Here is a 56,856-nt window from a genome sequence, read left to right on the forward strand (position 1 = left end):
ACCAGTCACTGACTGCCCGGGAACGCGAAGTCATGGCTTATGCCGTGAAGGGTCTGATGAATAAACAGATCGCCGGCGAGATCTGTATCAGTGAAGTCACTGTCAAAATTCACCGCGGGAACGCGATGAAAAAAATGAAGGCGAAGTCGTTTGCTGATCTGGTACGAATGGCTGAATCGCTAGGGATAGGAGGTAAGCACTGAATCAATTTAAGGCGTAAGTATTGTGTACTTGGAAGCAATACGCTCTTGGAGTGTCAGGCAAATGCCTCTATGCACCTGCCCCACCGTCCGTCCCCTCTCTTATTACTCCCACTCATACTCACAAATCTCAGCCCAGCTGAACGCCGACAAATTGTCCAGCACAATTAAAAAATCAAAATCTCGCCGTCCGCCATTAATACTCAAGTATTAGCCGCTACCACTCACGCGCTAAAAAATTCGACCTTATGTCGAAGTGCTTATCGGCTGCGACAGTCCTATCCTGTGTTCAAGCAAACGAAAACACCGAACGAGCAGACACCAGTGACAAAAGCAATCAGTCCCAATGCATACAGATCAATTCGGCGAACTTGAATGGAGGCTCAGACACTACCAACAGTTTTGACAATGATTACCGATTTCTAAAACAACACCAATCAATATCATCCGTTACATTATCTCGACTGGAGAAACGCCATGACACAGTCACACGTTTATAACGAAGTCACGGTATAACAGGCACAACAGGCACAACAGGCCGACGTGCGGGCCAATTAAAGCCCTCTCAACGAGCTCACATCCATTAAACCGGAGTTCACTTTCATGACTAAATTCCTGTTTTTCGTCTTGTCCGTTACGGCCTCATTATCGACATACACACAAGAAGCCAACGCAGATCCAACAGTTGACATATATAAATATGGAATGCATCTAGACATTGCTAACGTGGTCAAAACCTCACTGGCAGCTGATGTCTGCGGACCCACACCAGTGCGGATGACATACAACGACTCTGACGGTGAAGTACACATCCTGGAATACCGCGTCATTGGCACCGGATGCACGAATTGAGGTAACCATAGGAACGCGAGGATAATGAAAATAAAAAACACCTCATTGGCGTTTTTTTGAAAAGTCACTGCTAGCACACCCAACGACCTGCGCATTACCTGCTCGCCATACCCGCGTTGCTGCGTGATACAAGAAAAGATCACTCTGGCGAAAGCGCCAGGCCAGTAAGAGGGCAATAGCCTTTCAGCGCTTAAACTTCGGCTGTTTCACCCAGTGAAATATTAGATTGTTCTTTTTGGTCGTTCTCACGCAATTGATAGAAGCAGACCATGATCCGCGCAGTCGATCGATTCGTTACAGGTATAGCTGTCTGTGCTCGAAGATCCGTGGACTTCTGGATGGCGCAAAAAAGTGTCTGAAACGCTCCATAGACGTTGCGCCAACGCCCTCCCCATGAAGGCGCAGACAGTTCTGCACCCGTTTCAAATTTACCTGACTGCGTCAATCTTCTATACACAGGAACATTCGATGAAACAGTTATTTGCAGGGCTTGCGCTCGCAGCAACAATGATCAGTTCGACCGCTGCATTGGCCGCTCCGATCAAACCAACCGTTGTGTTGGTGCACGGAGCCTTCGCCGACTCCAGCAGTTGGAACGGTGTGGTAAGAATTCTGGAAAAGGATGGATATCCGGTAATCGCGGCCTCCAACCCTCTTCGCTCGCTCAAGGGTGACGCACAGTCTGTCGCGGATGTGTTAGCGAGCATCAAGACTCCAATCGTCTTGGTCGGGCACTCTTATGGCGGTCCGGTCATCAGCGAAGCTGCCTATGGAAATGCCAACGTCAAAGCCTTGGTTTACGTCGCTGCTATTGCGCCCGAGGCAGGTGAGTCCACCGCAGACCTGGCGGGTCGCTTCCCAGGCAACACACTTGGCCCAACCTTGGCGCCACCGGTTGAATTGGCCGACGGTGGTAAAGACCTCTACATCCAACAGGACAAGTTTCACGATCAGTTCGCCGCGGATGTGTCGAACGCCGACGCCAAGGTGATGGCTGCGACCCAACGCCCTGTGACCGCAGAGGCGCTCAACGAAAAGTCGAGCGAGCCAGCGTGGAAAACCATTCCTTCATGGTTCGTTTACGGTGACAAGGACAAGAACATCCCCGCGCAAGCCCAGGCGTTCATGGCTGAACGAGCGCATGCCAGACAGACCGTCGCGGTCAAAGGCGCGTCCCATGTCGTGATGGTGTCCAATCCGAAGGTCGTTGCCAGCCTGATTGAAGCGGCTGCCACTGCCAAATGACGATTGCCTGCAACCGTCAATGGAACGGTCGTGGCACTCGTTCAATCAGCATCTGGACGAAAGGCCGGATGCACTTGCAGACCTTCGACAAGGTCGTCGACGAAACTGCGTACACTCATCGTTGGAGAATTTGTGATGACTTCCAAATTGCTCGTTCTGACCGCGACCGCCAGTATTCTTTGCGGGCTAGCTTTCTCTATTGTTGCAAACGCTGATTCAACCCCCGGTACGGCCGCAGAGGGGTCGCCAGTGTTTGGGGTGACACTCCCACCGGGCTACCGGAACTGGCAATTTGTCAGCATTGCTCATGAAGAAGGTGATAAACCTGACATCCGTGTCATTCTGGGAAATGATGTCGCCATGAAAGCGTTCAGGGATGGGACACGGCCATTTCCAGATGGCACTGTCATCGCTCGACTCGCTTATCAATATGAATCCTCCGCGCAAAACAACGCTGTGTTTGGTCGGGACCAATCTTTCATCGCGGGCGAGCCGACGAACGTCCAGATCGAAGTCAAAGACTCTAAGCGTTACGCCAATACAGGCGGATGGGGTTACGGGCAGTTTGAAAACGGCAAGCCCAATCCCAGTGAAAAGATCGTCAATGGCTGCTTCGCTTGCCATACGAAATTGCCCACTGCGACGGACCTGATATTCACAAAGTATTCCGAATAACTGGCCGTCGCTGGTGAACAACCGTCACTGGACGGGTGCCCACCGATGCGAGTATTGCTTCAGTTATGCTGGCTCAATCGCCGTAGGCCTCAATCGGCACGGAAGTGTTGGCAGAGCGATTCTCGAAAATGCTCCAACAGAAAATCGACGAACACCCGTGTTTTGGCCGGCAAAGATTTTTTGGAAGAGTAGTAAACCGAGACCACGCCCAGATCGACATACCAATCTGGCAATAATCGAATCAGCTCACCGCGTTGCAAGCGAGGCCAGGCGCGATCCAAGGGCAGCAGTGCGACACCTAGCCCCATCACAGCACAGCTACACAGCGCTTCCGGGTCGTTCATGATGGCTGCGGGTTTGAGATTGAGGTCGAACCGCCCTTCCCCAGCATCACGAAGCGTCCAGTTCAGCAAACGCCCTGAGTTGGTCGAACGCATTACGATGCCATCAACCCCCTGCAACTCGCTGGGCGTAGTGGGCAGCGGCTTGCCTTCCAGCCATGACGGAGCAGCGACAGCCACGAGATGAAGTTTGGCGAGTTCTCGTGCCACAACGCCAGGTGACAATTCCATGCCGCCACCGATAGCGACATCAAACCCTTCACCTATCAAATCCACGCGTCGTATTTCTAAATGCCAATCTGGCACCACCGCGGGGTAACGCTGCATGAAGGTCTTGAGCAATGGCAATACATAATCGTAAGCCAAAGATGGTGACAAATTGACCCGCAATCGTCCTGCGGGGACTTCTCTGGCTTCGCTTATCTGATTGATGGCCCCCTGGAGGGTTTCGAGGCCTTCTGCGACCTGTTGGTAAAACAACTCTCCCGCTTCGGTGAGGGTGATACTTCGCGTGCTGCGGTGGAACAACCGCGTACCCAGATTGGCTTCAAGGCGCGCCACATTCTTACTGACAGCGGCTGCGGAAATGCCCATGCGCCGTGCGGCTTCGGAAAAGCTGCTGGCTTCCGCGGCACGGGCGAAGGATTCTAGATTACCTAGAGTTTCCACGATCATCTCCAACTTTTGGTTGAAGCTGATTCTACCTATTGAAGACTAATTTATCTTTTATGCTTTGGTCATGATGGGCTTCCTACTGGTTATCAAGATCGGAAGCAAAGCATCATGGCAAAATTTCTAGTTACTGGCGCGACAGGCAGATTGGGCAATGCTGTCTTGCATTCACTGGTACAAAAAATCCCGGCATCCGATGTTGTGGCAATGGCACGTGATATTGAAAAAGCCGCGCCCCTGGCTGCACTGGGTATAGAAGTGCGCTACGGGGATTACACCGATTACGATTCGTTGGTGGCGGCATTCGAAGGCGTCGAAAAAATCTACATGGTGCCAGCCGTAGCCTTCAGTGATCGTCTTGCCCAGCATAAAAACGTGATCGTTGCTGCCGGCCGGGCCGGTGTTCGCCATGTGGTTTACACCAGTATTCAACGGGTCAACGATGAGCTGGCTCCTATTGAAGGCGTGACTGAAAGCGATATCGCTACCGAACGATTGCTCAAGAGGTCGGGCCTCACGTACACGATTGTTCAACATCCCCTATACGCCGACGATTTGCCCTTCCTCACCGGCGCCGATGCGGCAAAAGAAGACTTCAGTGCCCCAGCAGGTCAAGGTCGAGCCAGCTTCGCCACTTTTGCCGAGCTGGCAGAGGCCGGTGCCGCACTGTTAACCGAAACGGGTTATGAAAACCGCACTTGCCTGCTGAATGCGGGACAGACGTGGTCATTCCAGGACATCGCTAACGGGTTGGCTCGACTGACGGGGAAGCCGATTGAATACCAACCCATTTCCGCTCAAGCATTCATCGCCGCTCGGGAGGCTGACGGCTGGCCAACCTCGGTCGCGAAATTCCTCAGCGGCTGGGGTAACGCCATTGATAAAGGCGCTTTCGACCAGAGCAGTCATACGCTTGAAAAACTGTTGGGACGCAAGCCGAAAGATCTTGAGGGTATGCTACGGGTCGCTTTCTCTCTCTAACTATTTGTTCTTCGTTCCTTCCCATGCTGCATAGCGTCTTGGTGGGAGGCTGCGTGTTGAGGCGGGTGAACTGCCGTCTCAACCCACAATACTCCCCTCAGCCCTCATTCTATTGTCAGTTGTTCAATCAATGCCGAATGCTCGGGAAACTCCGCAAAGAGCTTTTGCCTGTTGCCGCTGCCGCCACGATGGGCACCATCAGCCATGAGCCGAGCATCAGATCTATGATCGCGATGCCCAGTCTGAAGCGCCATCCAGCGGCATGCGGCGCATTCATGGCTGCCTTTCCTTTTTGACGAGTCATATTGAATGTGATGCCGCGTGAAAGCTTAGCAGTCGGCTGATCATCAGGGCGTCTATGCTCTTGTGAACTTAATGGACCGGAAAACGTGCATGCATTTGACGCGATCAAGCCAACTGCTCCTGCTGGGTGTACTGGGCTTGAGTGGTTGCGTGCGCCTCGGGCCGGATTTTCAGTCACCGAAGCCAGCCTGGATTGACCACTGGAGCTCCCCTGCCCTTGAGCAATCCAGCCAGCGCAACCTGCATCCTGATCTGCGGCAGTGGTGGCAAGTCTTCGGCGATCCGGTGCTCGATCGTTTGATCGCCGAGGCGGACGCCCAAAATTCGGATCTGAAAATCGCCGGTCTACGAGTGATGGAGGCCCGTGCCCAACTGGGCATCGCTCAAAGCGGGCGCTACCCGCAATTGCAGCAAGCCAGCGTCGACAGTCTGTACTTCAACCGCAGGCAATCCGGCGGAAGCAATCCGCAGGACAGTCATTTCTGGCAACACAGCGCCGGGTTCGACATTGGCTGGGAGCTGGATTTCTGGGGTCGCTTCAGCCGTGCCATCGAATCCGCCGATGCCGGTTACTTCGCCGCACAGGCCAACTACGAAGACGTGCTCGTCCTGCTGCGTGCCCAAGTGGCGGACACCTACTTTTCGTTGCGCACCACCGAGGCGCGTTTGCGTGTGGCGAAGGAAAACGCCAAACAGCAAAAGCGTAATTTCGAGATCACCGAAAAGCTGTTCAACAGCGGCCAGCAAGCCGAGCTCGACCTGCAACAGGCCAAGACTCAGTACCTGGGCACCCTGAGCACCATTCCCAACTTTGAAGACCAGGTGCTGCGTATCCGCAATGCGCTGGCTGTGCTGGTCGGTCAGCCACCCGGTGCACTGTCACAGTTGCTTGAGAATGAAGGACTGATCCCGCTGGTAGACCGCGCAGTGCTACAGGATGTGCCCGCCAACCTCCTGCTGCGCCGACCTGATGTGCGCGCGGCCGAACTCAACGTCGCAGCCCAGTCGGCGCTGATCGGTGTGGCCGAAACCGAGTTCTACCCGTCGTTGACTTTGCTCGGCAGCATCGTCTGGTCGGCCGACACGCTGAACGGCACCTCCAGAAGCCTGGACTTCATCGGCGGCCCCAGCCTGCGCTGGAACCTCTTCGACCATGGCCGGATCAGCAACAACGTGCGTATCCAGGATGCGCGGTTGCAGCAGTTGATCGAAGCCTACCGCGACAAGGTTCGCCAGGCGGCGCGCGAGGCCGATGACGCCGCCAGCGGATTGATCAAATCCCTGGAGCGCGAACGCATCCTGCGTGAGGCCGAAGTCTCCGCCAAGCGCTCGCTGGTGCTGGCCAACGCGCAATATCGTGAAGGTTATTCGGACTTCCAGCGGGTGCTGGATGCGCAACGCGCCTTGCTGGAGCAACAGGACAATTACCTGGTCAGCCGCAGCAATGCCGTGAGCAATGTAATTGCCCTGTACAAGGCCTTGGGCGGTGGCTGGTATAGCGCGCTGCCGAAAATCGATGCGGCGACCCGCCGGCAAATGGAGCAACGTACGGACTGGGGCGATCTGCTGGATGAGCCTTCAGCTGCACAAGCCAACAAGGTAAAAGACCATGAATGAAGCCGCACCGCCCTCCCCCAAGGCACCCGAACCGCCCGCCGATCCGGCGAAGAAAGGCATCAAATGGGTGTTGCTGGTCATCGTCTTGAGCCTGGCCTGGTATTTGTCGGCGGACCGGTTCACGCCTTACACCCAACAGGCCCGGGTAGGCGCCTTTGTCATTCCGGTGGCGGCTGAAGTGGCCGGCCGGGTCATTCGCGTCAACGTGCGCAACAACCAGGACGTCAAGGCCGGAGACGTTCTGTTCGAGGTGGATCCCCAGCCGTATCAGATCGCCGTCGACCGCGCACGCGCAGACCTCGAATCGACACGCCGACAAATCGGCGCCAGCACCGCCGGCATTGCCTCGGCACAAGCCAATCTGCGCGCCGCCCAGGCCAACGAACTCAAGGCGCGCCAGGACAATCAGCGCCTTGAGGGGCTGTATCGCGATGACCCCGGAACCATTTCCGTACGGCTGCTCGAAGTGTCTCGGGCCAATCGCGAACAAGCCGTCAGCCAGGTCGCCGCCGCCCGTGCCGAAGTCCAGCGTGCGCGGGAGCAGGAAGGTGGCAGTGAGGAAGATAACGCTCTGCTGCGCAGTGCCGCGACGGCGTTGTCGAAAGCCGAACTGGACCTGGCCAACACGCAGATTCGCGCACGGTCGGCAGGCTTGATCACCGACCTGCGCACCGATGCCGGGCAGTTCGCCGCCGTCGGCAGTCCGGTGATGACCCTGATCGCCATCCACGATGTGTGGATCAGTGCTGACATGACCGAGAACAACCTCGGTCGGGTCAGGGTCGATACGCCGGTGGCGATTGTTCTGGATGCGCTGCCGGGCGAAGTGTTCGACGGGCGCGTGCGCAGCGTCGGTTACGGCGTCAGTGTCGGTCAGACGCCGGCACCCGGTACCTTGCCCAATGTACAGAACAGCCGCGACTGGCTGCGTCCAGCCCAGCGCTTCCCCGTGATCATTGAGTTTTCCGAGGAATCCAAAGCGCGGCTGCGCGACAGCCGTGCGATGCGTGCCGGCGGCCAGGCTGAAGTCATGGCCTTTCCTACCCAAGGCAATCCATTGAACCCGCTCGGTCGTCTGTTTTTTGGTCTGATGAGCTGGCTGTCCTATGCTTACTAAACGCACACCCAGGGCTCAACGCGCACTGCGCCTGGCCACGGGCACTGCGTTGTGTCTCGCCGGGAGTTTCGGTTTGGGCTTGCCGATTCCCTTTATCGCGCCGGTGCTTGCGTTGTTGCTCCTCGCCACCGTCAACCGGCCTTTGCCGTTCAAGGCCGGAATTGTTCTGGCCGTCGTTGCAATGTTGACCACCGGAGTCGGCCTGTTGTTGATTCCGGTTCTGCGTTATTACCCGGTCAGTGGCGTGCTGCTGGTCGGCGTCTGTCTGTTCCTGGTTTTTCGTTTTGGATTGCGCGGCGGCAACAACCTGATCGTCACGTTCCTGGTGATCGGCCTGACCATGATTTCTTCAGCCGGTGTCGCCGAGTTCGACCTCGCGGCGATGGTTATTGGCGCCCTGGTCAAAGGATTACTCCTCGCCGTTTTGATGGTGGCGGTGAGTCACTGGCTCTTTCCCGACCCGCCCAAGGCGCCTTCGCCACCCCCTGCGCCGCTGTTACCGGCGGAAGAAGTCAGCCGGGTTGCGCTGCGTGCAACCCTGATCGTGTTGCCAGCGTTTTTGCTGGCAATGATCGATCCGGCGAGCTACTTGCCGATCATTCTGAAGGCAGTCGGCCTGGGCCAGCAGAGTTCCACCACGGCCCGAAATGCCGGTCGCGAACTCGTCGGTTCGACCCTGCTGGCCGGCGTGCTGGCGGTGTTGTTCTGGAGTGCGCTGAGCCTGTTTGTGCACCTGTGGATGTTTTTTCTGTGGATGCTGCTGTTCGGTCTGATCCTGGCGCGCAAGTTGTACGCCCTGAGCCCGACCCGGTTGAGCCCGGGGTTCTGGCTCAACAGCCTCATCACCATGATCATCCTGCTTGGTCAGTCGGTACAGGACAGCCTTGCGAGCAAAGACGTCTACACGGCATTTGCCGTGCGCATGGGACTGTTCATGCTGGTGACTCTGTATGCGTGCCTGATGGTTTATCTGCTGGATCAGCGACCGCCAAAACGCGTTCAGGGATTAACCTGATACCCCTTTCCTTGCAGGCAACTGGTGTAGGCCGTCGAACTGGTGGAAGCGGCGGTTTTCTGTTGCGCCCGGCGTTCCTGGCGTTGACGCGATCCCCCCACCACCGCACCGGCGGCGGCCGTCTCTTTGGCCCGGTTCTGCCGATAATCCTGCTTCACATCGTCATCCACACGGTCATAAAACTCATCGTGCTGGCGACCGCGAACCTGAGCTCCAGTGGCGCCGGCAGCGGCACCGACAGCCGCTCCTTTCAGGCGGCCACCGGATGCAGGCGGCGGCGTCGAAGTCTGACCCGCGGCGATGTTGTGGCAGGACTCGATGTCCAGTTGGGTTTGTTGCGACGTCTGGCCCTTCAACGGGACCACCGTTTCGGCCCACGCCTGCGTGGCGGCAATCGACAGCGCGACACACAGACCAAGGGAAGACAAGCTGTTCATGATGACCTCCGAGGTGTCCTCAGCCTCCAGAGTGTAGATCACCCCCGCGCGCCCTCCCCCGACTTATGACTGACGGCCAGCACGCTTGAGCGTTTCACTCGGCAGCTCTTTGAACAGCGCGCGATAACTGCTGGAAAACCGACCCAAATGCCAGAACGACCATTGCATCGCCACTTCGGCCACAGTGGTTTCCGTGGCCGAACGACTGAGCAGTTCGCGGTGAGCACTGTTGAGGCGGCGCAGGCGCAGCCAATGGGTCGGCGTCATGCCGGTGTACGCCTTGAAGGCGTGCTGCAACTGACGCAGCGACACCCCGGCGACCTGGGACAGTTCCAGCAAATTCAAGGTTTCTTCCGGGGAATCGGCCGCCCATTCGCCGATACGCTTCATCACCGCCCGCTCTTCGGCGCGACGCTGCAAACCGCCGCGGTCCAGGCAGACACAGGCGTTGTCGAGGATGTACAGACAGTCTTCCAGCAACTGCTGGGTCAACGCCTCTTTGCTCGGCGGATCGAGGGTCTGCGCCAGACGGGTCAAGGTTCCGCTCAACCAGCGACTGAACAGCGCGTTCTGCTCCGAGTTCAACGGTGCCATGAACAGCCCTTCGAGTCGGGCGACATTCAGCCCGTGCCGTTGAACGAACTCAGGCCCGAACACCACGGCGATTTCCTGATAGTTCTCCGGCGTGATCCAGATGTTGCGGCTTTCTTCATTCAACACGTACAGCGCGTTGTCGCTGCGATCGAAACAGAACGCCAGTGAACCCTCGGGCGCGCTGAAATTCTGTTCGACCCGGGTGTTCATGTGTTCCTCGTAGATCTCTACGCCTTGCAGGTCCAGATACCGCACCCGCCCGGCAAAATGCCCCGGCGACATCTGCTGGTAATGCTGGACCCATCCCGGCGTGGCGCGGATTTGCTCGGCGACATCGGCGGTGTTGAACGCTTGGACCTGTAATGGATTGCACGTTGTCATGGGTGACCTTACGCACTCGTTTGGTGCGTTTTGGTGCTGCTGAAAGTGGATAGATGGAACGTCAAGGCTCGCCCAAGATAGTCGTCAACGCGTCCCAGGGGAAGTGTGTGGCGGATGAAACCACCCTCCCCGGCGTTAATAAAACCAATAACGAGGTCTTTATGAATGTCCCTTTCGATCAGCTGCTCACGTGGCTGAAAGATCACAAGATTACCGAAGTCGAGTGTGTCGTCAGTGACCTGACCGGCATTGCACGCGGCAAGATTGCACCCACCAACAAGTTCCTGCATGAGCGAGGCATGCGCCTGCCGGAAAGTGTGCTGTTGCAAACGGTAACCGGGGACTTTGTCGACGACGACATCTACTACGACCTGCTCGACCCGGCCGACATCGACATGGTGTGCAAGCCCGTTTCAGACGCGGTCTACGTGATCCCATGGGCCATCGAGCCTACCGCGATCGTGATCCATGACACCTTCGACAAATTTGGCAACCCGATCGAACTGTCGCCGCGCAACGTGCTGAAGAAAGTCCTGCAGCTTTACACCGATAAGGGCTGGAAACCGATTGTCGCGCCGGAAATGGAGTTCTACCTGACCCAGCGTTGCGAAGACCCGGACTTGCCGCTCAAGGCGCCGCTGGGCCGTTCGGGCCGGGCCGAAAGCGGTCGACAGTCGTTTTCCATCGACGCGGCCAACGAATTCGACCCACTGTTTGAAGACGTCTACGACTGGTGCGAATTGCAGGGCCTGGACCTCGACACGCTGATCCACGAAGACGGCCCGGCGCAGATGGAAATCAACTTCCGTCACGGCGACGCGCTGGACCTGGCCGACCAGATCACCGTGTTCAAACGCACCATGCGCGAGGCGGCGCTCAAGCACAACGTCGCGGCGACGTTCATGGCCAAGCCGATCGGCGATGAGCCGGGCAGCGCCATGCACATCCACCAGAGTGTGGTGGACATCGCCACCGGTCAGCCGATCTTCGCCAATGCCGACGGGCAGATGAGCGAGCTGTTCCTGCACTACATTGGCGGCCTGCAGAAATACATCCCCAAAGTACTGCCGATGTTTGCGCCCAACGTGAACTCGTTCCGCCGCTTCCTGCCCGACACCTCCGCACCGGTGAACGTCGAATGGGGCGAGGAGAACCGCACCGTGGGCCTGCGTGTGCCGACCTCCAGCCCCGAGGCGATGCGCGTGGAAAACCGCTTGCCGGGCGCGGATGCCAACCCGTACCTGGCCATCGCCGCCAGCCTGTTGTGCGGCTACCTCGGCATGGTCGAGCGCATCGAGCCGAGCGCTGCGGTGCAGGGCCGGGCCTATGAGCGACGCAACCTGCGTTTGCCGATCACCATCGAAGACGCGCTGACGCAGATGGAAGAATGCGAAACCATCGGGCGTTATCTGGGTGACAAGTTTGTCCGCGGTTATGTCGCGGTCAAGCGCGCGGAGCACGAGAACTTCAAGCGAGTGATCAGTTCGTGGGAGCGGGAGTTTTTGTTGCTCAGCGTCTGAGCCCTGCACACATCTCCTGTGGGAGTGAGCCTGCTCTCGATGGCGTCGGCACAGCCAACCTCTGTATCGATTGGCCCACCGCTATCGCCAGCAGGCTGGCTCCCACAGGAATAGCGAAACACCTGAATAACCCAATAATTCCAAGAGGTGTCGATATGCGTCTATTGAAATCCGTGGTCCCGGTCGCGCTGGCCATGCTGGTCAGCTCCGTTGCACAGGCCCAGCCGACCGTCAGCGTCTACAACTGGACCGATTACATCGGCGAAACCACCCTCGCCGACTTCCAGGCGAAAACCGGGATCAAGGTGATCTACGACGTCTTCGATTCCAACGAAACCCTTGAGGGCAAACTGCTCGCCGGCCGCACCGGGTATGACGTGGTGGTGCCGTCCAACCACTTCCTCGCCCGCCAGGTTAAGGCCGGCGCGTTCCTCAAACTGGATCGCGCGCAGTTGCCGAACTTCAAGAACCTCGACCCGAAACTGCTGGCACTGCTGGAGAAGAACGACCCGGGCAACGAACACTCCGTGCCGTATCTGTGGGGCACCAACGGCATCGGTTACAACGTCGACAAGGTCAAACAAGTGCTGGGCATCGATCACATCGACTCCTGGGCCGTATTGTTCGAGCCGGAAAACATCAAGAAACTCAGTCAGTGCGGCGTGTCGATGATGGACTCGGCGGACGAAGTGTTCCCCGCCATCCTCAACTACATGGGCATGGACCCACGCAGCGAGAACCCGGAAGACTTCAAGAAAGCCGAAGCCAAGCTGTTGAGCATCCGCCCTTACATCACCTACTTCCACTCGTCCAAGTACGTATCGGACCTGGCCAACGGCGACATCTGCGTGGCCTTCGGTTACTCGGGTGATGTGTTCCAGGCCGCCAACCGCGCCAAGGAGGCCAGGAACGGCGTGAACATCGCTTACGCGATCCCCAAGGAAGGCAGTAATCTGTGGTTCGATTTGCTGGCGATTCCCGCCGATGCCAGCAACCCGAAAGAGGCTCACGCCTTCATCAATTACCTGCTGGACCCGCAAGTCATCGCCAACGTCAGCGCCTCCGTCGGTTACGCCAATCCGAACCCCGCCGCCAAGCAATACATGGACGCTGAACTGGTCAACAATCCCGAGGTTTACCCGCCTCAGACCGTGCTCGACAAACTCTATATCTCGACCACCCCGCCCCAGGCCATCATGCGTTTGATGACCCGTTCCTGGAGCAAAGTGAAGTCCAACAAATGAACCCGTACAGCAACGAACATGCGCGCTCCTATTACGCCGCGTCGGCCAATGCGCTGGCGCCGTTCCCCGCCTTGACCGAAGACCTTGTGGCTGATGTCTGCGTGATCGGCGGCGGGTTTACCGGGGTCAACACCGCCATCGAACTGGCGCAGCGTGGGCTCTCGGTGATTCTGCTGGAGGCCCGACGGATCGGCTGGGGCGCCAGCGGGCGCAACGGGGGGCAGCTGATTCGCGGCATCGGGCATGACGTCAGTGGATTCACCAAGCATGTCGGTCACGAAGGCGTTCGCTACCTTGAGCGCGCCGGGATCGAATCGGTGGAACTCGTGGGCAAGCGCATCCGTGAGCACAATATTGATTGCGACCTGCGCTGGGGTTTTTGCGAACTGGCGAACACTCAGGCGCAATTCACGGCGTTCAAGGCTGAACGGGAAAGCCTGGCCGAGTCAGGTTACGCCCATGAAACCCGGCTGGTCGGGCCGGAGCAGATCCGAGAGCAAGTGGTCAATTCAGGCGTGTATGCCGGTGGCCTGGTCGACATGGGCTCGGGGCACTTGCACCCGCTGAACCTGGTGCTGGGCGAAGCGCGGCTGGCGCAATCGCTCGGGGTGCAGATCTTCGAGCAGAGCCCGGTGCTGGAACTGATCCATGGCAGCACGGTGCAGGTTCGTTGTGCCGGCGGCACGGTGCGTGCCGGCAGTCTGGTGCTGGCGTGCAATGCGCATCTGGACGAACTGGAACCGAAACTCAGCGGCAAGGTGCTGCCGGCGGGCAGCTACATCATCGCCACAGAACCATTGGCGCCTGAGGTTGCCGCGCAATTGATCCCGCAGAACCTGGCGCTGTGCGACCAGAAAGTCGGCCTGGATTACTACCGGCTCTCGGCGGACCGGCGCTTGCTGTTCGGCGGTGCCTGTCATTATTCCGGTCGCGATCCTGCAGACATCGCCGCTTACATGCGCCCGCAAATGCTCAAGGTGTTCCCGCAACTGGCCGATGTGCGCATTGATTATCAGTGGGGCGGCAAGATTGGCATCACGGCCAATCGCTTTCCGCAGGTCGGGCGCCTGCGCCAGCACCCGAACGTGTTTTATGCCCAGGGTTACTCCGGCCACGGGCTGAACGTGACTCACTGGTGCGCAAAACTGCTGGGCGAAGTGATTCATGCCGGGCACAGCCAAGGCTTCGACGTGTTCAGCGCCGTGCCGCACATGACCTTTCCCGGTGGCCCGATGCTGCGTTCGCCGTTGCTGGCTCTCGGTATGTTCTGGTATCGGCTGCGTGAAATCCTCGGCTGAAACCGGAGCACAGACCTCACACAAAACCTGTGGCGAGGGTATTTATCCCCGTTGGGTCGCGAAGCGGCCCCTGCATTCTTTCAGGTATCCCCCGGAAGCAGGTTTAGCGACGGCTTCGCCGCCGAACGGGGATAAATCCCCTCGCCACAAATGTTGATCTTCGCCCTCCGTTGACTCGCCAAATTGCCTTTCGATTTGCTCATTCGCAACGCACTTCTATATTGAGGAGGTGCTCTGACTTTCCTGTGTCCTGGCGAGTGCGGCCTATGGCTACGACTGACCAACTGATCATCTGCGAGCACTGCGACTGCGTGTATCAAAAAGTCACGCTCGCCAAACATCAGAAAACCCTGTGTACGCGCTGCGGTGGTGTGCTTCAGCGTTATAACGGCCTGACGGTGGAGCAGCGGCTAGCGTTGACCGTGACGGCATTGATGCTGTGGATTTTCGCCAATTTCTATCCGGTGATGAGCATCAGCCTTAAAGGCTTGAAAAACAGCGCAACGCTGTGGGATTCCATAATGGCCCTGACGCTGGGCCCGATTACCTTCATCGCCCTGGTGGCCGCCATTTCCATGATCATTGCGCCGATTTTCCAGTTGCTGCTGTTGATCTGGGTCTTGAGCTTCGCCCTCACCTCCCGTCGCTCACCGGGTTTCAGATTCTGCATGCGCTGGCTGGAAACCCTGCGGCCCTGGAGCATGCTGGAAGTCTGCCTGCTGGGGGCGATGGTCGCGGTGATCAAGCTCGCCGGGTTGCTCGACGTGCTGCCCGGCATCGGACTGTTCGCCCTGGCCATTCTCAGCCTGATGATGATCCGCATTGCCGGGCGCGATATACGTGAACTGTGGGATGTTTTATGACCACGCCTCCGGTCGCGAGCGAACTCAACCTGTGCCTTTGCCACAGCTGCGGCCTGGCCTGTGACATGACCGGCGAACCCCAAGAATGCGAGCGTTGCGGTGCACCGCTGCATCGGCGCAAGCCCAACGCACTGACCCGCACCTGGGCCTACCTGCTGACTTCGCTGGTGTTTTACATCCCGGCCAATGTGTTGCCGGTGATGAACACCAAAATGGTTGGCGCCGGCGCCGACAGCACCATCATGGGCGGTGTGCTGGATTTCTGGCAGCACGGCGCCTGGGACATTGCCCTGATCATTTTCATCGCCAGTATCGCGGTGCCGGGCGTCAAATTCGTCGCTCTGACGCTCCTGCTGGTGACCGTTCAGCGCGACAGCCAATGGGCGCGCAAGGAGCGGTCGAAAATGTACCGCTTCGTCGAGCTCATCGGTTATTGGTCGATGCTCGACGTGATCGTGGTGGCCCTGGTGGCTTCACTGGTCAAGTTTCAAGCCCTGGCCGATATCGAACCCCGCGTGGGCATTCTCTTCTTTGGCCTGGTCGTGGTGTTCACCATGCTCTCGGCCATGAGTTTTGACCCGCGTTTGATCTGGGACCAACACCATTCGAATCACGAGGAGGTCATGGATGAAGTCGCAAGCCACTGACGGGCCGCAAGCTCCCGGGCAGGCCCCGATCAAGACCCGTCGTTTCAGCGTGTCCTTGGTATGGATAGTCCCGATTATCGCGGTGCTGGTAGGTATTTCGCTGGTGGTGCACAGCATCCTGCAGGAAGGACCGACCATCACCGTCACATTCAAGACCGGCAGCGGCCTGACCGCCAACAAGACCGAGGTCAAATACCGTAACGTGGTGATCGGGCAAGTCTCCGAGGTAGAACTGAGCAACGACCAGAAAAGCGTCAACGCCACCATCAAACTGGCCAAGCAGGCGGAAAGTTTCACCCGCGAAGACTCGCAATTCTGGGTGGTGCGGCCCCGAATCGGCGCGGGCGGCGTGTCGGGTATCGATACGCTGCTGTCCGGGGACTACATTGGCGCCGACATTGGCCAGGCCAATGCGCGGTCGAAGAACTTCAAAGGCCTGGAAAATCCGCCGCCGATCACTTATGGCGAGCCGGGCAAGCGCTTCATGCTGAACACCCCGGACCTGGGTTCGCTGGACATCGGCTCGCCGGTTTACTACCGCAAGATTCCGGTCGGCCAAGTCGTCGCTTACACCCTGGATGCCGACGGCAAAGGGGTGAACATCGAAGTCTTCATTCACTCACCCAACGATGCCTTCGTCACCGAAAACACCCGTTTCTGGAACGCCAGCGGGATTGATGTGAATGTCGGCGCCAACGGTTTTGCAGTGAAGACCGAGTCGCTGTCCGCCATATTGGTGGGCGGCATCGCCTTCCGCGCCCCGGAGTACAGCCCCAACGATAAACCGGCCACCGAGGAAAAAGCCTTCGAGCTCTTCGAAGACCAGCAAACCGCCCTCGCCCCGCCCAGCGGCAAGGCGCAATACCTGAGTTTGCGTTTCGACCAGGCATTGCGTGGGCTGAAGGTCGGTGCGCCGGTGGAATTCCTTGGCATCGAGTTCGGCACAGTGGTGTCGGTCAATCTGGATTTCGATGCAAAAAAGCGCAGCTTTCCGGTCAACGTCGGCATCGTTATCTACCCGCAACGGCTCGGTCAGGCTCACGCCAAAATGCTTGAGGCGTTGAAGCACGACCCCAATGACGAAGCCGCCGGTGTCAGGCTTATGGGCTCCTTCATCGAAAACGGCCTGCGGGCTCAGGCCCGAAGCGGCAACCTGTTGACCGGTCAGCTCTATATAGCGCTCGACTTCTACCCTAAGGCAGAGAAAGTCGTGTTCGATCCAACCGCTCGGCCTGTGTCCATCCCGACCATTCCCGGCAGCCTTGAACAGTTGCAGGAAAAACTCGAAAGCATGGTCAACAAAATCAACGATCTGCCCATCGGACGCATTGCCGGCAACCTCGACAGCAACCTCGTCGAGCTGCGCAAAGGCCTCGCGCAATTCAACGCCAAGACCTTGCCCGGCGTGCAAACCACCCTGGCGGACGTCAGCAAGACCCTGCAATCGGCCAGCTCGACACTTGCCGAGGACTCGCCGCAACGCGAGCAATTGACCCAGACCCTGGAGGAACTCGGACGCATGTCGCGCTCCTTGCGTGAGCTCTCGGATTACCTGGGCCGGCATCCGGAATCGCTGATTCGCGGTCGCCCCGATAACGCCGCGCCGATGGACTTGAAGGCACCGCCGCGCAACTGACCAACAGGAGCAACACCCATGGTTTCCTCGCTGAAGATGACGTTGGTCACTGCGCTATTGCTGCTCGCCGCGTGCCGCAGTGAGCCGATCCAGTTCCATACCCTGACGCCGGCGCAACTGAGCGGGACGGCGCGCGCCAACGGCGGGGAAATCCTGATCGAAGGCCTCAGCGTGCCGCCGCAGGTCGATCGTCCGCAGATCGTCATTCGTCAGGGCAACAGTGGCCTGGCGATTCTAGAGACCGAGTGGTGGGCTGCGAGCCTGGTGGATGAGTTGCGCAGCGCCTTGGCCGATCAACTGGCCAACAGCAATCCCCAGCGCAAAGTGTCGGTGCGCGTGGAGGTTCAGCGCTTTGATTCGGTTCCTGGTCAATACGCGCTGATGGACGTCAAATGGCGCCTGCGCAGTCCCGGCGAAGGCGATACCACGCTGGTCAGCTGCCGAAGTACGTTGCAAACACCTTCAGGGCCGTCCATCGACGACTTGGTCATTGCCCAGCAGAACAACGTCAAACGCCTGGCCGCGTTGATCAGCCAGGCGGCAGCCGGATCGCAAAAAGGGTGTCCGGCATCGCAATGAATTGACGTTTTTTTCTCATTCATCCCCTTACATTTGGCACCGTCTCAAACCTGCAAATGATTCGTATTGACCTACAATCATTGACGACCCAACGGTCTGTCCAGCGTGCACGAATCTTAAAATCACGGAGCCGCCACTGCATGAATCGCCCTGTCCCCTCTTTCCTGAAAGCCGCCTTGCTGGCCGCCGCCCTGTTCGGTGCAGGTCACGTTTACTCAGCCGATGCCGACGGTATCATGGTCTACAACGCCCAGCATGAAAGCCTGACCAAAGCCTGGATCGAGGGCTTTACCAAGGAAACCGGAATCAAGGTCACAGTGCGCAATGGCGACGACACGGAAATGGGCAATCAGATCGTGCAGGAAGGCGCAGCCTCCCCGGCTGACGTGTTTCTGACCGAAAACTCCCCGGCCATGGTGCTGGTGGATAACGCGGGGCTGTTTACGCCCGTAGCGCCAACCACTCTGGAACAAGTCGACGCGGCCTACCGTCCGGCGCATGGCAAGTGGGTGGGCATCGCCGCGCGCTCGACTGTGTTTGTCTATAACCCGGGCAAACTGCCCGAAGCCGAGTTGCCAAAGTCACTGATGGATCTCGCCGATCCGAAATGGAAAGGTCGCTGGGCGGCGTCACCGGCCGGCGCGGACTTCCAGGCCATTGTCGCCGCGGTGCTGGAACTCAAGGGCGAAGCCGCCACTCTCGAGTGGCTCAAGGGGATGAAAACCAACTTCACCGCGTATCGGGGCAACAGCTCCGTGTTGAAAGCAGTGAATGCCGGGCAGATCGACAGCGGTGTGATTTACCACTATTACCGCTTCGGTGATCAGGCCCGGACCGGCGAAAACAGCAAGGACACTGCCCTGCATTACTTCAAACATCAGGACCCGGGCGCGTTTGTCAGCATTTCCGGTGGCGGCGTCCTGGCGTCCAGCCAACATAAGGAACAGGCCCAGGCGTTTCTGAAATGGATCACCGGCAAGGATGGCCAGGCCATCCTCAAGACCGGCAATTCGTTTGAATACGCGGTCGGCAAGAACGCGCAATCCAACCCAAAACTGGTGCCCCTGCAGCAGCTCGACGCGCCGAAAGTCGACGCCTCGAAACTCGACAGCAAAAAAGCCGTTGAGCTGATGACACAGGCCGGACTGCTCTAATTGATGCCTGAAACATTACCGGCGGTCGTCGCTGAGGCGATACCCGCACATTTGCGCCGCCGCTCTCGCGGAGTGTTCGTGGGTCGCGGCGGTGCATGGGTGATCGGTTTGTCGGTGCTGGTTTCGCTGCTGGCGCTGCTGCCAATCGCTTTTGTCATCGGCGTGTCCGTGCAAACCGGCTGGACAACCTTGCTCGCACTGGTGTTTCGGCCACGGGTCGGCGAGCTGTTCATCAACACCGTATTGCTGGTGCTGATCACGATTCCCCTGTGCGTCGCGCTGGGCGTGACACTCGCCTGGCTGACCGAGCGCAGCGATCTGCCGGGGCGGCGCTGGTGGTCGTTGCTGGCGACCGCGCCGCTGGCGGTCCCGGCATTCGTTCACAGCTATGCCTGGGTCAGTCTGGTGCCGCCGATTCACGGGCTGTTTGCCGGGGTTCTGGTGTCGGTCATCGCCTACTTCCCGTTCCTCTACTTGCCGATTGCGGCGACGTTGCGTCGCCTCGATCCGGCCATCGAAGATGTCGCGCAATCGATGGGGCTCAAACCTTGGGCGGTGTTTTTTCGCGTGGTGCTGCCGCAGCTGCGTCTGGCCATTTGCGGAGGCGCCTTGTTGGTCGGGCTGCACCTGCTCGCCGAATACGGCCTGTACGCGATGATCCGCTTCGACACCTTCACCACAGCGATCTTCGATCAGTTCAAATCCACCTTCAACGGGCCAGCCGCGAACATGCTGGCGGGTGTGCTCGCGCTGTGTTGCCTGGCGATGCTGACCGTCGAATCGGCGGCGCGTGGCAATGCGCGGTATGCCCGCGTCGGTTCCGGGAGCGCCCGCGAACAGCAGGTCGTACGCCTGAAAAAGTTGCCGACCGTTCTCGCGCTGACCTTGCTGTTGGTGACCTGCGCCCTCGCGCTCGGGGTGCCGTTGATCACCTTGGGCAAGTGGCTGATCGCCGGTGGCTCGCAGGTCTGGCAGATGGCCGAGCTGATGCCGGCACTGCAACAGACGCTGCTGCTTGGGGTTGCCGGCGCGGCCCTCACCACCTGCGCGGCGATTCCGATTGCGTGGCTGTCGATCCGCTCGCCGGGTCGGCTGCAACGGATCCTCGAAAGCTGCAACTACATCACTAGTTCGTTGCCGGGCATTGTGGTCGCCCTGGCGTTGGTGACGGTCACGGTGCATTTCGCCCGGCCGATTTATCAGACCACGATTACCGTGTTGCTTGCGTACCTGCTGATGTTTTTACCCCGTGCGCTGGTGAGTTTGCGGGCGGGCATCGCTCAGGCGCCGGTTGAGCTGGAGAACATCGCCCGCAGTCTCGGTCGCTCTCCCGGTCGTGCGTTGTGGTTGATTACCCTGCGCCTCGCCGCGCCCGGTGCTGCTGCGGGTGCCGCGCTGGTGTTCCTGGCGATCACCAATGAATTGACCGCCACCCTGCTGCTCGCCCCGAACGGCACGCGCACGCTGGCGACCGGGTTCTGGGCGTTGACCAGCGAGATCGACTACGCCGCCGCTGCGCCTTATGCCTTGCTGATGATCCTGCTGTCACTTCCGTTGACCGGGCTCCTCTATCACCAATCCAAACGAACGGCTGGCCGATGAACGCTCTTGAACTGCATTCGATCTGCAAATCCTATGGCGCGCATCGCGCCCTGGAAAACATCAGCCTGACGGTGCCCACGGGTAGTCGCACGGTGATCGTCGGGCCTTCCGGTTCGGGTAAAACCACCTTGCTGCGCATGATCGCCGGTTTCGAGTTTCCGGACTCGGGCCGCCTGACGTTCAATGGCCAGACGTTGGTGGACGACACCCACGAAGTCCCGGCGCATCAACGTCAGATCGGTTATGTCCCGCAGGACGGCGCCCTGTTTCCGCACATGACCGTGGCCGCCAACATCGGTTTCGGCCTGTCGACCAAGGGCGCCATCAAACACGAGCGTATTGCCGAACTGATGGACAGCGTGGCACTGGATTCCAGCATGGCCAATCGTTGGCCCCATGAGCTTTCCGGCGGCCAACAACAACGTGTGGCACTGGCGCGAGCGCTGGCGCAACAGCCGCGCCTGATGTTGCTGGACGAGCCATTTTCCGCGCTCGATACCGGCTTGCGCGCCGCCATGCGCAAACTGGTGGCGCGGTTGCTGGCGGACGCCGGTGTCACCACCATTCTGGTCACCCATGACCAGAGTGAAGCGCTGTCGTTTGCCGATCAGCTTGCGGTCATGCGTGAGGGGCGTGTGGTGCAGTCCGGTCATCCGCTGGACCTTTACCGCTATCCCGGTGACGAACAAACCGCAATGTTCCTCGGCGATGCCGTGGTCATGCCGGCCCGGATCGAAGCCGGCTGGGCGCATTGCGATCTCGGGCGGATCCCGGTCAACAATCATCGCAACAACCACTGTGCGCAGATCATGCTGCGGCCCGAGCAGTTGCAACTGGTCGGTATCGTTTCCAGCTCGGTCGAGACCGCCGGTTGTCGAGCCGTGGTGACCGAGCGCGATTTCAGCGGCAATACCTGCACATTGACCGTGGAACTGGAACCTCTGTCATCCACCGACCTGCCCGGTCGGTCATTGATGGTGCGCAGTTCGGGCCTGTACGCGCCACCGACCGGCAGTGCGGTTCACGTCTCGACCATCGGCCACGCCCATGTGTTGAGTGAATCTTAAAGGTCGAAGCGGTCTATCGCCCGCCGCCGCTCATTGTCATCGCGCACGTCGTAGTTGGCTGTCGTCTGGATATTGCTGTGATGGGCAAGTTTCTGCGCAATCGACAAGTCATGTTCCTCGATCACCCGGGTAATGAACGAGCGCCGAAAGTCATGGGGCATGATTTTCACCCCGACCTGCGCGCCGCGTTGCCGGGCGATGTAATAGATCGCGTGTTTGGTGATGCGCTCACGGGTGATGTGGCTGCCGCGGCGGATGCGATTGAACAGGAACGCATCATCCACCTCGCCTTCCTTGAGTTGCGAGCGTCGTAGCTCCAGCCAGGCATCCAGTTTGGCGAACGCCCAGGCCGGTGCGTATTTGATCAGCTGTTTGTTGCCTTTGGCGGTCACCCGCAGGCTGCGTTCGGTGAAATCCACCTGATCTAGGTCGAGGTTCACCGACTCTGATTTGCGCATGCCCGAACCGTACAGAATCCCGATGATCGCCGCGTCCCGCAGGCCTTGTGGCCGTGGATCGGCGGCACAGACTGCCATCATTTCCTGGATCAGCGAGCGGCGCAGATTGCGTCCCTGGGACAACCGTGTGCCGCCAATGCCCTTGACCGAGCGCATCTTCAGCAAGTGTTCCTGGCTGATCAGGCTCATGCGCCACGCTTCATTCATCACCCCGCGCACGGCGTTGACGTACAGCGAAGACGTGTTGGGCGCGTAGCCGTCCGCGCGCAACGCCGCCACCAGCGCGATCACATCCTCGGGCTGCAACTGGTGCCAGGGAATCTCCTCGACATTCATGTCTTCGAAGCCCAGGCGGTCGGCGGCGTCCTGCAACACATAACGCATGGTCAGTTGGCTGGACGGCGCCAGTCGCGCCAGATACAGGGGCATCGGATTGGTCTTTGCAGCAGTTGAATCAGTAACAGGTAAGTCAATCAAAACAAAACGGCCTTGAGTGGAAACAGATCAATAAAACAACTAAGGATTGAAACATTCTTCATATAAAGCGGGACACTTCTGCAGGACTTTTCTACTAAAGAGCGCGATGAACGGCAGAAGCCTGAACATTGGCTTAATAACGTTCAGATAAACGATTCCATCGCCGTTTTTTGATGTTCCTTTCACAAAAACCGGCCTAACCTCATCTCTACCCGGCGGGCCTCGATAGGCTCCCAACCTGCCGGCCATGGCTGCAAAAGTCAAATAAGGCTCGTGCCCGACAGGTCACTAAACCATTGAAATCCCGTTTATTTCGGTACTTCCCCCGAAGGACGGCCTACGCCCCGAGGTTTTCCATGAGTGAGGCTTTTCTCCCCTTCTCCCGCCCCAGTATCGGCGATGAAGAAATAGCCGCCGTAGAGCAAGTATTGCGCTCCGGGTGGATCACTACCGGGCCGAAAAACCAGCAACTCGAAGAACACTTCGCCAACTATGTTGGCTGCCGCCATGCCGTGGCGTTGTCCTCGGCTACCGGCGCCATGCATGTCACGTTATTGGCCTTGGGCATCGGACCCGGCGACGAAGTCATCACGCCATCCCAGACCTGGGTTTCCACCGCCAACATGATCTGCCTGCTGGGCGCGACGCCGGTGTTTGTCGACGTCGACCGCGACACGCTGATGAGCAGCGTCGAACACATCGAAGCGGCCATCACCCCACGCACTCGGGCAATCATTCCGGTGCACTACGCCGGCGCGGCATTCGATCTCGATGCGCTTTACGCCTTGGCCGACAAACACGGCATCCCGGTGATCGAAGATGCTGCCCATGCGGCGGGCACCTTCTACAAAAACCGTCACGTCGGCGCGAAAGGCACGGCGATCTTCTCGTTCCACGCGATCAAGAACATGACCTGCGCCGAGGGTGCGATGTTCGTCAGCGACGATGAGGCGCTGGCCAACCGGGTGCGCATGCTCAAGTTTCACGGGCTCGGCGTCGATGCCTATGACCGCATGACCCACGGCCGCAAACCCCAGGCCCAGGTGATCGAACCGGGGTTCAAATACAACCTGGCCGACATCAATGCCGCCATCGCCCTGGTGCAACTGGAACGCCTGGATGAGATCAATGCCAAGCGTTCCGCGCTGGCCAGACGCTATTTGCAGCGTCTGGAAGGCTCGCCGGTGCAACCGCTGGCGATTCCGGTTTACCCGCAGCAGCACGCCTGGCACCTGTTCATCCTGCGCATCGATGCCGAGCGCTGCGGACTCGACCGTGAAGCGTTCATGCACGCCCTGCAGGCGCGGAACATCGGCACCGGCATCCACTTCATCGCCACCCACTTGCACACCTGGTACCGCCAGCGCTTCCCCAACATCTACCTGCCCAACACCGAATGGAACTCGGCACGCCTGTGCTCGATCCCGTTGTTCCCCGACATGACCACCGAGGACGTCGACCGTGTCGTCAGCGCCATCGAACTCACACTGGACACACGCCTGTGAAACCTTACCCGATCCGTTGTGTGTCGATCGTCATCCCGGTCTACAACGAGCAGGACAGCCTGCCCGAATTGCTCAGGCGCACCGAAGCGGCGTGCCAGCAACTGCACCACGACTACGAAATCGTGTTGGTCGACGACGGCAGCCGCGACAATTCCGCGCAGATCCTCGAAGAGGCCGCCAGTCGCGATTGCAGCCCGGTGGTGGCGGTCATTCTCAACCGCAATTACGGCCAGCACGCGGCAATCATGGCCGGTTTCGAGCAGTGCAAGGGCGATGTCGTCATCACCCTCGATGCCGATCTGCAAAACCCGCCCGAAGAGATTCCTCGCCTGGTGGCCCAGGCTGAGCTTGGCTATGACGTGGTCGCCACGGTACGTAGCAACCGTCAGGATTCGGCCCTGCGCCGTTGGCCGTCGAAGCTGATCAACCTCGCCGTGCAGCGTTCCACCGGCGTCGCCATGAGTGATTACGGCTGCATGCTCCGCGCCTATCGTCGATCGATTGTCGACGCGATGCTCGCCTGCCGCGAGCGCAGCACCTTCATCCCTATCCTCGCCAACAGCTTCGCCCGGCACACCACGGAAATCCTGGTGACTCACGCCGAGCGCGAACACGGCGAATCGAAGTACAGCCCCATGCGCCTGATCAACCTGATGTTCGACCTGATCACTTGCATGACCACCACGCCGTTGCGGTTGTTGAGCATTGTCGGCTTCGCCATGGCCGGGCTCGGCGTGGCGTTTGCCACCGTGCTGATTGTCTTGCGGCTGGTGTTCGGCGCCAGTTGGGCCGGTGACGGGATGTTCGTGCTGTTCGCCGTGCTGTTCGTGTTCACCGGCGGCCAGTTCATCGGCATGGGCCTGCTGGGCGAATACCTGGGGCGCATGTACAGCGATGTCCGTGCGCGTCCGCGGTTTTTCATCGAAAAAGTCCTTCGCAGCCAGCCCGCCACACCCGTTCCCGTCATCACCGTTGACGGCCTCAATTCCACTTCTTCAGATCAGGTTCTCTCATGAGCGCAAAAGCAGTTGTTTTCGCCTATCACGATATTGGCTGTACCGGTATCGAAACCCTGCTCGACAGCGGTTATGAGATTGCTGCCGTGTTCACCCACGCCGATGATCCCAAGGAGAACGCTTTCTACGCCTCCGTTGCACAACTGTGCGCACGCCGGGGCATTGCGGTGCATGCCCCAGAAGACGTCAACCATCCGCTGTGGATCGAGCGCATCAGCCAGCTCAACCCCGATTACCTGTTCTCGTTCTACTACCGCCAGCTGCTGAGCGAACCGCTGCTGGCCACCGCACGCAAAGGCGCGTTCAACCTGCACGGTTCGTTGCTGCCACGCTATCGCGGTCGTGCTCCGGCCAATTGGGTGCTGGTCAACGGCGAAAGCGAAACCGGCGTGACCCTGCACCGCATGGTCAAGCGCGCCGATGCCGGTGCCATCCTCGCCCAGAAGAAGGTTGGAATCGAGCGCAGCGACACCGCGCTGAGCCTGCACGGCAAACTGCGCGGGGCCGCTACCGACCTGTTACGCGACACCTTGCCCGCGCTGCTCGCCGGCAAGGTCAGTGAAACGCCGCAAGACGAATCCCAGGCCACGACGTTCGGTCGCCGCACGCCCGCCGACGGCAAACTGATCTGGCAAAAACCGGCAGAAGAACTGTTCAACCTGGTGCGCGCCGTCACCCAACCTTATCCCGGCGCGTTCTGCGCGGTGGGCGAACACAAGCTGGTTGTCTGGAGCGCCGAAGTGGTCAAGGGCAACGAAGGCCAGATGCCGGGGCGGCTCATCAGCGTCGATCCATTGCGCATCGCCTGCGGCGAAGATTCGCTGGTGATCAGCGCCGGTCAGCGCAACGACAACGGCTTGTACCTGAGCGGGCCGCAACTGGCCGGCGAACTCGGTCTGGTCGACGGTTCCGTGCTGCGAGGTGCCGAATCCGCACGCACGCCACGCCGCACACGCGTGCTGATCCTCGGCGTCAACGGTTTCATCGGCAATCACTTGTCCGAGCGTTTGCTGCGCGATGACCGCTACGAGGTCTACGGGCTCGACATCGGCTCCGATGCCATCTCGCGTTTGCGCAGCCATCCGAATTTCCATTTCGTCGAAGGCGATATCAGCATCCATTCCGAGTGGATCGAGTACCACATCAAGAAGTGCGACGTGATCCTGCCGCTGGTCGCGATCGCCACGCCCATCGAGTACACCCGCAACCCGTTGCGCGTGTTCGAGCTGGATTTCGAAGAGAACCTCAAGCTGGTTCGCTACTGCGTCAAATACCACAAGCGGGTGATCTTCCCGTCGACGTCGGAAGTCTATGGCATGTGCCAGGACGACAAATTCGACGAGGACACATCCAGCCTGGTGGTCGGGCCGATCAACAAGCAACGCTGGATCTACTCGACTTCCAAGCAACTGCTCGACCGGGTGATCTGGGCTTATGGCCAGAAAGGCCTGAACTTCACCCTGTTCCGCCCCTTCAACTGGATGGGGCCGCGCCTCGACCGTCTGGACTCGGCTCGCATCGGCAGCTCCCGAGCGATCACGCAACTGATCCTCAATCTGGTGGAAGGCACGCCGATTCGCCTGTTCGACGGCGGTGAGCAAAAACGCTGCTTCACTGACATTGCCGACGGCGTGGAAGCGCTGGCGCGGATCATCGACAACCGCAACGATGCCTGCAACGGCCAGATCATCAACATCGGCAACCCGGACAACGAAGCGAGCATCCGCCAGTTGGGCGAAGAGCTGCTGCGTCAGTTCGAAGCGCACCCGCTGCGCCACAATTTCCCGCCATTCGCCGGGTTCCGCGACGTCGAAAGCAAGGCGTTCTACGGTGCGGGTTACCAGGACGTGTCCCACCGCAAACCGAGTATCGACAACGCCAAGCGCTTGCTGGACTGGACGCCGACCGTGGAGATGAGTGAAACCATCGGCAACACGCTGGATTTCTTCTTGCGTGAAGCCCTGCTCGAAATCGCGGACAACGTTTGATGAAAGCGGGCCTCCGGATTGATGTCGACACCTACCGAGGCACTCGTGAGGGCGTGCCGCGATTGCTGGAAATGCTTGATGAGGCCCAGGTCAAAGCGACGTTTTTTTTCAGCGTCGGGCCGGACAACATGGGGCGGCACCTGTGGCGCCTGATCCGCCCGCAGTTTCTCTGGAAGATGCTGCGCTCCAACGCCGCCGGACTGTACGGCTGGGACATTCTGCTGGCCGGCACCGCGTGGCCGGGCAAGCCGATCGGCCGCGATCTCGGGCATTTGATGCGGCAAACCCGGGCGGCCGGGCATGAAGTCGGTCTGCATGCCTGGGATCACCACGGCTGGCAGGCCAATGTCGGACGCTGGAGCGACGCACAGCTGATCGAGCAGATACGTCAGGGCGTGGACACGCTGAGCGACATCCTCGGACAAAAAATCGACTGCTCGGCGGCGGCGGGTTGGCGGGCGGACGAGCGTGTGATCGAAGCCAAGCAGGGTTTCGGTTTTCGCTACAACAGCGATTGTCGTGGCCGCAGTCTGTTCCGGCCGACATTGGCCGATGGTGGTCTGGGCGCGCCCCAGATCCCGGTGGACCTGCCCACCTTCGATGAAGTGGTCTGCCCGGCCGTCGCGGCCGAGGATTTCAACGGGTTCATTCTTGAACGATTCACGGCGCAAAACCTCAACGTCTACACGGTCCACGCCGAAGTGGAAGGGATTCTGATGGCCCACGATTTCCGTCAACTGCTGGCCGATGCGCGTCAGCGCGATATCCGTTTTCAGCCTTTGGGTGATTTGCTGCCCGAAACACTGGACACCTTGCCCGGTGGCCGGGTGGTGCGCGGCGCGCTCGACGGTCGCGAAGGCTGGCTGGGAGTGCAAGGCGTATGAGCAAACGCTGGGCATTGCCGTTGTTGCTGGGCCTTTGTCTGTTGGCTTATCTGCTGCCGATGGGCAGCCACGGTTTGTGGATTCCGGACGAAACCCGCTACGCGCAAATCAGCCAGGGCATGCTCTTGAGCGGCGACTGGGTTTCGCCGCATTTCATGGGCCTGCGCTACTTCGAAAAACCGGTGGCCGGTTACTGGATGATCGCCCTCAGTCAGGCGGTGTTTGGCAACAACCTGTTCGGCGTGCGTTTCGTTTCGGCCCTCAGCACCGGGCTCAGCGTGATGCTGTGTTACCTGATTGCCCGCCGGCTCTGGAACGAGCCGCGCAAGAGTTTTGCCTGCGCGCTGTTGTACATGAGTTTTACCGTGGTGGCCGGGCAAGCGGGTTACGCCAACCTCGATCCGCAATTTACCTTTTGGGTCAACCTGAGCCTGGTGGCTTTGTGGTTTGCCCTGGACAGCGTCAGCCGTGGCCGGCGCCTGATCGGTTGGGCGTTGCTGGGCCTGGCGTGTGGCATGGGGTTCCTGACCAAGGGATTTCTGGCCTGGCTGTTGCCGGTACTGATCGCACTGCCGTGGATGATCTGGCAAAGACGCTGGCGCGAGTTGTTGCGCTACGGCGCGGTGGCGATAGCCGTGGCCATCGCCGTGAGCCTGCCATGGGCCTTGGCGGTGCATGCGCAGGAGCCCGATTACTGGCGGTTCTTCTTCTGGCACGAACACATCCGCCGTTTCGCCGGTGACGATGCGCAGCATGACGCGCCGTGGTGGTTCTACCTGCCAATGCTGGTGGCGTTCAGTCTGCCGTGGGCCGCGTTATTGCCGTCGGCACTGAAGCAGGCGTGGCAAACACGTGGTCAGGCCAGCATCGGCTTTCTGCTGCTGTGGTTGCTGATGCCGATGCTGTTTTTCAGCCTGAGCAACGGCAAGTTGCCGACCTACATCCTGCCGTGCCTGTTGCCCCTGGCCTTGTTGCTGGGCAACGCACTGGCGGATCGCCTGCGGCTGGAGCAAGGCCTGGCGTTGGGCATCAATGGCTTGCTCAACCTCCTTCTGGGCCTGACCACCCTGCTCGCCCTTGTCTATCTGCAACTGAAAAAACCCCTGTACGACCACGAACTGCACAGCCTCGTGCTGGTGTTTATAGGCCTGATCGGCTGGATCATGGCCAACCTGCTGCAAGCGTTCCGACCGTTGCAATGCTGGGCGGCGCCGGCCTTCGGCAGTCTGTTGCTGATCGGTGTTCTACCGGCGGCGATGCCCGAAGCGGTGGTGGCCAACAAGATGCCCGACCAGTTCGTCCTCGAGCATGCACAGGAACTCGGCCAGGCCGAAACACTGCTGAGCAACGATCTGGGCGCCGCTTCGGCCCTGGCCTGGCGCCTGAAACGCCCGGACGTGGCGTTGTACAACACGATAGGCGAATTGAAATATGGCCTCGCTTATCCTGACGGCGCGCAGCAGCGCGTCGACCCCGATCGCGTGCTGCAGTGGATGCGCGACGCCCGCCGGAACGGTTCGGTGGGCGTGCTGATGCGGGTCAAAGGGGAGGACGAGCTGCGTGAAATCGAACACTTGCCCAAGGATGGCAAACGCTATGAACAAGGCAACCTTGTGATTCTGATTTTTCCTCAGGGTGCGTCATGAGCCTGTTGCTGGTGTTGGCAGCCTGCCTGCTCACCGGCCTGGGCCAGATCGCCCAGAAATACGCCGTGGAGCACTGGCGCGGCCGGTCATCGGCTTGGGGCGAGAAACTGCGCTCGCCATGGTTGTGGCTGGCAATCGCAGCGTTGGGCGCGGGCTTGCTGGTGTGGCTGCTGGTGTTGCAACGCCTTGAAGTCGGCGTCGCGTACCCGATGCTGAGTCTGAATTTCGTGCTGATTACCCTGATCGCCCGCTTCGTCTTCCACGAACCCATCGACCGCCGTCACTGGTTGGGCGTGGCGCTGGTGATGGGCGGCGTGATTTTGCTGGGACTGCACACATGAGCCTGCGCCGTGGCCTCACCTTCGCCCTCGGCAGCGTGCTGCTGGGCAGCGCCGCGCAGCTGGGCATGCGCTGGAGCATGACGCGCCTGCCGTCACCGGAACACTGGCAGACAGCCCCGATTGATCCGACCGCTGTGGTCGTGGTGCTGGTCGCCATCCTCGCCTATGCCCTGTCGATGTTCAGCTGGCTCGCCGCCCTGCGCGATGTGCCACTGGGCCGGGCTTACTCGCTGTTGAGCATCAGCTACGCGCTGGTGTACCTGCTCGCCGTCGCGCTGCCGGCGTTCAACGAAGAATTCAGCCTTTCCAAAAGCCTCGGGGTGGCCCTGGTCATCCTCGGCGTCATCACCATCAACTCTCGACCTGCTCATGCGTCCAACCTCAGGAGTGACCTATGAAAATCAGTGTGTTTGGTAGCGGTTACGTGGGCCTGGTGCAGGCCGCTGTGCTGGCAGAAGTCGGCCACGACGTGGTCTGCATGGACATCGACGAGAAAAAAGTCGAGTTGCTGCAACAGGGCCACGTGAGCATTTTCGAACCGGGGCTCGCCAGCCTCGTGCGCGAAAGCCTCGACGCCAGGCGACTGCAGTTCACCACCGATGAAAAGTTCGCCGTGCAACACGGCCAAGTGCTGTTCATCGCGGTGGGCACGCCGTCCCGGGACGATGGCTCGGCGGACCTGCGCTACGTACTGTCGGTGGGCGAAGCGGTGGCCCGTCATCGCGAACACCCGGTGATTCTGGTGGAGAAATCCACCGTTCCCGTGGGCACCGGCGATACCTTGCGCGCACACATCGACAAGTGCCTGATCAAGGTCGGGCGGTTGTTGCAGTTCGAGATCGTCTCCAACCCGGAGTTTCTGAAAGAAGGCTCGGCCGTGGCCGATTGCCGGCGCCCGGACCGTATCGTCATCGGCTGCGAAAGCGATGAGGTGCGCGACGTCATGCGCGATCTTTACGCACCGTTCAACCGCAACCATGACCGGATCATGTTCATGGACCTGCGCAGTGCCGAACTGACCAAATACGCGGCCAACTGCATGCTCGCAACCAAGATCAGCTTCATCAACCAGATCGCTGAACTGGCCGAGCACCTTGGCGCCGACATCGAATCGGTGCGCCTGGGCATCGGCGCGGATTCGCGCATCGGCTATCACTTCATCTACCCCGGCTGCGGTTACGGCGGTTCGTGTTTTCCCAAAGACATGCGCGCCCTGATCCACAGCGCCGAAGAAGCGCATTGCTCCAGTGACCTGCTGCAAGCGGTGGAAGCAATCAACCAGCGGCAGAAACACAAGCTGTTCGAACGCATCAACGCGTTCTACAAGGGCGATCTGCGCGGCAAGACGTTCGCCGTGTGGGGCCTCGCGTTCAAACCCAACACCGATGACATGCGCGACGCACCAAGTCGCGTGCTGCTCGAATCGCTGTGGGCCGCCGGCGCCAGCGTGCGCGCGTTCGATCCGGAAGCGATGCAGGAAACCCAGCATTTGTACCCCGACGAAGCAAAGCTGATGCTCATGGGCACCCCGGAATCGGTGCTCGCCGGCGCCGATGCGTTGATCATCTGCACCGAGTGGCAGCAGTTCAAGGCACCGGATTTCAACCTGATCCAGCAACGGCTCAAAGCCCCGGTGATTTTTGACGGACGCAACCTGTACGACGCCGATCGCCTGGCGCGCAACGGATTCATGTACTTCCCGATGGGGCGCGGCGACTCGCGCAAGCTGCCGATTCCGTATCAGCAATGGCCGGTGGCTTCCGACGTCGCTTGATCGTTAACTCGCCGAGCATTTGTCAGCAGTCCCTGGGGGTAGGGCTGCTGGCACTGGTGTTGTTCAGTACCGGGGTTTGTCAGACACATCCTGCGTTTTACGCCCTCGATACAGCGCAGTCCCGCGCCCGCCCTACAGCCCCCTCCTACAACCATGTGTCAGTGGTCCGCACCTGACCGTAGATTACAACTTAACGGACTCGCCCTACGCCAAATAGCGATTCGTCTGACATTCATCAATGAGCCGATCCACGCAAAGTCCCGAGTCTTGAAATAGACACAAGGAAATGTGGATGTTCAGCGCCGTTAAACCCGTCGTTTTCACCCTCGACATTCAAGGTTTTCCCCGTGACCTTCAGGTACTCGAATTCCGCGCCAGGGAAGCGCTGAATCAACCCTACGAAGTCAATCTCGAACTGGTCGGCGAACGCCACGACCTGGACATCAAGTCGCTTCATCATCGCTCGGCTTTTCTGCGCTTCGGAGCTGACGGTGCCGGCATCCACGGGCAAATCCATGCAATTGCCGAAGGTGATTCAGGCAAGCGCCTGACCCGCTACCAGATGACCCTGGTGCCGCACCTCAGCTATCTCTCCCATTGCCACAACCAGCGCATTTTTCAAAACCTCAGCGTGCCGCAAATCATTGCAAAGGTGCTGAAAGATCAAGGAATGCAGGCTGATACCTGGCGCTTCCAGCTGAATGCCGAGTACCGACCCCGGCTGTATTGCGTGCAGTACGAGACGGACCTGCATTTCCTGCAAAGGTTGTGCGAGGAAGAAGGTCTGCACTTTCATTTCGAGCACAGCGCCGAGGGGCATGTGCTGGTGTTCGGCGACGATCAAACCAGTTTTTCGAAACCAGAACGGTCAACCGCCTACAGGCAAGCCAGTGGCATGGTTGCGCAAGCGCCAGTGATCGACCAATTCAAGCTAAAACTGAATACCCGCCCGACCCATGTCAGCCGTCGCGATTACGATTTCGAAAAACCACGCGTGCAACTCGACAGCGAGACTAAAAAACCGCTGGTGCCGCACCTTGAGGACTACGCGTTCCCCGGGCAATTCATCCATCGTGAGCGCGGTAAACAGCTGACCAATCTGGCACTGGAGCGCCACCGCGCCGATTACCAGTTGGCCAATGGACGCAGTGACCAAAGCGCCCTGCGCAGCGGTCACTTTGTCGAGATGACCGAGCATCCATGCCCTGAGCGCAATGGCCTGTGGTTGTTGACGCAGGTCGAGCATGTCGGCTTGCAACCCCAAGTGCTGGAAGAGGCGATGACCGACACCCGCGCGCCGGACGGTTTCAGCCAGGGTTACCGTAATCACTTCGTCGCCACACCGTGGGACGTGATATTTCGGCCAGCGCTTGACCACCCCAAGCCCCGTATGTCCGGCAATCAGCACGCCGTCGTTACCGGCCCGCCCGGTGAAGAGATTTATTGCGATCAGTACGGTCGAGTGAAAGTCCAGCTGCTGTGGGACCGCGACGGCCAGCAAAACGAACAATCGAGCTGCTGGCTGCGAGTCGCCACAGGCTGGGCTCATGACCGTTACGGCAGCGTGCAGATCCCGCGCGTCGGAATGGAGGTGCAGGTAGGTTTTACCGACGGCGATCCGGACAAACCCTACGTCTTGTGCTGTCTGCCCAACGCCTCGACTCCGGTGCCACTGGATTTGCCCGCGGAACAGACCCGCAGCATTTTCCGCAGCCAGAGCAGTCCTGGCGGTGGTGGTTACAACGAGCTACGCATCGAGGACAGAAAAGGCGCCGAGGAAATTGCCCTGCGTGCCCAACGCGATTTCGTGCAGCACGTTCTGAACGATGAGCGCATTCAAGTCGACAACCAGCGCAACGTGGTGGTCGGTGGAACTACCAGCCACGACCTGCGTGGCGAGGAACGCCATTTAACCCACGGCACCCGCCTGACCGAACTCAAGCAGGACGACCACCTGCTGGTCCTGGGGGATCGGCATGTGCGCGTCGCGAATCAACGCCTCAGTGCGATGCAACAGCTTCACTTCAGTGCGGTGCAACAAGTCGTCATCAATGGCGGGACGCACCTCGCGATCATGGGTGGCGGTCAATGGCTGGTGTTGGGACCGGAGGGCATTTTCAGCAGCGTGCCGATTCTGGTGGGCGGCGCCCCACCCGTGAGCTTGCCAGCGGAGCCTCTGATGCCGGGCGCCTTGCCGTTGCTGAAAGTGACGTTTGATGCGGCCCAACAACGCCATGCATTGATTTCAACCCGTGCCTCGCGCTGCCTGATTTGCGAGGCCGCTCAAGCATGAACCTTTCGACCTCCTTGCCAAACGACCTGCCCTGGAGTGAGCAACAGGCTTTCCTGTTGCTGGACGGCGCAACCCTGAGCGATTTGCCGGAACGGTTGAAAAAACTCTGTCCCGGAGCAAGCACTGTTGCGCTGTATGACTGCGCGCCCTTCACTGCGCTGCGGGATATCTCGCCGATGCTGGTGGCGATCCAACAACCTGACGAACCGATTGTTCAGTTCTATCTGCAACAGGCGCATGAAGAGTGGGGCGTGCTGTTGTTCAGCACCGCACCTGCGCATGAGGTCGCCCAGCACTTGCGCAAACTGCTGACCGTTGAATTGCCTGAAGGTCTACCGGTGGTCCTGCGTCTGGCCGATGCCGCCGTGGCGCGAATCCTGTTCGGCAGCGGTGATCAGCGATTGTTTGGGCCTCTGTCCTGTGTGGTAACGGCCGATATCGTCGGCGCTAATTGGCATCGCCACCAACCCCGGTCGTCCGAGCGTCCTGACCTACCGACGCCCTATCGCCTGAGCCCTGAACAGAGTTCGGGGCTGGACCACGCTGACCGGCGCCGCGTACTGCTCGAACTCGACGCTCATCTGCTCAAACACTTCCCCGAACGCCATGGCAGCGAAACTGTGGCCGAACGCTGGCCAATGCTCGAGCAACTGGAGGCTGAGGCCAGCACGCTGGGTTTGAGCAGCCAGTCCGAATTGTTTTATTACGCCAACGTCATGGCCTCGCTGGATGGCTCATCGCTCGATCAGCACCCGCACATCAACCGATTGCTGCATACGCCGTCGCTGCAATCCCCCGGCGAGCGCGTCGCGCTGGCCGCTGACCTCGCCCACCAGTGGGCCAGCCAACGAGGCCACCCATGACTTCACCCGCCAACCTCGCCGCAGCCGCGGCCTCCAAATCCCCCATCGGCTCTCTGGGGGCTTGCCCGCTGCGGCAGCCCCACGTGCAATTGCTGCCCTTGCGTTACGGACTGGTGGAAAAGCCCCTCGACCCGAGTGCCGAACTGAAGCTGCCCTATGCCCTGACGGCCCGACCGCTGGGCATTCGCCTGCTGCGCGATGGCTGGCTGTACATCATCGACAGCGTCACCGGCCACCTGCATGAATATCAGGTACTCAACGGACTGGTCAGCGCCTTGCTGCACAAGGGCGCCAAGGTCGCCAGCGATCAGCGCACGCCCATCGAAGAACGTCCGGCGTTGGTTTTTTCCAGGCGCAGCACCCTGCACGTGACCTTCGCCGAAGTGCAGTGGACGGCGGCCAAATGCGCGCAAGTGCTCGACAACCGCGAGGAACGCAAACACTTCATGCAAGCCGTCGACCTTGGCCCGGTGCATTGCCAAACCGGCGGCGAGCACCTGCTGACGGTCGCGCAAACCAAGCAGTGGCTGGCGGAGGTTGCGACGGACGCGCCCACTCAAACGCAAACGGAGCAAAGTGCTGACGAACCGGACGCCGTTCTATTGCCTACGGTACAGGTCAGCGACGCCCCCGAGCACGAACGTGAACCCTACTTGTGGGAGCAGCCGCGGCGCTTTCGCGAGGCGCACATTGGCGAGTTTCTCGGGCGGGTGCGCCCGGCTTATCAGGACGACACGTTGTTCCTCGTGGTGCAGGACGACCTCGGCGTGCTGCGTGATCTGGCCGAGTATCAGGACACCGTAGTCGGCTGGGTCGACGACTGGAGCAATGCCGACCACAACGAACGCAATTACCTGCTGGCGTGTTACATCGAATCCTTGAGCCAGCTCAGCCCGGCGGATGTCGGCTACCTGGCCGACGCCAGCGATAAACCAGCAGACAAAGCCTTGTTCACCGATCTGGAACAATTACCCGAACCGGACCGTGAACGCACCCGTCAGGCCCTGCTCGATTACTTGAACAGGGGCGGCAAGGTCGAGCCTACGGGCGTACCGGTGCCACCGGAACTGGTGCCGTTGCGCGATCAAGCCGTAGACCATGCCCGCGAGATCAACAGGTTCGACAGCCTTACACCCGACTTCACGGCTGAAAGCCGCGCCATTGAAGACGCAGACCGGCGTTACTACACGCGCCAGCATTTCGAGGTCGCTCCTGGCGATTTCGTCGAACGTCACCTGCAGACCCTGATCAACCTCGGCCAGGCGCACAACCGACGTATCAAGGACGTGCTCGAAGGCCCGATTTTCAGTGGCAAACGCGGGGTCAACGATTTCATCGACCGGGAGGCCATGGACACGGAGCTGTTTCAGCACCGCGACGACCTCAGCCGCTGGAACCGCCTGCTTGAGCGCATCACCGCCGACCGCACGATGCTGGTGTGTGCCGGGCGTTATCACCTTTCAGCCTGGTACTACGACGCGCACGAGCCATCGCAACTGGGCCAGGCCTTCACTGCCGAATACGCCTGCCTCAAAGACATTTGCCGCAGCGACCACGCCAGCGAAAAAATGCTCGGTTATCTGGAAGAACACCCGGAGTTGAGCCGGCCACTGTTCTACACCTTGCCCCTGCGCCTGCAGCCAGAACGGGCCGCGCAATACAGCACGTTGTTCAACGCGGGCATGGGGATGTTCAACAACCTGCCGCACTGGCTGGGCGAGCTACAGAAAATTGAACAACCGCCCCTGCCGGCCCTCGACGATCTGCCCAAGCATACCCGCGTCGTTGCCGACGCGGCCCAGCACAACCTCAGCCCGGCGCTGAACCTGGGCCTGAGCCGGGCACTGGAAGGGTTTGACCTGTCGGCAGAGAAAATTCCCGACCTTGACGAACTGTTCCGGCGCCTGCCTAAAGCCTTGTCGCCACGAATACTCGATGCGGCAAAAACCACTGGCGTGACCTTTACTGTCGCCAGCCCGGCGGAACACGGCGCGCTGCAAACCGTGATTAAGGAAATGTTGAGGGAGCGCGATTACCTGAAAACCCTGACCCGTGAGCGCAACCAGATCACCCACAACAAAAACCGCCAAGGGCATAAAACGCCGAGGGCGGTTGAGTTGCAGGAAGAAATTGTGCGGGTGCGTGCACAGTTGACGCAGCTTGAAGGCCGGCTGGCGGGGGCGCTGAGCCCGATTGCCGAACTGCCGGATCAGTCGGTGCGGCTGCACGGCGCGACGCCGGCTCGGGCGGGAGTGACGGTGGTGTTTCCACCGGCCCAGCAGTTGGAGGTGCGGAGTTTGTTGAAGGATATTCGGTTGGGGGTTAGCTCGGTGCCGAATGGGAAATTGATTCGGAGCGAGGGGATGGGGTTGTTGGTGTTTATGGTGCAGGGGGTGAATTTGGTTTCGGTCATCAGGGAACTGACCAATCAATCCAGGAACAAGCGAATCTGGATGCCCGTTTTTAATGCAGTGTTGGCTACCGGGGCGGCGGGATTCACTGCGGCGCAAAGTCTCGCCGATACGGCGTTGAAGGCACGTAGCGCTGCACTCGTCGCGGGGCTTCAACACCATGCGTTGCTGAATGTACATGTGCAGATGGGCAAGATGCATGTCGGGTTGGGTGGCTTTACCTACGTTTTAGGTTTTGCATCTTCAATGGTCAGCCTCATCAACCACCACCAGAATTGGCAACAGGCGACGCGTAGTGGCAATACTGCTGCGCGGAATAGTGCAGCGCTCGCGACAGTGGGCGCAGCCGGCATGACGACCGTCAATGCCTATGGTTTGACTCACACCGGTCGTGCTGCGTTTAACGTGTTGGTCGCAAAAAACAGCGCAGCAAGAACCACCGCCTGGGCCGCTGCGGGCACACGCCTTTCCACGGTGTTCTTCCGCTTCAACCTCGCCGGCGCCCTGTTCACCGTGCTGGAACTGGGTGGCACCTGGCTGTACAACCGCTACAACATCAGCGCCCACGATAAATGGCTGAAAACCACACCGTGGAGCCTGGACACCGATCATCGCGGCGACCATACCCTGGATGAATATCAGCATTATTTGGGTTATTTGCTCAACGCTCCATATGCGCAACTAGGCCCGAATGAACATGACTCGTGGCTGAAAAACTTGCTGCTGAAAGCCAAACCCAGCGACATTCACTTGGTGCTGCCAAGGCTCAAGCTCAGTGATTTCCAGCCACCGTTGAGTGGACAACCGGCTCATCGTCTGGGGATCGGCGCCCACCGTCTTTCCGTTCCCCTCCACAGTCGTGGTGTACCGAGAGAACGCAAGGACGTCATTGGCGAGGAAATCGTGGCCAGCCTGCGCATCGTGCAAGCAGGACCCGACCGGCTGGTGCTGTGCCTGCAGTATCCCGTGGACCCAGACTCTGAATTTACCCCGGCGTCCGAAACGCTGGAACTGGCCGTCTGCGTACAAACCTTGAACGCCAAGGGGGTGTGGGAGTCGCGGACTGAGGTCATTTACCTCAACCCACGCGGTAAGGGGCATTTCCCTTCGTTGCCTCGTCAATCCGTTACCGAGCATCCACCATTGTTGCTGGTTGAAACCCATTTGCTGGAGCTGGCCGACCATGCCCACCAAGATTGATGTGCCTCTGCCTTCCCCGCACCTTGAGCAATCCCGAAAAGCCGGAGATGTTGAGCCGTTTCCCAGTGGGAGAATCACTTATCTCGCGCCGTTGCCATTGCCGACAGCGTTGCCACCGCACGGTCCGCATATCGGGGATCTGAATGAGGTGTACATGGACTTTGGCTTGGGTTCACCGCAGGTGTTTTCATGGCAGGTCGTATTAGGATTACCGTTCAGTGGTGCCCTCTTGATCGCATTTTTGATACCTCTATTTGTCGGCTTTATGTTCTTTGTGTTCGGGATGAGTTGGGACGATGTTTCTCATGCCATAGAAGGGGTTTTCAATGAGGCCTACGGAATAGCCCTGATAACCGGCTTCTCTACCTTGATCATCCTCCTCTGCACTTGGCTCCACTATCACAACAAGCGCGCCACCATCGTCCCCACTCGCTTCAACCGCCAACGCCGCGAAGTCTGCTTCATGCCCGAAGGCGCCACCGAACCGCTCTTCGTCCCCTGGGAATCCCTCTCCGCCTGGGTCATCGAAGCCCAAGGCGCGACCCAATACGGCATCCACCGCCAATACGGCATGGGCATCGGTTTCCAGCACGGCGAGACTCTGACCAGCGTCGAATTCCCCTGCTTCGGCCTGCCCATCGCCATCAGCCACTGGGAAGCCATCCGCGGTTACATGGAATACGAAATCCACGACCTCAAATCCATTCAGGACCCGCTAGACCTGCAAGGCCCCGACGATCCACCCCACGAAGGCCTGCACACCTTCCACAACGCTCGCGCACGCATGCATCAGCAAATCCGCGACGGCCAACGGGGTCGAGTATCTGGCTTCTTCTGGTACCTGTATCACGTCATGACCTTGTGGACGATTCCCAACCACCTGACCGAATGGGAAGTCCGCCGCCTTCAAAAAATGGCCCCGCAGGCCATGCCCGAAGTGATGCGCCAGTGGTCCGAGCCGTTGCCAAAGGAACAATGGGCGAAACCGAGTGAAGAACTGCTACGCCTGAGCGATCAGGTCCGCACTCTGCATAAACGCCAACCGCGACGCCCGATCACCGAGATCTTTGCGCAAGTGCAGCGTTTAACTCCGACCGACAAACGTCGCACATGAGTTGTGTATTCAATGCCCGCGCCCACCGCATTGCCATTCCTCTCCATAGCCGTGGCACGCTGCGAAAACGCAAGGACGTCATCAGCGAGGAAATCATGGCCAGCCTGCGCATCGTGCAAACAGGACCCGACCGTCTGGTGTTATGCCTGCAGTATCCCGTGGATCCTGATTCTGAATTTACCCCGGCCTCCGAAACACTGGAGCTGGCGGTCTGCTTACAGACCTTGAACGCCAAAGGGGTGTGGGAATCGCTGATAGACGTTATTCACCTCAACCCGCGCGGTAGGGACCATTTTCCTGCGTTGCCCCGTCAATCCGTTACCGAGCATCCACCATTGTTGCTGGTTGAAACCCATCTGCTGGAGCTGGCCGACCATGCCCACCAAGATTGATGTGCCTCTGCCTTCCCCGCACCTTGAGCAATCCCGAAAAGCCGGAGATGTTGAGCCGTTTCCCAGTGGGAGAATTACTTATCTCGCGCCGTTGCCATTGCCGACAGCGTTGCCACCGCATGCCCCTCATATCGGGGAACTAAATGACGCGTACATGGACTTCGGGCTGGGTTCACCTCAGGTGTTTTCATGGCAGCTCATATTAGGCTTACCATTCAGTGGCGCTTTCATGATCACGTTCCTAATCCCGCTAGGAATTGGCTGCATGGGCCTTATGTTCGGATATGACTTCGCATACACATGGGAATTTGTCCTTGATTTATTCTTCGCCATTTATGGATATGCCTTAGTTACCGGAATTTCCGCCTTAGCCATCCTCCTCTGCACTTGGCTCCACTATCACAACAAACGCGCCGAAATCATCCCAACCCGCTTCAACCGCCAACGCCGCGAAGTCTGCTTCATGCCCGAAGGCGCCACCGAACCGCTCTTCGTCCCCTGGGAATTCCTCTCCGCCTGGGTCATCGAAGCCCAAGGCGCGACCCAATACGGCATCCACCGCCAATACGGCATGGGCATCGGTTTCCAGCACGGCGAGACCCTGACCAGCGTCGAATTTCCCTGCTTCGGTCTTTCGCTGGCCATCAGCCACTGGGAAGCCATCCGCGGTTACATGGAATACGAAATCCACGACCTCAAATCCATTCAGGACCCGCTAGACCTGGAAGGCCCGAACGACCCACCCCACGAAGGCCTGCACACTTTCCACAACGCTCGCGCACGCATGCATCAGCAAATCCGCGACGGCCAACGGGGTCGAGTATCTGGCTTCTTCTGGTACCTGTATCACGTCATGACCCTGTGGACGATTCCCAACCACCTGACCGAATGGGAAATCCGCCGCCTTCAAAAAATGGCCCCGCAGGCCATGCCCGAAGTGATGCGCCAGTGGTCCGAGCCGTTGCCGAAGGAACAATGGGCGAAACCGAGTGAAGAACTGCTGCGCCTGAGCGATCAGGTCCGCGCCCTGCATAAACGCCAACCGCGACGCCCGATCACCGAGATTTTTGCCGAGGTGCAGCGCTTGAATTCGACCGAAAACACCGCGCATGAGCGCTGAAAATCAAGATGATATCTACCCCGTGACAGACTTGACGATTATTGCGCGCCGCGCCCTGGTTACCGACGCGCCCGCCCTCCCCGACATCGAACGTAGCGCTGCTCAATTGTTTCGCGGCGACCCTTCATTGGCCTGGCTGGCCGACAGCCCGGTGCCCGATGCCGAACACCATCAACAGGCAATAAAGACCGGACCGGTTTGGGTGGCGCAATCGGCCGAGGGTGCACTTGCAGGGTTTCTCAGCGCGGAGGAAGTCGACAACCAACTGCATATTCAGGAACTGTCCGTCAGCCAGCCCTTTCAGGGCCGGGGCATCGGGCGAAAGTTGCTGTTAGCCGCAGTTTCATACGCTCGCGGGCAAGAACTCGCCGGTCTGACTTTGACCACGTTTCGCGACTTGCCCTGGAATGAACTGTTTTATCGGCGCATGGGCTTCGCAACATTGAGCCCGGCTGAAACAGGACCGCGATTAACCCGGGTATTAAACGACGAAATCGCTCACGGATTACCCGGTGGACGCCGTTGCGCGATGCGCTTCAGCCTTGAACCGGGGCCTTCAAATCAACCCCCATCGCCTGGGCGAACGCCTTGACCAGCGGACTGCGCACGGTGTTGTGTCGCAGGATCAGATTGAACGGCGTGCTGATATGAATCAGGTCGGGGCGTACCGCGCGAAACTGCCCTTGGGCGACCATTGAAGCGGCGTAATGCTGCGGTAGAAAACCGACGAAGCGCCCGGTCTTGATCAGTAACGCCACGGCTTCCACCTGGGTGGCCCAGGCCGAAAAGCTGTCATACCGGGCAAAATTCAATTTGTCGCGGTGGATCGCGTAGCGGTGGTTGATGCACTCGTAATCCTTGAGCACCTCGCTGTTGATTTCTGTCTCCGGCACCGCGAACAACGGGTGACCCACCGCACAGTAAACCTCCGAGCGTTCTTCATACAACGCGTAATAATCGAACTCTTCACGTTTCTGATAAACAGGAACGATACCAGCCACTAACCGTCCCTCTACGACGCCTCTTTCCACTTCATCCAGCTGCGACGACTGAAGTTGAAACCTTACTTTCGGTGACGTTTCATTTATTCGTTTAAGCGCTGCAACTAACGGCGAATTAACATCGGAAATAGTATTGTCAATAACGCCCACACCAAGGTCACCAACAAGTTCGTTCTGCGCTGAACTAAGCCGATCACGAAAGTTGTCGACCGAGGCAAATAAATCAATCGACGCCTGATACACCAGACGACCTTCTTCGGTCAGATGAAAACCCTCGCGGCCTCGGGTACACAGGCGCATGCCGATGCGGATCTCGAGGTCGGATATCTGTTTGCTGATGGCGGCCAGCCCCACATTCAGCTCGTTCTGCGCCGCGCTGAAACCACCGGCCTCGACCACGGCCTTGAACACTTTGAGCAGTTTGAAATCCAGTCCGCTGAGGGCCAACGGTGCCCGCTGCACCGGTTTTGGCGCGGGGTTTCCGGAATTGGAAAGTGGGGTTTCCATAATGCTTATTTACCTCTGGCGCGCTATTCAACAACCTGTGCCCAACAACAAAAACATAGCTGGCCAATAATAATGAACACAGAAAACCAGGCTTGGCAACCGCTAATAATCTCCGTACTTCAGTGCCAACTCACTGATTTCGAACCATTAAAAGCTGACACTTCGATCAGCTCTCGCATTGACGCAACTGCGCTTTTCCCCTGCCGTTGAATATTGAACAGGCCTGACCACGCCCCATTGATTTGCGGCGGGTGTTTGCGGCCCGGCACACCGATTTCAGTTCGCTTTACCGACGAGGAAAACAACAATGTCTCAAACCACCGACCGTCTCTGGGGTGCTCGCTTCAAAAGCGGCCCATCCGAAGCCCTGGCGGCCCTGTCCCGTTGCCCCGAGCGCTATTTTCGTCTCACCCCGTACGACCTCGCCGGTTCCAAGGCCCATGCCCGTGAACTGCAACGCGCCGGGCTGTTGAGCGAGCAGGAAACCCTGACCATGCTCGCCGCGCTGGAAGGTATCGGTGCTGACTTCAACGCCGGCAGCATCGCGCCCACCCTCGACGACGAAGACGTCCACACCTTTATCGAACGCTTGCTGACCGAGCGCCTCGGCGCCTTGGGTGGCAAACTGCGCGCTGGCCGCTCGCGCAACGACCAGACCGCCAATGACCTGCGTCTGTTCCTGCGTGACCACGTGCGCACCCTCGCCGTTGAAGTATTGGCTCTGCAACAGGCGCTGGTGGATCAGGCCGAGCAACACATCGAAAGCATCTGCCCGGGCTTCACCCACTTGCAGCAAGCGCAGCCGATCGTCTTCGCTCACCACCTGCTGGCTCACGCGCAATCGATGCTGCGTGACGTACAACGCCTGGTGGACTGGGACGTTCGCACCTCGCTGTCGCCGCTGGGTGCCGCCGCCATGGCAGGTTCCGCCATCGCACGTCTGCCGCAACAATCGGCCAAGGAAATGGGCTACAGCGGCGTTTGCGAAAACTCCATCGATGCCGTGGCCAGCCGCGATCACGTCGCCGAGTTCCTGTTTATCGCCAGCATGCTGGGCATCAATATTTCCCGCCTCGCAGAAGAATTCTGCCTGTGGTCGTCGCGGCAATTTCGCTGGGTCGCCCTGGATGATGCCTACGCCACCGGCAGCTCGATCATGCCGCAGAAGAAAAACCCGGACATTGCCGAACTGGCCCGGGGCAAGGCTGGCCGCCTGATCGGCAACCTCACCGGCCTGCTCTCGACGTTGAAATCCCTGCCGCTGTCGTACAACCGCGACTTGAGCGAAGACAAGAACGGCGTGCTCGACAGCGTCGATACCTTGCTGTTGGTGCTGCCGGCGATGGCCGGAATGGTCGCGACCATGAAGGTCAACGTCGAAGAATTGCGGCGTCAGGCACCGCTCGGTTTCACCCTGGCCACCGAAGTGGCCGACTGGCTGGCGATGCGCGGCGTGCCGTTCAAGGAGGCCCATGAAATCACCGGCGCGCTGGTTCAGGCCTGTGAGAAGCACGACATCGAATTGTGGGAAGCGTCCCCTGCGCTGCTGGCCGAGATCGATCCGCGACTCACCCCGGAAGTGCGCGACAGCCTGACCCTCGAAGCCGCCATCGCCGCTCGCAGTGGCTGGGGCGGTACCGCACCGCAGCAGGTGCGCGAGCAGATCGGTCGGTTGAAGACCGCCCTCGCGGCGCAGCAGCAATGGACCGAGAACTATCAGGGCTTCCGTCTCTAACGGCCGCCACGCATAACCCTGTGGGAGCTAGCCTGCTAGCGATTTGGCTCTGTCTGACAAGCATTCGCTGATTGACACACCGCAATCGCCAGCAGGCTCGCTCCCACAAGGATCTGTGTTGGATTTGAAAGAACAGTACGGAGAAACAACATGAGCCAGACTCAGGCAGAACGACTCAAGGCGGAGCGCAAACTGGCGGAAAACCAGTTCGATATCACCCAGTACGATCACGTGCCACGGCGTTATTACGGGCGGATCTTTTTCGCCACCGTGATCGTCATCGCGATCTTCGGCCTGGTGCGGGCCTTTGCCGAAGGCAAGATCGAATGGTCGTATATCGGCCAGTTCCTCACCTCCCAGGCCATCATGTGGGGCTTGCTCAATACCATCGTCATGGCGGTGCTGGCGATGGGGCTGGGCATTGTGTTCGGGGTGATCACGGCGATCATGCGCATGTCGGCCAACCCGATCCTGCGCTACGTGGCGGTGACCTACACTTGGCTGTTCCGCGGCACGCCGCTGATCCTGCAACTGCTGTTGTGGTTCAACCTGGCGCTGATTTTCCCCACCATCGGCATCCCCGGCCTGTTCGAAATGGACACCGTGAGCCTGATGACGCCCTTCGTGGCCGCCCTCCTCGGTTTGAGCATCAACCAGGGCGCCTACACAGCGGAAGTGGTACGCGCCGGCCTGCTGTCGGTGGACACCGGACAGTACGAGGCCGCCAAGTCGATCGGCATGCCGCGCCTGCAGGCGCTGCGCCGGATCATCCTGCCCCAGGCCATGCGGGTGATCATCCCGCCGGTCGGCAACGAATTCATCGGCATGGTGAAAATGACCTCCCTGGCGAGCGTCATCCAGTACTCGGAATTGCTCTACAACGCCCAGAACATTTACTACGCCAACGCCCGGGTCATGGAGCTGCTGATCGTCGCCGGTATCTGGTACCTGGCCACCGTCACTGTCCTGTCCTTCGGTCAAAGCCGTCTGGAGCGTCGTTTCGCTCGCGGCGCCGGCAAGCGTTCTTGAGGAGCCCCACATGAGAAGCATCGTCAAGGCTGTGAGCCTGAACAAGTATTACGACCAGTTCCACGCGCTCAAGGACGTCAACATCGAAGTCGAGCAAGGCGAAGTGCTGTGCATCATCGGCCCGTCCGGCTCCGGTAAAAGCACCTTGCTGCGTTGCATCAATCAGCTGGAGAAAATCGACAAGGGCGGCCTGTGGGTCGACGGCGAACTGGTGGGTTACCGCATCGCCGGCAACAAACTGCACGAACTCAACGAAGCGCAGATCGCCCGTCAACGCCTGTCCACCGGCATGGTGTTCCAGCGTTTCAACCTGTTCCCGCACATGACTGTGCTGCAAAACATCATCGAAGGGCCGTGCCAGGTGCTCAAGCGTTCGCCCAAAGAGGCGCACGAAGAAGCCGTGGAACTGCTCGCCCGCGTCGGCCTGGCCGACAAGCGCAACAGCTACCCGATCGAGCTTTCGGGTGGTCAGCAACAGCGCGTCGCCATTGCCCGTGCATTGGCCATGCGACCCAAGCTGATGCTGTTCGATGAACCCACTTCGGCACTCGACCCGGAGCTGGTCGGTGAGGTGCTGTCGGTGATGCGCGATCTGGCGCAAACCGGCATGACCATGATCGTCGTCACCCATGAACTGGGCTTCGCCCGTGAGGTTTCCAACCGCATGGTGTTCATGGACGGCGGGCAGATCGTGGAGGCTGGAAGCCCCGAAGAAATACTAATAAGTCCGCAAAACCCACGCACCCAAAGCTTCATTTCTGCCGTTCGAACCTAAGTGCCCTTTGGCGCTCACAACACTCATAAGAGAACGACCATGAAGAACTTCGTTATCCCAGCAGTACTCGCAAGCCTGATGGCATCCAGCGTCAGCTTCGCCGCCGAATTGCCGGCCAGCATCAAGGAAAAAGGCGAGATCGTCGTCGCGATCATGCCGAACTACCCGCCGATGGATTTCAAGGACCCGGCCACCAACACCCTCACCGGCCTCGACTATGACCTGGGCAACGCCCTGGCCGAGCGTCTGGGCGTGAAGATCAAATGGCAGGAAACCGGTTTCGAGCAAATGATCAACGCGCTCACCACCGACCGCGTCGATATGGTGCTGTCAGGCATGACCGACACCGTCGAGCGTCAGGCCAGCGTGACATTCGTTGACTACTTCACCAGCGGTCCACAGTTCTACACGTTGCAGAAAAACAAAGACTTCAACGAAATCACCGACCTGTGCGGCAAGAAAGTCGGCACCAGCCGCCGTACCACGTTCCCGGCGGAAATTGCTGAATACAGCAAGGCCCACTGCGAAGCCGCCGGCAAACCGGCCATCGTGGTGGTCGGTACCGAAGGTTCGGCGGATGCCCGCGCGCAACTGCGTCAGAGCCGTATCGATGCGGCGATGCAAGGCAGCGAAACCTTGTCGTACCTGAAAACTCAAGAAAAGGACATGTACAAAACCGTCGGCCAGCCGATTTCCGTGCAGTTCTCCGGCATGGGCCTGAGCAAGAAAAAGCCTGAGCTGAGCGAAGCGGTGAAAGTCGCGTTGCAGAGCATGATCGATGACGGCAGCTACGCCACCATCCTGAAAAAATGGGACCTGGAATTGGGCGCGATCAAGACGGCGACCATCAACGCGGGCAAGTAATGCGTGCTCCCACAGAGGTCTCGGTCGATCGCAATGTTGTGACCAACCCATAAACCTGTGGGAGCGAGCTTGCTCGCGAAGGGGCCCTGTCAGCCGGCATTTAAGTTGAATGACACACCACTTTCGCGGGCAATCTCGCGCCCACTTGCGCCGGTGTTAACTGATAAAAGTTGGAGCGCTACTGATGTCCTCCTCACCCCAACCCACCTGGCCCGGCCAGCACACAGCTTGCCTCGCCCTGGCCTTCGACCTCGATGGCCCCACCGGCGATGCGATGCTCAACGGCACGATCTGGCACAAGCCCGAGTACTTCGGTTTCGGTGGTTACGGCCCTTACCGCGCACTACCGCGGATTCTCGATCTGCTCGATGAGTTCCGGATTCCGACCACCTTCTTCGTTCCGGCCTGGGTCGTGGAGAACTGGCCGAAACAGTGCCAGGCCATCGTCGAGCGCGGGCATGAGGTGGCGTACCACGGCTACAAACACGAATCCTTTTACGCCCTGACGCTGGAACAGCAAAAGGACGTGATGAACAAATCCCGCGAGGTGTTCTGGAAATACCTGAACATTCGCGCTGAAGGCTTCCGCACACCGTCCGGCGACTGGCGGGCCGAGACGCCGGCGATGCTGGTGGAAGCAGGCGTGGCCTATTCCAGCAGCATGCGCGGCGATGACCGGCCCTATCTGGTCAACGTCCCGGGCTTCGAAACGCCGCTGGTGGAAATCCCCGGCCGCTGGGAAATGGACGACTACGCCTCCCTCGCCTACACCCGCGCGCCGGACTTCCCCAGCGGGTTGGACCGCACCGCCAGTTATGAGCTGACCCTGGACAACTGGTGCCGAGAATACGACGGTGCCATGAATGAAGGGTTGTGCCTGACCACCCTGTTCCACCCCAAGATCACCGGCAAACCAGGACGCATCCTGTTGCTGGAAAAACTCTTCGAACACATGCGCCAGCGCGACGACGTGTGGTTTGCCACCTGCCGCGATGTCGCCCAGTGGTGGCTGAAGGAGCATCACTATGGCTGATTCCATTCTCTGGCCCAAAGGCTACCGCTGCGCCGTGGTGCTGACCGTCGATTACAACGACATCCACGGCATTCTCACCCAGGCGCCCGAAGTCGCCGGGCGCGACAAAACGCTGTCAGTCTGGCGTTACGGCACACAACGGGGCGTCGACCGCTTGCTGGGTCTGTTCGAAGAACTGGGTGTTTGCAGCAGCTGGTTTGTCCCCGGCATCGTTGCCGAGGAGAACCCGGAACACATCCGGGCGATTCAGGCGGGTGGGCATGAGGTTGCCTGCGCCGGGTATCGTCACCAGAACTACGACACCCTCGATCTGAAGCAGCAGACCGCCGAGATTGCCCGCGGCTGCGAAGCGTTGCAAGCGCTGACCGGTCAACGCCCGACCGGGTTTCGCGTTCCGGCCGGCAACGGTGCGCCGGGGTTCATCGAGGCATTACGGGATCAAGGCATTCGCTGGTCTTCCTCGTGGCGTGGCGATGATTTGCCGTTCGCTCACCCCACGGCGCCCGGCGTGATCGAGCTGCCATTGCATTACGAACTGGAAGACGAACCCTACTTCGCCTTCAACCTGAGCCCGGCGGTGCCACCGGCGCAATCGCGGATCGCTTCCTACAGCCACACCCTGGGCAACCTGCAAATGGACTTCGCCGGGTTTCACCGCTTCGGGCTCTGTTATGTGCTGCGCCTGCACCCCGAAATCATTGCCACGCCGGGACGGATTGGCGTGTTGCGCGAACTGCTGCAGGGCATTCAGCAACACGACGACGTTTGGATCGCCAGCGGTGCCGAAGTCGCTCAATGGTGGGCCGAATCCGCGCCGCCCGTGGCCGAGGATCACCCGGCGTCGGTGTACGAGCGACATTATCGGGATTACCTGCTATGACCGAACGCTTGCAAAGACTGGCGCAGTTTTGTGTCGACACACGATTTGAAGACTTGCCGCCGGCACTGGTAGCGCAAGCCACGCGGCATATCCTCGACACCTTTGGCGCGACGCTGGCCGGGGCTGGCAGCGATGTGGCAAAGCAGGCACGGCAGGTGTTCGAGGGTGAAAGCGGCACCGCGCGGGTCTGGGGCACGGATGTGCGGGTCGGCGCCGCGCAGGCCGCCATGCTCAACGGCGTCGCCGCCCATGCACTGGAACTGGACGACACTGGTGGCTGCGATCATTCCGGCGCGGTGGTGTTGCCGGCGGTGATGGCTGCGGTGTCGATGTCCGCTCGACCTGTCAGCGGTCGCGAGTTGATCACCGCCGTGGTCATCGGCTACGACGTCGGCCGCCGCGTGCTCGAAGCCTGCGGCGGTTACTCGGCGCACAACGGCGCCGGCTGGCACTCCACGGCGACCTGTGGCGTCTTCGGCGCGGCAGCCGCGAGTGGGCTCATTCTGGGGTTGAACGCCGGACAAATGGTGGCGGCACTCGGCATCGCCGGCAGTTTCAGTGGCGGATTGTGGGCCTTCATCCACGACGGCTCGCAAAGCAAAAAACTGCACAGCGGCCGAGCCGCCGAGGGTGGACTGCTCGCGGCGCGGTTTGCTCTGCAAGGCATCACGGGGCCGACGAAGTTATTCGATGACGTCTGGGGCGGGTTTCTAAAGACCCTGGCCACCGGGACGGCTCAACCTGAAGCGCTGGATGCGGATCTCGGGACTGTGTGGAAACTCGCCCGCTGTTCAATCAAGCCATATGCCTCATGCCGAGGGACACACTCGGCCATCGACGCCTTGGGACTGCTGCTGGAACAACTGCAGGTCACCGTCGATCAGGTCGAGGACATACAGGTCTCGCTGTGCGGTTTCCTGCAGGACATGTGCGGCGGTCAGGACGTGAGCACGCTGGCGGCCGCGCAGATGAGCCTGCCGTATGCCCTCGCCGCCCGGCTGGTGCATGGCCATTGTCGACTGGAAGCCTATGACGATGAACAGCGAGGCGATCCGCGGATTGCCCAGTGGATGTCGCGTATTCGCCTTGAAGTGGACCTGCGACTGTCAGAGGATGGCGAGCCCGTTGTGAGCGTGCAGACCGTGGACGGTCGGCAGGCCCGCCTTTGTGTCGATCCACCGTTGGGTGCGCCGGGTAATCCGTTGAGTGACGAGGCGCTGGAGCAGAAGTTTTTCAGTCTGGCCGGACGGGTGATGCCAAGGTCGCAGGCTGAAGAATTGGCTGAGCCGTTGTGGCGGTTGGAAGAACTCGAATCGGTTCGGTCGCTGGATCGGTGGTTGACTTGAATCCTGCCTTGCCCGCGATGGCCGCAACTCGGTCTCACGCCGAACACTACAGAATCTGAATAAGGACATTTGCCCCGCCGTGGCCACTTACTCGCTTGTTATCCGCCGCTTGATGATCGTCTCGCTGACCATCGTCGTCAGCCGCGCCATCACCAGCCCGTTGCTGACGCTGTTCCTGAGCAACAAGCTCGGCCTCAACCAACAGGACGTTGGCTTGCTGCTGGGCATCGCGGTGTTCATCGCCACCCTGCTCGCGCTCTACGGCGGGTACATTATCGACCGCCTCGAAAAACGTCGCTTGCTGATCCTCGCCATGCTCTCCAGCGCCATCGGTTTCGTGCTGCTGACCTTCGCCGAAAACCTGTATTTGACCACCCTCACCCTGGTGATCACTGAAACGGCGTCAGCGCTGTTCCTGATCGGGTCGAAGGCAATCCTCAGCGAAAACCTGCCCATGGGCCAGCGCGCCAAGGCATTTTCACTGCGCTACACCCTGACCAACATCGGCTACGCCACCGGCCCGATGCTCGGCGTGGTGATTGCCGGGGTGTACCCGATTGCGCCGTTCCTGATTGCCGGCGCGATCGCGTTTTTCAGTATCTTTTTAATGAGCGGAATCCCCAGGGACTCGGCGCAGACGCCCGCGATCGGCCAGCCACAGAGTTTCCTGAAAACCCTGATCACCCTGAAAAACGACCGCACGCTGATCATGTTTACCTGCGGCTGTCTGCTCAGCACCGTGGTCCACGGGCGATTCACCCTGTACCTGTCGCAATACCTGCTGGTGACCCACGACTCCAAGCGCGCCCTGGAAACCATGGCCGCCCTGCTCGCTTGCAACGCCATCAGCGTGATCCTGCTGCAATACCAGATCGGGCGTTTCCTCAAGCGCGAACAACTGCGTTACTGGATTGCCGGTGGTACCAGCCTGTTCATCCTTGGCCTGATCGGCTTCAGCCTGGCTGACAGCCTGGTGTCGTGGTGCGTGGCGATGTTCATTTTCACTCTCGGTGAAATGATCATTTACCCCGCCGAATTCCTCTTCGTCGACACCCTGGCGCCCGAGGAATTGCGTGGCAGCTACTACGGCGCGCAGAACCTCGCCGCTCTCGGGGGCGCGCTCAGTCCAGTGATTTGCGGCTTCCTCCTGATGCACACGCCGGCGCCGACGATGTTTTATGCGCTGAGCGCACTGACGGCCATGGGTGGTTTCCTGTGTTTCATGAGTGGTCGTCGAGTCGCCTTACCTCAAAAATAATGCACTCAAACTGCATTAATATGAATTTGTCAGCATGTCGAATGAACGGCACACTGTGTCCTGTTCCTCCCCCAATAGTTGGAACACCTTCAAGGGCTTTCTGGGTATCCCAGCTAAGCCTTTTTTTTGCCTAGATTTTTTCAATGGGTCATTTGCCAAATGCTTGCTCGCTGGTTACCTGCCGCCATCAATACCCGACCCTCGGAATGGAGCCGCGCTGCCATCGGCATGGCGTTGGGCACGATGTTCAGCGTCTGGCTCTGCTCCCAGGTTTTCGGCATCGAAGTCGCGCAGCACCTGATCGGACCGCTGGGTGCGTCGGCGGTGTTGCTGTTCGCGGTGTCCTCCGGGGCGCTGGCGCAACCCTGGTCGATACTCGGCGGCTACTTGAGTGCCGGGGTGATCGCGCTGCTGGTCGCTCATGTGCTTGGACGCACACTCGGCAGCGCGTGCCTGGCCGCTGGCATGGCACTGATCCTGATGTGCTGGCTGCGCTGCCTGCATCCGCCGGCCGGCGCAGTGGCCTTGACGTTGGTGCTGGCCGATCCGGCGACCATCGCCCTGGACTGGAAAGCCCTCGCCCCGGTGATGCTCGGCGCTTCGACGATGTTGTTCAGCGCCCTGGCTTATAACAACCTGACGCGCATTCGTTACCCCAAGCGCGCCAGTGAACCGGTGGCCGTGGTGCCTGCCGATCATCCGCCGATCGATCGCCAGGCCATCACCGCCGAGGATTTGAAACTGGCCCTGGCGGAAATGGAGGCCTTCTTCGACGTCACGCCTGAAGACCTTGAGCAATTGATTCACGTCAGTGAATTGCATGCCAAACGCCGCAGCATTGGGGATGTGTTTTCTCGAAAGGGTTGAAGAAGATCAAAAGATCGCAGCCTTCGGCAGCTCCTGCGTTGGAACACGATCCGGCGCAGGAGCTGCCGAAGCCTGCGATCTTTTGCTTTCGACCTAAGGTAAAAATGCAGACTCGTACTGCACATATCCCGGTTGTACATGGCAAATTTGCACTGGTACGATCCAGCATCGCTCGCGCGCAAGCGTCTCTATAAAGAACAATAAAAGCAGGGAGTTACTGATGACTGCTCAGGTTTCATCGAAGGGGACTTCGTCCATGGATGCCACGCAATATGAAGTGCTGGCCGAGGTTCGCAACCACATCGGTCACCTGACCCTCAATCGCCCCGCCGGTCTCAACGCGATCACCCTGGACATGGTCCGCCACCTGCACCGCCAGCTCGACGCCTGGGCAAACGATCCGCAGATTCACGCCGTGGTTTTGCGCGGCGCAGGCGAGAAAGCCTTCTGTGCCGGCGGTGATATTCGCTCGCTGTATGACAGCTTCAAGAATGGCGACACGCTGCACAAAGATTTCTTTGTCGAGGAATACGCCCTCGACCTCGCTATCCACCATTACCGCAAACCCGTACTCGCCTTGATGGACGGTTTTGTCCTGGGCGGCGGCATGGGGCTGGTACAAGGGGCCGACTTGCGGGTGGTGACCGAGAAAAGCCGCCTGGCGATGCCGGAAGTGGCGATCGGTTACTTCCCGGATGTGGGCGGCAGTCACTTCCTGCCGCGTGTTCCCGGCGAACTGGGTATTTACCTCGGTGTCAGCGGCGTGCAGATTCGCGCAGCCGACGCCCTCTATTGCGGGTTGGCCGACTGGTACCTGGACAGCAACAAACTGGAGGCGCTGGACGAACACCTCGATCAGCTGGAATGGCACGACACGCCGCTAAAAGACCTGCAGGGCCTGTTGGCGCAACTCGCGGTGCAGCAATTGCCCGATGCGCCACTGAGCAAACTGCGCCCGGCCATCGATCACTTCTTCGCCCTCCCCGACGTCCCGAGTATTGTTGAGCAACTGCGCGAAGTCACGGTTGCCGACAGCCATGAATGGGCGATGACCACGGCCGATCTGCTGGAAAGCCGTTCACCGCTGGCCATGGCTGTAACCCTCGAAATGCTGCGGCGCGGCCGGCACTTGAGCCTGGAAGACTGCTTCGCCCTCGAGCTGCACCTGGACCGTCAGTGGTTCGAGCGCGGCGACCTGATTGAAGGCGTGCGCGCCTTGCTGATCGACAAAGACAAGAGCCCGCGCTGGAACCCGCCGACCTTGCAGGCGCTGGACGCCAAGCACGTCGCGAGTTTCTTCACAGGGTTTGACCGGAGCGGGAGCTGAGCCATGCACGATATCGAATTGAGCGAAGAACAAGTCATGATCCGCGACATGGCCCGGGATTTTGCCCGCGGCGAAATCGCGCCCCACGCGCAAGCCTGGGAAAAGGCCGGCTGGATCGATGACGGCCTGGTGGCGAAGATGGGTGAACTCGGCTTGCTGGGCATGGTGGTGCCCGAGGAATGGGGCGGCACTTATGTCGATTACGTCGCCTACGCCCTGGCGGTGGAAGAGATTTCCGCCGGTGACGGCGCCACGGGCGCACTCATGAGCATCCACAATTCCGTGGGTTGCGGGCCGGTCATGAACTACGGCACCGACGAACAGAAACAGACCTGGTTGCCGGACCTGGCCAGCGGCAAGGCCATCGGCTGCTTCTGCCTGACCGAGCCACAAGCCGGCTCCGAAGCGCACAACCTGCGCACCCGCGCCGAACTGCGCGACGGCCAGTGGGTGATCAACGGCGCCAAGCAATTTGTCAGCAACGGCAAACGGGCGAAACTGGCAATCGTGTTTGCCGTGACGGACCCGGATCTGGGCAAGCGCGGTATATCAGCGTTTCTGGTGCCAACCGATACCACCGGTTTCATCGTGGATCGCACCGAACACAAGATGGGCATTCGCGCTTCCGATACCTGCGCGGTGACCCTGAGCAACTGCACGATTCCCGAAGCCAACCTGTTGGGCGAACGCGGTAAAGGCCTGGCCATTGCCCTCTCCAACCTCGAAGGCGGGCGCATCGGCATCGCCGCGCAGGCGCTGGGCATCGCCCGTGCCGCGTTCGAAGCGGCGCTGGCCTATTCCCGTGATCGGGTGCAGTTCGACAAGCCGATCATCGAACACCAGAGCATCGCCAACATGCTGGCCGACATGCACACCCGGCTGAATGCTGCACGGTTGCTGATCCTGCATGCCGCGCGCTTGCGCAGTGCCGGCAAGCCGTGTCTCTCGGAGGCTTCGCAGGCCAAGCTGTTTGCCTCGGAAATGGCCGAAAAGGTCTGCTCGTCAGCGATGCAGATTCATGGCGGGTACGGGTATCTGGAGGATTACCCGGTGGAGCGTTACTACCGGGATGCACGGATTACGCAGATTTATGAAGGGTCGAGCGAGATACAGCGAATGGTGATTGCCCGGGAGCTCAAGAACTACCAGGTGTGAAGCCTTAAAAGCTTCGCGGGCAAGCCCGCTCCCACAGGGATCTCCGGTGTCCACAGATGTTGTGTACACAGGAGAACCTGTGGGAGTGGGCTTGCCCGCGATGGCGTCCGCAAGGACGCCGCATTACTTGCCGACGAACTCCGCCTCACGCTTGGCAATAAACGCCGCCATTCCTTCCTTCTGATCCTGCGTCGCAAATGCCGCATGGAACACCCGACGCTCAAAGCGCACGCCTTCCGACAGGCTCACCTCAAACGCGCGGTTGACGCTTTCCTTGACCATCATCGCAATCGGCAGCGACTTCCTGGCGATCAACGTCGCGACTTTCAGCGCTTCCTCCAGCAATTCATCCGCCGGAACGATCCGCGCGACAATCCCGCAACGCTCCGCTTCCACCGCATCGATCAAACGCCCGCTCAGGCACATTTCCATCGCCTTGGCTTTACCGACTGCGCGAGTCAGGCGCTGGGTGCCGCCCATGCCCGGCAGCACGCCGAGGTTGATTTCCGGTTGACCGAACTTCGCGTTGTCACCCGCCAGGATGAAATCGCACATCAACGCCAGCTCGCAGCCGCCGCCCAGGGCAAAACCGTTGACCGCAGCGATGATCGGCTTACGGCGGTTAGCCACGCGATCACTGTCGCTGAACAGATCATCGAGGTAGATCTGCGGGTAGGTCAGCTCAGCCATTTCCTTGATGTCGGCACCGGCGGCGAAGGCTTTCTTCGAGCCGGTCAGCACGATGCAACCGATGTTCGAATCCGCTTCCAGGCCATCGAGGGCGTGGTTCAGCTCGCTGACGATCTGCGCGTTCAACGCGTTCAGCGCCTGCGGACGGTTCAGGGTGATCAGGCCGACACGGCCGTGGGTTTCCAGCAAAATCGTTTCGTAACTCATAAATAACTCCTGTTTTGCATAACGCTCAATCTCTGTAGGTGTTTTTTAGAGACTGCGCGAAATGACCATGCGCTGAATATCACTGGTGCCTTCGTAGATCTGGCAGACCCGCACGTCGCGGTAGATCCGCTCGAGCGGGAAGTCGTTCAGGTAACCGTAACCGCCGAGGGTTTGCAACGCGGCGGAGCATACCTTTTCAGCCATTTCCGAGGCGAAAAGTTTGGCCATGGAGGCTTCTACCAACGCCGGTTTGCCGCTGTCACGCAATGCCGCGGCGTAATGCACCATCTGCCGGGCGACGGCGATCTGGGTTGCCATGTCGGCCAGACGGAACGCGACGGCCTGGTGTTCGATGATCGGTTTGCCGAAACTCTCGCGCTCACGGGCGTAGTCCCGGGCCGCTTCAAACGCGGCGCGGGCCATGCCCACCGATTGTGAGGCGATGCCAACGCGGCCGCCTTCGAGGTTGGCGAGGGCGATCCGGTAACCTTCGCCCTCCTCGCCCAAGCGATTGGCCACCGGTACTTTGACGTCTTCGAACAGAATCTGGCAGGTGTCGGAGGCATGCTGGCCGAGCTTGTCTTCGACGCGGGCGACTTTATAGCCTGGCGAATCGGTGGGCACGATCAGCGCGGTGATCCCGCGTTTGCCGGCACTCGG

52 protein-coding genes (2 of these 52 only partly in view) are annotated in these 56,856 nt (G+C 59.7%); 44 read left to right on the forward strand and 8 right to left on the reverse strand.

Annotated elements, in window-relative coordinates:
* From ACM6I5_RS12120 to ACM6I5_RS12135, 4 genes are all read left to right on the forward strand, one after another.
* Window positions 1–203: the end of a response regulator transcription factor gene (locus tag ACM6I5_RS12120; protein ID WP_414880391.1), read on the forward strand. 448 nt of this gene lie to the left of the window's left edge; the window shows 203 of its 651 coding nt (coding positions 449–651); the start codon falls outside the window, past its left edge; it ends in the stop codon at window positions 201–203.
* 600 nt (window positions 204–803) lie between these two features.
* A complete protein-coding gene (locus ACM6I5_RS12125; protein ID WP_017339003.1) occupies window positions 804–1,052 on the forward strand; it encodes a DUF2790 domain-containing protein in 249 nt (82 codons plus the stop codon).
* A 468-nt stretch (window positions 1,053–1,520) separates the two neighbouring features.
* Window positions 1,521–2,297 carry an alpha/beta fold hydrolase gene (locus ACM6I5_RS12130; RefSeq protein ID WP_414880502.1) on the forward strand — a complete coding sequence of 259 codons (777 nt, stop codon included), beginning with the start codon at window positions 1,521–1,523 and terminating at the stop codon, window positions 2,295–2,297.
* 135 nt (window positions 2,298–2,432) lie between these two features.
* On the forward strand, window positions 2,433–2,972 hold the full coding sequence (locus tag ACM6I5_RS12135) for a cytochrome P460 family protein (RefSeq protein WP_017339005.1): 540 nt from the start codon (window positions 2,433–2,435) through the stop codon (window positions 2,970–2,972).
* 89 nt (window positions 2,973–3,061) lie between these two features.
* Here ACM6I5_RS12135 and ACM6I5_RS12140 read toward each other — a convergent pair whose 3' ends face one another.
* Window positions 3,062–3,982, reverse strand: a complete 921-nt coding sequence (locus ACM6I5_RS12140; RefSeq protein WP_031318951.1) for a LysR family transcriptional regulator — start codon at window positions 3,980–3,982, stop codon at window positions 3,062–3,064.
* A gap of 114 nt (window positions 3,983–4,096) precedes the next feature.
* Here ACM6I5_RS12140 and ACM6I5_RS12145 point away from each other — a divergent pair, with 114 nt between their 5' ends.
* Entirely contained in the window at window positions 4,097–4,966 is an 870-nt protein-coding gene (locus tag ACM6I5_RS12145; protein ID WP_414883906.1) for an NmrA family NAD(P)-binding protein, read from the forward strand.
* 127 nt (window positions 4,967–5,093) lie between these two features.
* Here the strand turns inward: ACM6I5_RS12145 and ACM6I5_RS12150 are convergent, their stop codons facing one another.
* On the reverse strand, window positions 5,094–5,243 hold the full coding sequence (locus ACM6I5_RS12150) for a hypothetical protein (RefSeq protein WP_414883907.1): 150 nt from the start codon (window positions 5,241–5,243) through the stop codon (window positions 5,094–5,096).
* A gap of 116 nt (window positions 5,244–5,359) precedes the next feature.
* Between ACM6I5_RS12150 and ACM6I5_RS12155 the strand changes: the two genes are divergently transcribed.
* Genes ACM6I5_RS12155 through ACM6I5_RS12165 form a run of 3 tightly spaced genes read left to right on the forward strand, consistent with a single transcriptional unit; the run spans window position 5,360 to window position 9,018 of the window.
* The gene (locus ACM6I5_RS12155) at window positions 5,360–6,886 is read left to right on the forward strand and encodes an efflux transporter outer membrane subunit (protein WP_414883908.1); all 1,527 of its coding nucleotides are present in this window, start codon (window positions 5,360–5,362) and stop codon (window positions 6,884–6,886) included.
* Complete coding sequence (locus tag ACM6I5_RS12160) at window positions 6,879–8,003, forward strand: HlyD family secretion protein (RefSeq protein WP_414883909.1); 1,125 nt, start codon at window positions 6,879–6,881, stop codon at window positions 8,001–8,003. Before ACM6I5_RS12155 ends, ACM6I5_RS12160 begins: the two co-directional genes overlap by 8 nt.
* Window positions 7,993–9,018: a DUF2955 domain-containing protein gene (locus tag ACM6I5_RS12165; protein ID WP_414883910.1), complete on the forward strand. Its 1,026-nt coding sequence runs from the start codon at window positions 7,993–7,995 to the stop codon at window positions 9,016–9,018. Before ACM6I5_RS12160 ends, ACM6I5_RS12165 begins: the two co-directional genes overlap by 11 nt.
* Here ACM6I5_RS12165 and ACM6I5_RS12170 read toward each other — a convergent pair.
* Complete coding sequence (locus ACM6I5_RS12170; RefSeq protein ID WP_414883911.1) at window positions 9,003–9,455, reverse strand: hypothetical protein; 453 nt, start codon at window positions 9,453–9,455, stop codon at window positions 9,003–9,005. The two genes, ACM6I5_RS12165 and ACM6I5_RS12170, sit on opposite strands and share 16 nt — an antisense overlap.
* A 63-nt stretch (window positions 9,456–9,518) precedes the next feature.
* Window positions 9,519–10,430: a helix-turn-helix domain-containing protein gene (locus tag ACM6I5_RS12175; protein ID WP_017339013.1), complete on the reverse strand. Its 912-nt coding sequence runs from the start codon at window positions 10,428–10,430 to the stop codon at window positions 9,519–9,521.
* Window positions 10,431–10,591: 161 nt separating this feature from the next.
* Between ACM6I5_RS12175 and ACM6I5_RS12180 the strand changes: the two genes are divergently transcribed.
* The 10 genes from ACM6I5_RS12180 (at window position 10,592) to ACM6I5_RS12225 (ending at window position 22,040) form a co-directional block, all read left to right on the forward strand.
* On the forward strand, window positions 10,592–11,950 hold the full coding sequence (locus ACM6I5_RS12180) for a glutamine synthetase family protein (protein ID WP_017339014.1): 1,359 nt from the start codon (window positions 10,592–10,594) through the stop codon (window positions 11,948–11,950).
* Window positions 11,951–12,105: 155 nt separating this feature from the next.
* Complete coding sequence (locus ACM6I5_RS12185; RefSeq protein WP_414883912.1) at window positions 12,106–13,194, forward strand: polyamine ABC transporter substrate-binding protein; 1,089 nt, start codon at window positions 12,106–12,108, stop codon at window positions 13,192–13,194.
* On the forward strand, window positions 13,191–14,492 hold the full coding sequence (locus tag ACM6I5_RS12190) for an NAD(P)/FAD-dependent oxidoreductase (RefSeq protein ID WP_414883913.1): 1,302 nt from the start codon (window positions 13,191–13,193) through the stop codon (window positions 14,490–14,492). The genes ACM6I5_RS12185 and ACM6I5_RS12190 overlap by 4 nt, the downstream gene beginning before the upstream one ends.
* Before the next feature lie 266 nt (window positions 14,493–14,758).
* Window positions 14,759–15,355 (forward strand): paraquat-inducible protein A, encoded by a 597-nt coding sequence (locus ACM6I5_RS12195; RefSeq protein WP_017339017.1) that lies wholly within the window; start codon window positions 14,759–14,761, stop codon window positions 15,353–15,355.
* Window positions 15,352–16,002 (forward strand): paraquat-inducible protein A, encoded by a 651-nt coding sequence (locus ACM6I5_RS12200; RefSeq protein ID WP_017339018.1) that lies wholly within the window; start codon window positions 15,352–15,354, stop codon window positions 16,000–16,002. Before ACM6I5_RS12195 ends, ACM6I5_RS12200 begins: the two co-directional genes overlap by 4 nt.
* Window positions 15,983–17,638, forward strand: a complete 1,656-nt coding sequence (locus ACM6I5_RS12205; RefSeq protein WP_017339019.1) for an intermembrane transport protein PqiB — start codon at window positions 15,983–15,985, stop codon at window positions 17,636–17,638. Before ACM6I5_RS12200 ends, ACM6I5_RS12205 begins: the two co-directional genes overlap by 20 nt.
* Before the next feature lie 18 nt (window positions 17,639–17,656).
* Window positions 17,657–18,217, forward strand: a complete 561-nt coding sequence (locus ACM6I5_RS12210) for a membrane integrity-associated transporter subunit PqiC (protein ID WP_414883914.1) — start codon at window positions 17,657–17,659, stop codon at window positions 18,215–18,217.
* 140 nt (window positions 18,218–18,357) lie between these two features.
* On the forward strand, window positions 18,358–19,371 hold the full coding sequence (locus ACM6I5_RS12215; RefSeq protein ID WP_414883915.1) for an iron ABC transporter substrate-binding protein: 1,014 nt from the start codon (window positions 18,358–18,360) through the stop codon (window positions 19,369–19,371).
* Window positions 19,372–19,374: 3 nt separating this feature from the next.
* Complete coding sequence (locus ACM6I5_RS12220; RefSeq protein ID WP_031318954.1) at window positions 19,375–20,973, forward strand: ABC transporter permease; 1,599 nt, start codon at window positions 19,375–19,377, stop codon at window positions 20,971–20,973.
* Window positions 20,970–22,040, forward strand: a complete 1,071-nt coding sequence (locus ACM6I5_RS12225; protein ID WP_017339023.1) for an ABC transporter ATP-binding protein — start codon at window positions 20,970–20,972, stop codon at window positions 22,038–22,040. The genes ACM6I5_RS12220 and ACM6I5_RS12225 overlap by 4 nt, the downstream gene beginning before the upstream one ends.
* Here the strand turns inward: ACM6I5_RS12225 and xerC are convergent.
* Complete coding sequence (gene xerC, locus ACM6I5_RS12230) at window positions 22,037–22,927, reverse strand: site-specific integrase (protein WP_414880383.1); 891 nt, start codon at window positions 22,925–22,927, stop codon at window positions 22,037–22,039. The two genes, ACM6I5_RS12225 and xerC, sit on opposite strands and share 4 nt — an antisense overlap.
* 404 nt (window positions 22,928–23,331) lie before the next feature.
* Here xerC and arnB point away from each other — a divergent pair, with 404 nt between their 5' ends.
* The 15 genes from arnB to ACM6I5_RS12305 all read left to right on the forward strand — a co-directional run bounded on the left by arnB (window position 23,332) and on the right by ACM6I5_RS12305 (window position 42,114).
* Window positions 23,332–24,480 carry a UDP-4-amino-4-deoxy-L-arabinose aminotransferase gene (gene arnB / locus ACM6I5_RS12235; RefSeq protein ID WP_414883916.1) on the forward strand — a complete coding sequence of 383 codons (1,149 nt, stop codon included), beginning with the start codon at window positions 23,332–23,334 and terminating at the stop codon, window positions 24,478–24,480.
* Window positions 24,477–25,496, forward strand: coding sequence for an undecaprenyl-phosphate 4-deoxy-4-formamido-L-arabinose transferase (gene arnC / locus ACM6I5_RS12240; protein ID WP_017339026.1), 1,020 nt, complete (start codon window positions 24,477–24,479; stop codon window positions 25,494–25,496). Before arnB ends, arnC begins: the two co-directional genes overlap by 4 nt.
* The gene (arnA, locus tag ACM6I5_RS12245) at window positions 25,493–27,484 is read left to right on the forward strand and encodes a bifunctional UDP-4-amino-4-deoxy-L-arabinose formyltransferase/UDP-glucuronic acid oxidase ArnA (RefSeq protein ID WP_414883917.1); all 1,992 of its coding nucleotides are present in this window, start codon (window positions 25,493–25,495) and stop codon (window positions 27,482–27,484) included. The genes arnC and arnA overlap by 4 nt, the downstream gene beginning before the upstream one ends.
* Window positions 27,484–28,368, forward strand: coding sequence for a 4-deoxy-4-formamido-L-arabinose-phosphoundecaprenol deformylase (gene arnD / locus ACM6I5_RS12250; RefSeq protein ID WP_414883918.1), 885 nt, complete (start codon window positions 27,484–27,486; stop codon window positions 28,366–28,368). The genes arnA and arnD overlap by 1 nt, the downstream gene beginning before the upstream one ends.
* The gene (arnT, locus tag ACM6I5_RS12255) at window positions 28,365–30,014 is read left to right on the forward strand and encodes a lipid IV(A) 4-amino-4-deoxy-L-arabinosyltransferase (RefSeq protein ID WP_414883919.1); all 1,650 of its coding nucleotides are present in this window, start codon (window positions 28,365–28,367) and stop codon (window positions 30,012–30,014) included. The genes arnD and arnT overlap by 4 nt, the downstream gene beginning before the upstream one ends.
* Window positions 30,011–30,355, forward strand: coding sequence for a 4-amino-4-deoxy-L-arabinose-phosphoundecaprenol flippase subunit ArnE (arnE, locus tag ACM6I5_RS12260; RefSeq protein WP_017339030.1), 345 nt, complete (start codon window positions 30,011–30,013; stop codon window positions 30,353–30,355). The genes arnT and arnE overlap by 4 nt, the downstream gene beginning before the upstream one ends.
* Window positions 30,352–30,753, forward strand: coding sequence for a 4-amino-4-deoxy-L-arabinose-phosphoundecaprenol flippase subunit ArnF (gene arnF / locus ACM6I5_RS12265; RefSeq protein ID WP_414880376.1), 402 nt, complete (start codon window positions 30,352–30,354; stop codon window positions 30,751–30,753). Before arnE ends, arnF begins: the two co-directional genes overlap by 4 nt.
* Window positions 30,750–32,129 (forward strand): UDP-glucose dehydrogenase family protein, encoded by a 1,380-nt coding sequence (locus ACM6I5_RS12270; RefSeq protein ID WP_017339032.1) that lies wholly within the window; start codon window positions 30,750–30,752, stop codon window positions 32,127–32,129. Before arnF ends, ACM6I5_RS12270 begins: the two co-directional genes overlap by 4 nt.
* 292 nt (window positions 32,130–32,421) lie before the next feature.
* Complete coding sequence (locus ACM6I5_RS12275; RefSeq protein ID WP_414883920.1) at window positions 32,422–34,422, forward strand: type VI secretion system tip protein VgrG; 2,001 nt, start codon at window positions 32,422–32,424, stop codon at window positions 34,420–34,422.
* Window positions 34,419–35,285: a DUF4123 domain-containing protein gene (locus ACM6I5_RS12280; RefSeq protein ID WP_414883921.1), complete on the forward strand. Its 867-nt coding sequence runs from the start codon at window positions 34,419–34,421 to the stop codon at window positions 35,283–35,285. The genes ACM6I5_RS12275 and ACM6I5_RS12280 overlap by 4 nt, the downstream gene beginning before the upstream one ends.
* Window positions 35,282–38,896, forward strand: coding sequence for a toxin VasX (locus ACM6I5_RS12285; protein ID WP_414883922.1), 3,615 nt, complete (start codon window positions 35,282–35,284; stop codon window positions 38,894–38,896). Before ACM6I5_RS12280 ends, ACM6I5_RS12285 begins: the two co-directional genes overlap by 4 nt.
* A 283-nt stretch (window positions 38,897–39,179) precedes the next feature.
* Window positions 39,180–40,010 (forward strand): hypothetical protein, encoded by an 831-nt coding sequence (locus tag ACM6I5_RS12290; protein ID WP_414883923.1) that lies wholly within the window; start codon window positions 39,180–39,182, stop codon window positions 40,008–40,010.
* Window positions 40,007–40,402 carry a hypothetical protein gene (locus tag ACM6I5_RS12295; RefSeq protein WP_414883924.1) on the forward strand — a complete coding sequence of 132 codons (396 nt, stop codon included), beginning with the start codon at window positions 40,007–40,009 and terminating at the stop codon, window positions 40,400–40,402. The genes ACM6I5_RS12290 and ACM6I5_RS12295 overlap by 4 nt, the downstream gene beginning before the upstream one ends.
* Window positions 40,386–41,522, forward strand: a complete 1,137-nt coding sequence (locus tag ACM6I5_RS12300; RefSeq protein ID WP_414883925.1) for a hypothetical protein — start codon at window positions 40,386–40,388, stop codon at window positions 41,520–41,522. The genes ACM6I5_RS12295 and ACM6I5_RS12300 overlap by 17 nt, the downstream gene beginning before the upstream one ends.
* Window positions 41,512–42,114: a GNAT family N-acetyltransferase gene (locus ACM6I5_RS12305; protein ID WP_414883926.1), complete on the forward strand. Its 603-nt coding sequence runs from the start codon at window positions 41,512–41,514 to the stop codon at window positions 42,112–42,114. The genes ACM6I5_RS12300 and ACM6I5_RS12305 overlap by 11 nt, the downstream gene beginning before the upstream one ends.
* Here the strand turns inward: ACM6I5_RS12305 and ACM6I5_RS12310 are convergent.
* Window positions 42,059–43,030 carry a LysR family transcriptional regulator gene (locus ACM6I5_RS12310; protein WP_414883927.1) on the reverse strand — a complete coding sequence of 324 codons (972 nt, stop codon included), beginning with the start codon at window positions 43,028–43,030 and terminating at the stop codon, window positions 42,059–42,061. The two genes, ACM6I5_RS12305 and ACM6I5_RS12310, sit on opposite strands and share 56 nt — an antisense overlap.
* Window positions 43,031–43,337: 307 nt before the next feature.
* Between ACM6I5_RS12310 and argH the strand changes: the two genes are divergently transcribed.
* The 11 genes from argH (at window position 43,338) to ACM6I5_RS12365 (ending at window position 55,299) form a co-directional block, all read left to right on the forward strand.
* A complete protein-coding gene (argH, locus tag ACM6I5_RS12315; RefSeq protein ID WP_017339040.1) occupies window positions 43,338–44,765 on the forward strand; it encodes an argininosuccinate lyase in 1,428 nt (475 codons plus the stop codon).
* 150 nt (window positions 44,766–44,915) lie between these two features.
* On the forward strand, window positions 44,916–45,794 hold the full coding sequence (locus ACM6I5_RS12320) for an amino acid ABC transporter permease (protein ID WP_017339041.1): 879 nt from the start codon (window positions 44,916–44,918) through the stop codon (window positions 45,792–45,794).
* A gap of 10 nt (window positions 45,795–45,804) precedes the next feature.
* Entirely contained in the window at window positions 45,805–46,569 is a 765-nt protein-coding gene (locus tag ACM6I5_RS12325; protein ID WP_017339042.1) for an amino acid ABC transporter ATP-binding protein, read from the forward strand.
* 39 nt (window positions 46,570–46,608) lie between these two features.
* On the forward strand, window positions 46,609–47,433 hold the full coding sequence (locus ACM6I5_RS12330; RefSeq protein ID WP_414883928.1) for an ABC transporter substrate-binding protein: 825 nt from the start codon (window positions 46,609–46,611) through the stop codon (window positions 47,431–47,433).
* 184 nt (window positions 47,434–47,617) lie between these two features.
* On the forward strand, window positions 47,618–48,466 hold the full coding sequence (locus ACM6I5_RS12335) for a polysaccharide deacetylase family protein (protein ID WP_414883930.1): 849 nt from the start codon (window positions 47,618–47,620) through the stop codon (window positions 48,464–48,466).
* A complete protein-coding gene (locus ACM6I5_RS12340; RefSeq protein ID WP_414883931.1) occupies window positions 48,459–49,346 on the forward strand; it encodes a polysaccharide deacetylase family protein in 888 nt (295 codons plus the stop codon). Before ACM6I5_RS12335 ends, ACM6I5_RS12340 begins: the two co-directional genes overlap by 8 nt.
* Entirely contained in the window at window positions 49,343–50,692 is a 1,350-nt protein-coding gene (locus ACM6I5_RS12345) for an MmgE/PrpD family protein (protein WP_414883932.1), read from the forward strand. Before ACM6I5_RS12340 ends, ACM6I5_RS12345 begins: the two co-directional genes overlap by 4 nt.
* A 79-nt stretch (window positions 50,693–50,771) precedes the next feature.
* Window positions 50,772–51,950 carry an MFS transporter gene (locus tag ACM6I5_RS12350; RefSeq protein WP_414879246.1) on the forward strand — a complete coding sequence of 393 codons (1,179 nt, stop codon included), beginning with the start codon at window positions 50,772–50,774 and terminating at the stop codon, window positions 51,948–51,950.
* Window positions 51,951–52,109: 159 nt separating this feature from the next.
* Window positions 52,110–52,817 carry an HPP family protein gene (locus ACM6I5_RS12355; protein WP_414879245.1) on the forward strand — a complete coding sequence of 236 codons (708 nt, stop codon included), beginning with the start codon at window positions 52,110–52,112 and terminating at the stop codon, window positions 52,815–52,817.
* Between the two features lie 220 nt (window positions 52,818–53,037).
* Window positions 53,038–54,144, forward strand: a complete 1,107-nt coding sequence (locus ACM6I5_RS12360; protein ID WP_414879244.1) for an enoyl-CoA hydratase/isomerase family protein — start codon at window positions 53,038–53,040, stop codon at window positions 54,142–54,144.
* Window positions 54,145–54,147: 3 nt separating this feature from the next.
* Window positions 54,148–55,299, forward strand: a complete 1,152-nt coding sequence (locus tag ACM6I5_RS12365) for an acyl-CoA dehydrogenase family protein (RefSeq protein ID WP_414879243.1) — start codon at window positions 54,148–54,150, stop codon at window positions 55,297–55,299.
* Window positions 55,300–55,422: 123 nt separating this feature from the next.
* Here ACM6I5_RS12365 and ACM6I5_RS12370 read toward each other — a convergent pair whose 3' ends face one another.
* Together ACM6I5_RS12370 and ACM6I5_RS12375 are read right to left on the reverse strand one after the other, a co-directional pair.
* Window positions 55,423–56,196, reverse strand: a complete 774-nt coding sequence (locus ACM6I5_RS12370; protein WP_017339051.1) for an enoyl-CoA hydratase — start codon at window positions 56,194–56,196, stop codon at window positions 55,423–55,425.
* A gap of 45 nt (window positions 56,197–56,241) precedes the next feature.
* On the reverse strand, window positions 56,242–56,856 hold the 3' portion of the coding sequence (locus ACM6I5_RS12375) for an acyl-CoA dehydrogenase (RefSeq protein ID WP_017339052.1). The gene runs 513 nt beyond the window's last position; the window shows 615 of its 1,128 coding nt (coding positions 514–1,128); its start codon lies beyond the right edge, outside the window; it ends in the stop codon at window positions 56,242–56,244.

Origin of the sequence: Pseudomonas sp. IT-P171 (genome assembly GCF_949767765.1) — a bacterium.
Lineage (GTDB): Bacteria > Pseudomonadota > Gammaproteobacteria > Pseudomonadales > Pseudomonadaceae > Aquipseudomonas > Aquipseudomonas fluorescens_B.

Excerpts from the sequence above, each read along its gene's own strand:
- ACM6I5_RS12205 (WP_017339019.1), top strand. The coding sequence starts at position 15,983 with ATGAAGTCGCAAGCCACTGACGGGCCGCAAGCTCCCGGGCAGGCCCCG.
- arnF (WP_414880376.1), top strand. The coding sequence starts at position 30,352 with ATGAGCCTGCGCCGTGGCCTCACCTTCGCCCTCGGCAGCGTGCTGCTG.
- ACM6I5_RS12295 (WP_414883924.1), top strand. The coding sequence starts at position 40,007 with ATGAGTTGTGTATTCAATGCCCGCGCCCACCGCATTGCCATTCCTCTC.
- arnB (WP_414883916.1), top strand. The coding sequence starts at position 23,332 with ATGAGTGAGGCTTTTCTCCCCTTCTCCCGCCCCAGTATCGGCGATGAA.
- ACM6I5_RS12155 (WP_414883908.1), top strand. The coding sequence starts at position 5,360 with ATGCATTTGACGCGATCAAGCCAACTGCTCCTGCTGGGTGTACTGGGC.
- ACM6I5_RS12225 (WP_017339023.1), top strand. The coding sequence starts at position 20,970 with ATGAACGCTCTTGAACTGCATTCGATCTGCAAATCCTATGGCGCGCAT.
- ACM6I5_RS12365 (WP_414879243.1), top strand. The coding sequence starts at position 54,148 with ATGCACGATATCGAATTGAGCGAAGAACAAGTCATGATCCGCGACATG.
- ACM6I5_RS12290 (WP_414883923.1), top strand. The coding sequence starts at position 39,180 with ATGAGTTGGGACGATGTTTCTCATGCCATAGAAGGGGTTTTCAATGAG.
- arnA (WP_414883917.1), top strand. The coding sequence starts at position 25,493 with ATGAGCGCAAAAGCAGTTGTTTTCGCCTATCACGATATTGGCTGTACC.
- ACM6I5_RS12215 (WP_414883915.1), top strand. The coding sequence starts at position 18,358 with ATGAATCGCCCTGTCCCCTCTTTCCTGAAAGCCGCCTTGCTGGCCGCC.
- ACM6I5_RS12145 (WP_414883906.1), top strand. The coding sequence starts at position 4,097 with ATGGCAAAATTTCTAGTTACTGGCGCGACAGGCAGATTGGGCAATGCT.
- ACM6I5_RS12200 (WP_017339018.1), top strand. The coding sequence starts at position 15,352 with ATGACCACGCCTCCGGTCGCGAGCGAACTCAACCTGTGCCTTTGCCAC.
- ACM6I5_RS12130 (WP_414880502.1), top strand. The coding sequence starts at position 1,521 with ATGAAACAGTTATTTGCAGGGCTTGCGCTCGCAGCAACAATGATCAGT.
- ACM6I5_RS12300 (WP_414883925.1), top strand. The coding sequence starts at position 40,386 with ATGCCCACCAAGATTGATGTGCCTCTGCCTTCCCCGCACCTTGAGCAA.
- ACM6I5_RS12355 (WP_414879245.1), top strand. The coding sequence starts at position 52,110 with ATGCTTGCTCGCTGGTTACCTGCCGCCATCAATACCCGACCCTCGGAA.
- ACM6I5_RS12305 (WP_414883926.1), top strand. The coding sequence starts at position 41,512 with ATGAGCGCTGAAAATCAAGATGATATCTACCCCGTGACAGACTTGACG.
- ACM6I5_RS12160 (WP_414883909.1), top strand. The coding sequence starts at position 6,879 with ATGAATGAAGCCGCACCGCCCTCCCCCAAGGCACCCGAACCGCCCGCC.
- ACM6I5_RS12275 (WP_414883920.1), top strand. The coding sequence starts at position 32,422 with ATGTTCAGCGCCGTTAAACCCGTCGTTTTCACCCTCGACATTCAAGGT.
- ACM6I5_RS12165 (WP_414883910.1), top strand. The coding sequence starts at position 7,993 with ATGCTTACTAAACGCACACCCAGGGCTCAACGCGCACTGCGCCTGGCC.
- ACM6I5_RS12185 (WP_414883912.1), top strand. The coding sequence starts at position 12,106 with ATGCGTCTATTGAAATCCGTGGTCCCGGTCGCGCTGGCCATGCTGGTC.
- ACM6I5_RS12220 (WP_031318954.1), top strand. The coding sequence starts at position 19,375 with ATGCCTGAAACATTACCGGCGGTCGTCGCTGAGGCGATACCCGCACAT.
- ACM6I5_RS12190 (WP_414883913.1), top strand. The coding sequence starts at position 13,191 with ATGAACCCGTACAGCAACGAACATGCGCGCTCCTATTACGCCGCGTCG.
- ACM6I5_RS12285 (WP_414883922.1), top strand. The coding sequence starts at position 35,282 with ATGACTTCACCCGCCAACCTCGCCGCAGCCGCGGCCTCCAAATCCCCC.
- ACM6I5_RS12280 (WP_414883921.1), top strand. The coding sequence starts at position 34,419 with ATGAACCTTTCGACCTCCTTGCCAAACGACCTGCCCTGGAGTGAGCAA.
- arnT (WP_414883919.1), top strand. The coding sequence starts at position 28,365 with ATGAGCAAACGCTGGGCATTGCCGTTGTTGCTGGGCCTTTGTCTGTTG.
- ACM6I5_RS12360 (WP_414879244.1), top strand. The coding sequence starts at position 53,038 with ATGACTGCTCAGGTTTCATCGAAGGGGACTTCGTCCATGGATGCCACG.
- argH (WP_017339040.1), top strand. The coding sequence starts at position 43,338 with ATGTCTCAAACCACCGACCGTCTCTGGGGTGCTCGCTTCAAAAGCGGC.
- ACM6I5_RS12370 (WP_017339051.1), bottom strand. The coding sequence starts at position 56,196 with ATGAGTTACGAAACGATTTTGCTGGAAACCCACGGCCGTGTCGGCCTG.
- ACM6I5_RS12175 (WP_017339013.1), bottom strand. The coding sequence starts at position 10,430 with ATGACAACGTGCAATCCATTACAGGTCCAAGCGTTCAACACCGCCGAT.
- ACM6I5_RS12335 (WP_414883930.1), top strand. The coding sequence starts at position 47,618 with ATGTCCTCCTCACCCCAACCCACCTGGCCCGGCCAGCACACAGCTTGC.
- arnE (WP_017339030.1), top strand. The coding sequence starts at position 30,011 with ATGAGCCTGTTGCTGGTGTTGGCAGCCTGCCTGCTCACCGGCCTGGGC.
- ACM6I5_RS12330 (WP_414883928.1), top strand. The coding sequence starts at position 46,609 with ATGAAGAACTTCGTTATCCCAGCAGTACTCGCAAGCCTGATGGCATCC.
- ACM6I5_RS12180 (WP_017339014.1), top strand. The coding sequence starts at position 10,592 with ATGAATGTCCCTTTCGATCAGCTGCTCACGTGGCTGAAAGATCACAAG.
- ACM6I5_RS12135 (WP_017339005.1), top strand. The coding sequence starts at position 2,433 with ATGACTTCCAAATTGCTCGTTCTGACCGCGACCGCCAGTATTCTTTGC.
- ACM6I5_RS12325 (WP_017339042.1), top strand. The coding sequence starts at position 45,805 with ATGAGAAGCATCGTCAAGGCTGTGAGCCTGAACAAGTATTACGACCAG.
- ACM6I5_RS12170 (WP_414883911.1), bottom strand. The coding sequence starts at position 9,455 with ATGAACAGCTTGTCTTCCCTTGGTCTGTGTGTCGCGCTGTCGATTGCC.
- ACM6I5_RS12150 (WP_414883907.1), bottom strand. The coding sequence starts at position 5,243 with ATGAATGCGCCGCATGCCGCTGGATGGCGCTTCAGACTGGGCATCGCG.
- arnD (WP_414883918.1), top strand. The coding sequence starts at position 27,484 with ATGAAAGCGGGCCTCCGGATTGATGTCGACACCTACCGAGGCACTCGT.
- ACM6I5_RS12345 (WP_414883932.1), top strand. The coding sequence starts at position 49,343 with ATGACCGAACGCTTGCAAAGACTGGCGCAGTTTTGTGTCGACACACGA.
- ACM6I5_RS12340 (WP_414883931.1), top strand. The coding sequence starts at position 48,459 with ATGGCTGATTCCATTCTCTGGCCCAAAGGCTACCGCTGCGCCGTGGTG.
- ACM6I5_RS12310 (WP_414883927.1), bottom strand. The coding sequence starts at position 43,030 with ATGGAAACCCCACTTTCCAATTCCGGAAACCCCGCGCCAAAACCGGTG.
- ACM6I5_RS12195 (WP_017339017.1), top strand. The coding sequence starts at position 14,759 with ATGGCTACGACTGACCAACTGATCATCTGCGAGCACTGCGACTGCGTG.
- xerC (WP_414880383.1), bottom strand. The coding sequence starts at position 22,927 with ATGCCCCTGTATCTGGCGCGACTGGCGCCGTCCAGCCAACTGACCATG.
- ACM6I5_RS12125 (WP_017339003.1), top strand. The coding sequence starts at position 804 with ATGACTAAATTCCTGTTTTTCGTCTTGTCCGTTACGGCCTCATTATCG.
- ACM6I5_RS12210 (WP_414883914.1), top strand. The coding sequence starts at position 17,657 with ATGGTTTCCTCGCTGAAGATGACGTTGGTCACTGCGCTATTGCTGCTC.
- ACM6I5_RS12270 (WP_017339032.1), top strand. The coding sequence starts at position 30,750 with ATGAAAATCAGTGTGTTTGGTAGCGGTTACGTGGGCCTGGTGCAGGCC.
- ACM6I5_RS12320 (WP_017339041.1), top strand. The coding sequence starts at position 44,916 with ATGAGCCAGACTCAGGCAGAACGACTCAAGGCGGAGCGCAAACTGGCG.